We start from the raw sequence: 55,254 nt of genomic DNA, 5'->3' as shown, positions 1-55,254 counted from the left end.
GACTCCGGTCCGCTGCACCTGGAGGAGAAGCTCTCCCGGGCCGAGTTCCAGAAGCTCACCAACGACCTGCTCGAGCGCGCCCGCGCGCCGTTCAAGGCCGTCATCAAGGACGCCGGCATCGACGTGTCGAAGATCGACCACGTCATCCTCGTCGGCGGTTCCACCCGGATGCCCGCCGTGGCCGAGCTGGTCAAGGAGCTGACCGGTGGCAAGGACCCGAACAAGGGTGTCAACCCGGACGAGGTCGTCGCCGTCGGAGCCTCCCTGCAGGCCGGTGTGCTGAAGGGTGAGGTCAAGGACGTCCTGCTGCTCGACGTGACCCCGCTGAGCCTGGGCATCGAGACCAAGGGTGGCGTCTTCACCAAGATCATCGAGCGCAACACCACGATCCCGACCAAGGGTTCGGAGATCTTCACCACGGCCGAGGACAACCAGCCGTCGGTGATGATCCAGGTCTACCAGGGCGAGCGCGAGATGGCCCGCGACAACAAGTCGCTCGGCAACTTCGAGCTGACCGGCCTGCCGCCGGCGCCGCGCAACGTGCCGCAGATCGAGGTCACCTTCGACATCGACGCGAACGGCATCGTGCACGTCAACGCCAAGGACCTTGCCACCGGCAAGGAGCAGCGGATGACGGTCACGGGTGGCTCCGCGCTGCCGAAGACCGACATCGACCAGATGGTCCGCGACGCCGAGCAGTACGCCGAGGAGGACCGCGTCCGCCGCGAGGCGGTCGAGTCCCGCAACCAGGCGGAGGGTCTGGTCTACCAGACCGAGAAGTTCCTGCAGGAGAACGAGGACAAGATCCCCGACGACGTCAAGACCGAGGTCAAGGACGGTGTCGCGGAGCTGAAGAAGGCCCTCGAGGGTGAGGACGCCGACGTGATCAAGACCGCGTCGGAGAAGCTCGCCCAGTCCAGCCAGAAGATGGGCGCCGCGATGTACGCGAACGCCCAGGCGGCCGGCACCTCCGACGAGAGCGCCTCTTCCTCCTCCTCCTCCGACGACAGCGGCTCGGGCAACACCGAGGACGACGTGGTCGACGCCGAGATCGTGGACGAGGACCGCCCGCAGGACAGCAAGGCTGAGGACACCAAGTGACCGATCGCCCCAACGACCCCGGCAGCGAGTTCGGGGACGGCGAGCCCGTCGTCCGCGACAAGCGCCGGATCGATCCGGAGACCGGCAACCTGCGGGAGCCTTCCCAGGCTCCCGCCGGTGGGGCCCGGCCGGGCATGCCCGGTACGCCGGGCGCCCAGCCGCCGCGTGACCCGTCCGACCTGATCGGGCCCTCGGCCCAGGAGGCCCTGTTGACCGAGGCGCTCGCCGAGCGTACGGCGGACCTGCAGCGGTTGCAGGCGGAGTACGTGAACTACAAGCGCCGGGTGGACCGGGACCGGGAGGCGAACCGCGAGGTCGTCATCGGTTCCGTGCTGACCGAGTTGCTGCAGACGCTGGACGACATCGGCCGGGCCCGCGAGGCGGGCGAGCTCGAGGGCGCCTTCAAGGCGGTCGCCGAGTCGGTCGAGCGCGTCACCGAGAAGCTCGGGCTGGTGAAGTACGGCGAGGTGGGCGACCACTTCGACCCGCGGATCCACGAGGCGCTGCTGCACAACTACTCCGACGAGGTGGACGGCCCGACCGCCACCCTGGTGATGCAACCGGGCTACCGCCTCGGCGAGCGGATCCTGCGGGCGGCGCGGGTCGCCGTGTCCGAACCGACCGAGCAGCTCCCGGCCGAAACGACCGGAGAAGCTGACCCGGCTGACAAGCCAACGGAGTAAGGAATTCCCCCCGAGGAGGTGAGGCGTCGATGAGTACGAAAGACTGGTTGGAGAAGGACTTCTACAAGGTTCTCGGCGTCTCCAAGACGGCTGAGGCCGATGAGATCAAGAAGGCCTACCGCAAGCTGGCGCGCAAGTACCACCCGGACTCCAACGCCGGGGACGCGTCGGCCGAGGCCAAGTTCAAGGAGGTCTCCGAGGCGTACGACGTCGTCGGGGACGCCAAGAAGCGCAAGGAGTACGACGAGGCCCGCCGGCTGTTCGGCAGTGGTGGCTTCCGGATGCCGGGCGGTGGCGCCCAGGGCGGTGGACAGGGGTTCGGCTTCGACGTCGGCGACCTGTTCAACCGGTCGGGCTCGACCGGCGGCGGTGGACTCGGCGACATCCTGGGCGGCATGTTCGGCGGTGGTGGCCGCACTACGACCACCACCTCGACGGCCCGTCCGCGGCGCGGCGCCGACATCGAGACCGAGGCGACGATCGAGTTCGCCGAGGCCGTCAACGGTGTCACCGTCGGGCTGCGGATGACCAGCGACGAGCCCTGCAAGACCTGCCGCGGTACCGGCGCGAAGTACGGCACGGTGCCGAAGGTCTGCCTCAAGTGCGAAGGCACGGGTATGCAGACCTCGGTCCAGGGTGGCGTGTTCGCGATGACCGAGCCCTGCACCGAGTGCAAGGGCCGCGGCCTGGTCGTGGACCAGCCGTGCGAGACCTGCCACGGCTCCGGCCGCGGCCAGTCGAGCAAGACCATGCAGGTCCGCATCCCGGCGGGCGTGCAGGACGGTCAGCGGATCCGGCTGAAGGGCAAGGGAGCGGCTGGTGAACGAGGTGGCCCCGCGGGCGATCTCTACGTCACCGTGCACGTGAAGTCGCACCGGATCTTCGGCCGTCAGGGCGAGCACCTGACGCTGGCGGTCCCGGTGAGCTTCACCGAGGCCGCGCTCGGCGCCGAGATCAAGGTGCCGACCCTGGACGGTCTCCCCGTCACGGTCCGGATCCCAGCCGGTACTGCGAACGGCAGCAAGCTGCGCGTTCGTGGCAAGGGATCGGTACGCCGCGACGGCACAAAGGGCGACCTGCTGCTCACCATCGAGGTGCAGGTGCCGCACGAGTTGAGCGACGAGCAGCGGACCAAGCTGCAGGAGTTCTCCTCGGCCTCAGCCCAGCCCGACTTGCGCGCCGGGTTGTTCGGGAGTTCCTGATGGGCCTCCCGTTCAGCCAGGTGCCGACCTGGGACGACCGCACCCCGATCTACGTGATCTCGGTGGCGGCCCAGTTGGCCGGTATGCATCCGCAGACATTGCGGCAGTACGACCGGCTCGGCCTGGTCACGCCCAGCCGGGCGAGTGGCCGCGGCCGGCGGTACTCGGCGTACGACGTGGCGAAGCTGAGGTACGTCCAGCACCTGTCCCAGGAGGAGGGCGTCAACCTCGCGGGCATCCGGCACATCCTGGAGCTCCAGTCGGAGGTCGAGGACCTGCGCCAGCGGGTGACCCAGTTGCTCGCCGAGGTGCAGCGCGGCGTCGGCGTGTCCCGGCAGCACACCCAGCGGTCCCGGGTGTTCTCGGCCGGGCCGGCGGGTGACGTGATCGCGATGGGCCGGCAGCAGACCACCACCCGGTGGATCCGCACCCAGCCCCTCGAGCTCGGACCGCGCTGACCTTCCCCGGAAGGTCAGCGCGGCCGAAAGCCTCCGGAAGCTTCCATCCCCCGAAGCTTCCGGTTCCCCCGGAAGTTCCCCACCCCCACGGGGAGTTCCGGGCCCCGGAGGCGCCTGTCCCAGGCGCCGACCGGGCCACCCGCGAGGCGCCTGTTCTCAGGTGCCGACCGGGCTCCTGGTGGTGCCTTCCCCCGAGGTGCCGCCGGGCCCCGGAGGCACGTCCCCCACGTGTCTCCGGCCGAGCCCTCGGACCCCATCCCCTCGGGTCCGGGGGCTCCCTGCTGCCCGCGCTTCGCCCAGAAACGCTTTGTGACACAGCAGGTGCGAGGCGCATCATCGGTCGGGTGCAAACACCTGCTCTCGTCCTCTCGGGCCCACCCGGGGTTGGCAAGACCTCCGTCGGCTGGCGAGTCTTCGACCGCTGTACCGACCTCGGCCAGCACCCCGCGTTCGCGGACCTCGACCTCCTCGGCGCCGCCTGGCCCGCTCCCGACGACGACCCGCACCAGTCGCGGCTGAAGGCGGCCAACCTGGCGGCGGTGTGGTCGAACTACCGCCAGGCCGGCAGTCGCCGTCTCATCGTCGCGGGTGTCGTCGAAAACCTGGACGAGCGGCGCCAACTGGAGGAGGCCACGGGAGGATCCGTCGTGATCTGCCGACTCGATGCCCCGGACACCGAACTCGCCGAACGCATTCACGGCCGCGCCCGCGAGAACGGCGCCGACCTGGCCAACCTCGTCGCCCGCGCATCCGAGCTGTCCGCCCTGTTGGTAGCCGACGACGTCAGCGACTACTCGGTCGACACAGCCGGCCGCACCATCGACGACGTCGCCGCCGACGTCCTCGCGCACTGGCCTTTCGCCTAGTTGTCATCCGGACGGGGTTGCCGCTTGGGTGCCGCCGCCTACCCTGGCGATGTGACGCTCAATCTGCAGACCGACCGGCTGTTGATCCGGGACTGGGAAGAAGAAGACGTCCAGGCCGCACTGGAGATCTACGGATCGGCCGACGTCGCGCAGTGGCTGTCGCCCGCCATCGACCAGGTCACCGACCCGGTGACGATGCGCGCCATCCTGAAGGCCTGGATCGAGGCCCAGCCGAACCTCGTCGTCCCAGCCGGCCGCTGGGCCGTGGTCCGTCAGGAGGACAACGAAGTAGTCGGCGGTCTGCTCATCCGGCTCCTCCCGCCGTACGAGGAGGACATGGAGATCGGTTGGCAACTCAAGCCCGCCGCCTGGGGCAACGGGTACGCCACCGAGGCCAGCCGAGGCCTGATGAAGTGGGCCTTCAAAGAGGGCTCGATCGACGAACTCTTCGCCGTCGCCCGCCCGAAGAACAAACGCGCGATCGCCACCGCCACCCGCCTCGGCATGAACTGGGTAGGCGAGACCGACAAGTACTACGACCTCAACCTGCAGGTCTACCGCCTCCGCGCCGCAGACTTCAAACCCTGATCGCTTAGAGCTTGCCCTCGGCAACAGTGTTGCCAATCGGTCAATCGCCGGGTCAGGCTCGGTCTTTTGCCGGAGGCCGGCCGTTCGTCAGCTTCAGTCCGAGTACCCCGCGCCACGCGGCACCTGCCACCACACACCGCCAACCAACACCGGCGCGACGTGTCCGCCGGGGGGTGGCGAGCGCGACGCATTCCGCTGGGGTGGCGAGCGCGGGTGTTCCGTCGGGGCTGCAAGGGCGCCGTTGGTGACGCAGCTACGCGGATCCCGCGGGGAGGTCCGAGTCGGGTCGGGTGGAGTTTCAAGGGTTAGCGTGTACCGAGCGACAGGCAGTACCGCCCCGCTCCCCGAGGCCCCAGGCGCGGGCGGCCCGCTGAGGTGGTCCGCGTAGCGACCACCTCCTGTCCTTCGGTACGGCCCGGCTGCCGAGGCTGCCGATTGCCCGCTACCCCGGACGGCTCGGTTCTCCCATCCCCGCGCTTCCCTGGTCCGCGCGGCTGGCGTCTGTACCGGCATGCCCTCTGAGGGGTCAACCCCGGAGGGTGGGGGTTGCCCTCTCGGATTCCGAGCGGGCAACCCTGCGGTTGAGGGGTTGGGCCCCTCAACGGGGCCGATCTGCTGCCCGGTGGGCCCGCGGGTTGGCGGTTCGCCGCGGGGTTACATGCCGTTGTTGTGGGTTGCCCCCTCGGAGGCCGGTTGGGCAACCCACACCAGGAGTGGGTAACCACCGCGAAATGAGGTGCGCGATGCGTACAGCGTGCGGCTGGGTGGGTGGTGGCGCAATGTGGCGGGGGCGCGGCTGGCGGGTTCGGTGGTCACTGCCTGCTTGTGTAGGGCGCCAGCGGGCGGACAACCCGCCAGCGGGCACCACGCCGACTGCGATGGGGTCGGTGACGGTGTGGTTGTGGAGACCTGGGACACCTTGTGGAGACTTGGGGGACAGGCTATTTCGTGTCCGAGGTCCCAGTTGGGTGTCCGAGGTCCCACTTTGTGCACCGGGTGAGCGTCCGGGCATCCCTGAGTTATCCCCAGGTTTTCTGAGAGTTGAGTGGAATGGACTCAACTCTGGATAAGTTGTTTCTAGTAGGACTTGTCATGAACTGGAAAGGCTGGAAACCAGATGGATGTTCAGCGGTTGACGACGCTGGCCCGGGAAACCCTGTCGGTCGCGATCCGTCAGACCTCCGCGGCGGGCAACCCGACCGTGGAACCGATTCACCTGCTGTCGGCGCTGCTCGCGCAGCCCGAGGGGACCACTGTCGGTCTGCTCGAGGCGGCCGGCGCGGACGTCGACGCAGTACGCCGCCGTACCGCGGAGCAGCTGAGCAGGCTGCCGAAGAGTAGTGGTGGCAGTGTGCAGGCGCCGAGCCTCTCGCCGAAGACCAGCGACGTGCTGAATCAGGCGGAGCAGCGGGCCCTCGGGCTCGGGGACGAGTTCGTCTCCACCGAGCACCTGCTGATCTCGCTCGCCACCGTCGAGGGCAATGCCAAGAGCGCGCTGGACGTGACGCCGGAGGCGCTGCTGCAGGCGTTCGACGCGATGCGCGGCAACCGGCGGATCACCTCGCCGGAGGCTGAGGGCACCACGAAGACGCTGGAGAAGTACGGCGTCGACCTGACTGAGCGCGCCCGCGAAGGCAAGCTCGACCCGGTGATCGGCCGTGACTCGGAGATCCGCCGCGTGGTCCAGGTGCTGTCGCGCCGGACGAAGAACAACCCGGTCCTGATCGGTGAGCCCGGCGTCGGCAAGACCGCCGTCGTCGAGGGACTCGCACAGCGGATCGTGGCCGGCGACGTACCGGAGTCCCTGCGGGGTCGCCGGTTGATCAGCCTGGACCTGGGCGCGATGGTCGCCGGTGCGAAGTACCGCGGTGAGTTCGAGGAGCGGCTGAAGGCCGTGCTGACCGAGATCAAGGAATCCGACGGTCAGGTCATCACCTTCATCGACGAACTGCACACCGTCGTCGGCGCGGGTGCGTCCGGCGAGGGTGCGATGGACGCCGGCAACATGCTGAAGCCGATGCTGGCCCGCGGTGAGCTGCGGATGATCGGCGCCACCACGCTCGATGAGTACCGGACCCGCATCGAGAAGGACCCGGCGCTGGAGCGACGCTTCCAGCAGGTGTTCGTCGGTGAGCCGAGCGTCGAGGACTCGATCGCGATCCTGCGCGGCCTGAAGGAGCGCTACGAGGCACACCACAAGGTCGCCATTTCCGACAGCGCGCTGGTCGCCGCCGCCACCCTGTCCAACCGCTACATCACCGGCCGCCAGCTGCCCGACAAGGCGATCGACCTGGTCGACGAGGCCGCTTCCCGGCTGCGGATGGAGATCGACTCCTCCCCGGTCGAGATCGACTCGCTGCGGCGGACGGTCGACCGGCTGAAGATGGAGGAGCTCGCGCTGTCGCGCGAGGAGGACGCCTCCAGCCAGGAGCGGCTGGAGCGGCTGCGCGCCGACCTCGCCGACCGCGAGGAGGAGTTGCGCGCGCTCGAAGCCCGCTGGGAGAAGGAGAAGTCCGGCCTGAACCGGATCGGTGAGGTCAAGGAGCGGATCGACGAGCTCCGTGGCCAGGCCGAGCGGGCCCAGCGCGAAGGCGATTTCGAGACCGCCTCGAAGATCCTGTACGGCGACATCCCCGAGCTGACCAAGGAGCTCGAAGAGGCTTCAGCCGAGCCCGAGGTCATCGACGGCCCGGACGCGATGGTCAACGAGGAGGTCGGGCCCACCGAGATCGCCGAGGTGATCGCGATGTGGACCGGTATCCCGACCGGCCGGCTGCTCGAGGGCGAGACCGGCAAGCTGCTCCGGATGGAGGACGAGCTCGGTCGCAGGCTGATCGGCCAGCGCGAGGCGGTGAAGGCCGTCAGCGACGCCGTACGCCGGGCCCGCGCGGGCATCTCCGACCCGGACCGCCCGACCGGGAGCTTCCTGTTCCTCGGCCCGACCGGTGTCGGCAAGACCGAGCTGGCCAAGGCGCTCGCGGACTTCCTGTTCGACGACGAGCGGGCGATGGTCCGGATCGACATGTCGGAGTACGGCGAGAAGCACAGCGTCTCGCGACTCGTCGGCGCGCCCCCCGGCTACGTCGGCTACGAGGAGGGTGGTCAGCTGACCGAAGCGGTCCGCCGCCGCCCGTACTCCGTGATCCTGCTGGACGAGGTCGAGAAGGCGCACCCCGAGGTCTTCGACATCCTCCTGCAGGTGCTCGACGACGGTCGTCTGACCGACGGCCAGGGTCGTACGGTCGACTTCCGCAACGTCATCCTGGTGCTCACCAGCAACCTGGGGTCCGCGTACCTGGCCGACATGTCGATCGACGACTCCGCCAAGCGCGACCAGGTGATGAACGTGGTTCGCCAGGCCTTCAAGCCGGAGTTCATCAACCGGCTCGACGAGATCGTCCTGTTCGACGCCCTGGGCAGCGAGGAGCTGACCAAGATCGTCGGCCTCCAGATCGGCGCACTGCAGCGCAGGCTGGGTGACCGTCGCATCACTCTGGACGTCGGCGATGACGCGATGGAGTGGCTGGCGATGACCGGCTACGACCCGGTGTACGGCGCTCGCCCGCTCCGCCGCCTGGTCCAGTCCGCCATCGGTGACGAACTCGCCCGAGGCCTCCTGGCCGGCGAGATCCGCGACGGCGACACCGTCCACGTCCGCATCAACGAGTCCAAGGACGCCCTGGACGTAACGACCGCCTGACCCACCCCAACGGCCGGCCCCGGATCCCCCCGATCCGGAGCCGGCCGTTGTGCTGCCCGGACCCTCAGAGGTCCTTCCGGAGGAAGTGGTTGGAGTGGCCGGGTGGGTAGTCGTGCTTGACGGCGTACTCCTCGTAGCCGGCCCGGAGGTAGAACCCCGGAGCCTGGAAATCGAAGGTCGTGACCTCCGCCCACCGGCACCCGCGGCGCCGGCCGTCCTCCTCGACCGCCCGCAACAAGTCCAGCCCGATCCCATGCCCCCGAACCTGCTGATCCACCCACATCAAGTCGATGGTCAGCCAGTGCCACACCCGCTCCACCCGCGCCGCGCAACCACCGACCAACCTGCCGTCCGCCCCCACCGCGAACACCTGAACAGGCTCGGATCGCAGATTCTCCGGCTCGAACCGCCTGCGCACGATCTCCGACCGGCTCTTGTTGTACTCGACCAGCCGGTCGGTCAACGCCTCTTCGAGCCCGCCATCCACCCCGGCCCGCAACTCCCACCCGCCAGCCTGAGCCCGCCCCTACCCCCAAGCAACCCGATTTACCACCCAACCCGCCACCCGCACGACTCCGCGCGCCACCGACCGGAGCCTCAGCAGCTCCCCGAAGTCCTGCGGCGGCGATCGGCATAGCTCGTGGGGCTGCTGAGGTGGGTTTGGTGTCTTGGGAGCGGCAGAGGGTGGGGGTTGGGGGGATCTGCGAGGATCGGGGTGGGGTTAGGTGGAAGGACTCTTCGGGCTGATGAACGAGCAGTACGGCGGCGGTCAGGGTGACGAGCCCCCGCGGGACGACCGTCCAGGTCCGTACCGAGGTGTCTTCGGCTCGCCCGGCCAGCCACCCAGCTCACCCCCTCCGCCACCTCCCGGTCCCCCCGGGCAGGACCCCAAGGCGCCGGGCGGGTATCCCGGGCAGGACTCCGGGCAGTACGGCGGGCAGCCCGGGCAGGACCCCACGCCGGATGGCGGACAGGGGGCTGGGTCGTATGGGGAGCAGGGGCCGGGGTACTCGGAGCAGGGGAATCCATGGGGGTACCAGGCCGGGACTGAGGCTGTTCCCAAGCAGGTGACTGCGGCGGCTGCGATCTCCTTCGGGCTTGGGATTCTGTGTGTGCTCGGGGGGTTGTTCTCGCTGACTTCGGCGGCGGCGCCGATGGCTGAGATGTTGCTGGGGTCGAAGGATGCCACGGGCTGGTTGTTCGCGGCGTTCTTGCTGTGCGGGGTCGTCTACATCCTCCCGGCGGTGTTCCTGCGCAAGCGGCGGAACTGGGCCCGGAATCTGCTGATGGTCGTCGCCACCTTCGGTATCGCGGGCGGGGTGACCGCCCTCCCCGGCAGCATCCTCGGCCTGGCGATCCACGTCACCCTCCTGGTGCTGATGCTCCAGGGACCCACCAAGACCTGGTTCCTGGGAGTCCGCCGCTGATGGAGATCTGGATCAACCCGGCCTGCTCGAAGTGCCGAGCCGCCACCGCCGCCCTGGACGACTCCGGTACTCCGTACACGGTCCGCCGCTACCTCGACGACCCGCCGACCATCGACGAGCTCACTGAGGTGCTGACCCGCCTGAACCTGGAGCCCTGGCACATCGCCAGGATGAACGAGAAGCCGGCCGCTGCCCTCCGCGACCTCCCCCGCGACGAGGCTCACCGCGCGGACTGGATCGCCGCCCTGGTTGCCGATCCCATCCTCATCCAGCGCCCGATCATCACCTCAGACGACGGCACCACCGCCATCGCCCGAGACCCCGAAACCCTCTCCCGCTTCCTTCGCCGCTAGGCGCGCGAAGCCGACTGGCTGGTCATGGCTTTGAAGGCCTGTTCGGCGATGGCGGCGGACTGCAGCAGGGCCTCGCGAGGTACGCCGGCGGCCGCGTGGACGGCGTGACCTTCGGACACCACCATGAGGAAGCGGGCTAGGGCGTCCGGGTCGGCATCGGCTGGTAGGTCGTTCCGCTCGATCGCCAGGCGGAACCGGTCTGCGAAGGCCTTCTCCCCGCCGAGCCGGCTGGCCGCCAGGAACTGCGCGACGTCCTGGTTCTCGGCACTGCAGGACAGGCCGCCCTGGATCGACAGACACCCGTTCGGTTTGTCGTCGAGGGTCACGGCGGCCACGTTGTCGCGCAGGAACCGCTGGACGACGAGGAGCGCGGTGGGCTCTGCGAGGGCTGCCCGCGCGTAGGCCATGTCGTGCTCGGCGTAGTGCGCGATCACCCGGCGGAAGAGGTCTGCCTTGCTGCCGTACACGGCGTACAGGCTGGGCTTGTTGACGCCCATGGCGGTCGTCAGGTCGGTGATCGACGTGCCCTCGTAGCCCTGCCGCCAGAACACCTCGACGGCGCGCTCGAGCGCCTCCTGCTCGTCGAACGTGCGCGGTCGTCCTCCCGGCATCTGCCACCTCCTGGCTCAGTGCCGAGGATAGCAGTTCTTAACCGCTCGGTTCAAAAATTTGCGTGAGCCTTCAACCACTGCTAGCTTGAGTTTCTAACCGAACGGTATGAAACCCAGGGAGCGGATCATGAGCAACAGTGCGGAGCGGGTTGGGAGCGATAGCGCGGAGTGGGCGCCGGGACCGGTCGGGGTCTGGAGCATGGAGCTGCGCAACGCCGGTCGGTCGGGCGTCGCCGAGGCGGCGGCCGAACTGGCCGACCGAGGCATCGGCGCCCTCTGGATCCCGGGGCTCGACGGCGGCGGAGTGTTCGACGACGCCGACGAGCTGCTGACTGCATCGCCCGAGACGTACGTCGTGCTCGGTGTCCTCGGCATCTGGCGACAAGAAGCCTCGACCTTGTCGGCCCGGGTGCGGGAGCTGGACGCCCGCCGCGGGCCGCGGACGATCGTTGGCCTCGGGGTGAGTGACCGCAACGCGGCCGCGGCGGTGGGTCGGACGTACACCAGTCCGGTCGGTGCCGTCAGCGAGTACCTCGATGAGCTGGCTCAGGAGCAGTGCCCGATCGCTCAGGAGCGTCTGCTGCTCAGGGCTCTCGGTCCTCGGATGGCGCAGCTCGCCGCAGAACGCACCGCGGGGATCCATCCGTTCCTGGTGAACCCGGACTACACCGCGAGGATGCGGGACCGGCTGGGCAGCGAGGCGATCATTGCGCCACATCAGGCGGTCGTGTTCAGCGCGGATGCCGAGCAGGCTCGCGCGGTCGCCCGCGACCAGCTCGGGATGTTCATCGGATTCGATGCCTATCACAACAATCTTCGACGGCTCGGCTTCACCGACGGCGATCTCGTTCCCGGCGGCAGCGACCGGCTGATCGACGCGCTGGTGGCCTGGGGAGATGACGAGGCCGTCAGCAAACGACTCCGCGAGCACCTGGACGCCGGCGCCGACCACGTAGCCGTACAAGTGCTTCCCACTTCACCCGGCAGCGACGGCCTTCCGCTGCCGGACTGGCGGCGACTTGCAGACCTCGCTGCCGACCTCACCTGACCTCTCTGACCTCACCTGAGCCCGGCCGATCCCGGCCGGCATCATCGAAAGGACCCCTCATGGGACAGCTGGACAACAAGGTCGCACTCGTCACGGGTGCCACCAGCGGTATCGGCCTGGCGGCCGCGCGGCGGTTGGCGACCGAAGGCGCGCACGTCTTCATCACCGGTCGCCGCAAGCCCGAGCTCGATGCCGCGGTGGCCGACATCGTCGCCACCGCCGGTGAGCGGGTCACCGGCGTCGCGGGTGACGTCGCGAGCCTCGAGGACCTCGACGCACTCTTCGAGACCATCGCGCAGTTCGGCCGCGGCCTGGACATCGTCTACGCGAACGCGGGAGGCGGTGGCTTCGTGCCGCTGGAGGCGATCACTCCCGACGACTTCGACCGCACCTTCGGCATCAACGTCCGCGGCACGCTCTTCACCGTGCAGAAGGCACTTCCGCTGCTGAACGAGGGCGCCGCGATCGTCCTGGCGGGCTCGACCGCCGCCACCGATGGCACCCCGGCGTTCAGCGTGTACTCCGCAACGAAGGCGGCCATCCGGTCCTTCGGCCGGACCTGGGCAGCCGAGTTGGCGCCGCGCGGGATCCGGGTGAACACCGTCATCCCCGGCTCCACCAACACGCCGGGGCTCGCCGGACTCGTACCGGACCCCGAGCAGGTCGGGGCGGTCCTGGGAGCGATGGCCGCCGGGGTGCCGCTCGGGCGTCTCGGGGAGCCCGACGAGATCGCCAACGCCGTCCTGTTCCTCGCCTCCGACCAGAGCAGCTTCATGACCGGCGGCGAGATCTTCGTCGACGGCGGCAGCAGCCAGATCTGAGCGCTAGGTGCCGGTGGAGGAGATTCCATCGGCACCCCCGCCGGACCTCAGAGCTTGGTGAGGCGGGTGAGGGCTTCCTCGAGGATGTGGGGTTGCTTGCAGAAGGCCCAGCGGACCAGGGGGCGGCCGGCCTCGACGTTGTCGTAGAAGACCTGGTGGGGGATAGCCACTACGCCGGTCTTCTCGGGGAGCATGCGGCAGAACTCGACGCCGTCCGTGTAGCCGAGCGGGCGGACGTCGGTGGTGACGAAGTAGGTGCCCTGGGGCCGGTGGACGCCGAAGCCGAGGGATTCCAGGCCGTCGCAGAGCAGGTCGCGCTTGGCCTGCATCGTACTGCGCAGCTCGTCGAAGTACTCGTTGCCTAAGGCAAGAGCTCCGGCGACGGCTGGTTGGAAGGGCGCACCTGAGACGTAGGTGAGGAACTGCTTGGAGGTGTTCACTGCGGTGACCACCTCGGGCGTCCCGGTGGCCCAGCCGATCTTCCAGCCAGTGACGGAGAAGGTCTTGCCCGCGCTGCCGATGGAGATCGTGCGCTCGGCCATCCCGTCATACGACGTGAGCGGCCGGTGCTCGAGTCCGTCGTAGATCAGGTGCTCGTAGACCTCGTCGGTGATGACGACCAGGTCGTGCTCGATGGCGACGGCGGCGACGCCGCGGAGTTCCTCGTCGGTGAGCACCGTGCCGGTCGGGTTGTGCGGTGAATTGATCAGCAGCACCTTCGTGCGCGGGGTGACCGCGGCACGGAGTTCGTCGAGGTCGAGGCGGAAGTCTGGCGCGCGCAAGGTGACCGGCACGCGGTGCCCACCCGCCATCGCGATGCATGCGGCGTACGAGTCGTAGTACGGCTCGAGGGCGACCACCTCGTCACCCGGTTCGACGTACGCGAGCAGGGCGGCGGCGATCGCTTCGGTGGCGCCGGTGGTGACCAGGACCTGCGTGTCCGGGTCGTACTCGAGCCCGTAGAACCGCTTCTGGTGGTCGACGATCGCCTGCCGGAGGGCGGGGATGCCGCGACCCGGCGGGTACTGGTTCGCGCCGGACCGGATGGCCGAGATCGCGTCCTCGAGCAGAGAGTCAGGGCCGTCGGTGTCGGGGAATCCCTGGCCGAGGTTCACCGAGCCCGTGCGGACCGCGAGCGCGGACATCTCCGCGAAGATGGTGGTACCGAGACCCTGCAGCCGCTGAGCGTGTTCGCGCATGGCCTCGACCCTAACCCCGGCATCCCGGTGCCCGCAGGAGTCCGTCCGCGCCCCGGGACAACGGCCGGGGAGTCGAGGACCGAACTGCCGGTGATCTCGATCCGGCCGGACATTCCCCGCCGCTGACCATCCGAAGCAGTCGTTTCGTCCTGGCGGACGCAGTCTGGCACTTTCGATACCGGCCGTTCCATGCATCATGAGACGCGAGGGAGGCCGCCCATGACCGATGAGAGTGGGACTGTACCGGCAGTGCGCGTGGCGCTGCTACTTGCCGCCGGACGAGGACTTCGCATGCGGTCCACCCACCCGAAGGCATTGCGCCGGGTCGGCGGCATCAGCCTGCTGGAGCGCTGCAGCAAGGTGTTGCGCCAGGCCGGGGTCGAGCGAATCGTCGTCGTGGTCGGTTACCGCGCAGAAGATGTCATCGCCGCGATCCAGGCTCGGAACCTGCCGGTGGAGGTGGTGACGAACGCGGACTGGCAGCACGGCACTGCCTCCTCGGTGCTGGCCGGCCTCAGCGCGGTCGGCGACCGACGCTGTCTGGTCGTGATGGGTGACCACGTGTTCGAGGCGGAGGATGTCCGGCGGCTGGTCCGGACGACCGGTGGCAACGTAGCGGCCGTGGACCGCGACGTCGATCGACAGTTCGGTGGCCTGAGCGGGGCCCGCCCGAACAGGATCCTGCTGCGAGACGACGGGTGCGTCGCCTCCCTAGGGCCCGACCTGGACGAGTACGACGCGGTGGACGCGGGCCTGACCGTCGTCGAGGTGAGCGACGTGCTGTCGGTGGCGGGCCGTGCGTCCGAGTCCTGGTTAGGGCTTCGGCAGGAACTGCTGGCGCAGGGCCACCCCGTTCAGTCCCGTGACGTGAACGGGTTGTGGGCCGATGTGGACACGCCGGAAACGGTGCGGGCCCTGGAACGGTCCATGTGGCTCCGCTACGGACCCAAGCCGACCGACGGTGTCATCGCCCGGGTGGTGAATCGCCGCATCTCCGGACCGCTCACCCGTCTGCTGTTGCCCACCGGGCTCACGCCTGACGCCGCGACCGCACTGGCATTCGCCACCTCCCTGCTGGCGGCCGGGCTGGTGGCGACCGGCAACACCTGGCTGATGGTTGCCGGCGGGGTTGGCGTCGTCCTCGGCTCGGCGCTGGATGGTGTCGACGGCGAGATCGCTCGTGTCAGCGGTACGGCGTCCCGGCGCGGCGCGACCCTGGACACGCTCCTGGACCGGTATGCCGACCTGTCGGTAGTCCTGGCCCTCGTCCTCGCCACTGGCGCGACGCGAACCGCTTGGGCCTGGGGATTCGCCGCGGCAACAGGTTGCCTGCTGGTGTCTTACGTCCACGCGGTCGGCCGCGACACCGACGTACGACTCTTGTTCCGCCGTGAGTTCCGGCTACTCATCTTCGCGGTCGCGGCTGTCGTCGGGCTGCCACTGTGGGGGCTGGTCGCTGTGGCCGTCGCAGCCCACCTCGACGTGGTCCGAGGTATCGACCTGCTGCTGCGAGCCATGCGCGAATGACCTGCACTGATCAGTAGCGGCGTCAGGGGTGGGTTCGGAGGGTGTCGGTGGCTAGGTCGGCCAGGTGGGGGGAGGGCGTGTTGGTGTTGGTGTGGGCCTGCATGGCGAGGGCGCCTACGAGAATGGCTGACAGGTCGTCGACGGTGATGTCGGGGCGGGCGTCGCCGGTCTGTTGAGCGCGGACCAGGAGGTGCCCGAGGGCTGCCGTCAGGTCGGTGCCTGCCGATGCCACGGCGCTCTTGAGGTCGCTGTCGGGGCCGGCCGCGGCCAGGGTGTCGAACAGGGCCTTGTTGGTCGTGCCCTCGAGGACCAGCCGCTTGAAGAAGCTGAAGAACGCGTGGCCGGGATCGTCGGCGACCACCAGAGCCCGTGCCTCGACGGCCAGTCGCTCGAGCACAGTGAGAAGGACCGCCTCGATGAGAGCGGCCTTGGTCGGGAAGTGGCGCGAGACCGTGCCGGTGCTGACCTCCGCGCGTCGGGCGATCTCTGAGATCGGGACAGCCAATCCCTGCGTCGCGAACGCGGCTTCGGCGACCTCCACCACCCGGGTGCGGTTCCGCCGTCCATCGGCTCGCAACGCCCTGCCCGGCTCAGCCATCGATCCCCCGTACTCGGACGCTGTATCGGACCGTTGCTAAACGGGATGCCCGTCCCGTATCGTCATATCCGGGATACACATCCCGGATAGTAACAGGAGGGTCCGATGGCGATAGCTGATCAGTCAGGCCGCACCGTGTTCATCACGGGAGCGAGTGCCGGGGTAGGCCGCCAGACCGCGATCGTGATGGCCGCGGCGGGCGCGACCGTAGTACTGGGGTGCCGCGACGTCGCCAAGGCCGCGGCGGTTCGGGATCACATCCGGGCCGTGACGCCAGGCCGCGCGGGTGAGCGTGGTCGCTCTCGATCTCGCCTCGCTGGGGTCGGTCCGCGAGGCCGCGAAGCAGGTGTGTGCGGAACACGATCGCATCGATGTCCTGATCAACAACGCCGGCGTGATGCGGTCGCCGCGCAGTACGACGGTTGACGGGTTCGAGCTCCAGTTCGGCACTAATCACCTGGGTCATTTCGCCCTGACCGGGCTGTTGCTGGAGCGACTGCTGCCAGTCGACGGCTCGCGGATCGTCACCGTCGCCAGTCCTGCGCACCGCCAGGGGCGGATCGACTTCGACGATCTCCAGTCGGAACGGCGGTACCGGCGCTCCGCGGCCTATGCCCAGTCGAAGCTGGCGAATCTCCTCTTCACCTACGAGTTGCAGCGCCGGCTCGCGGTGGCTGGTGCGACGACCGTGGCCCTCGCTGCTCACCCAGGCGGCGCACGCACGGAGCTCAACCGGAACCTGCCGTTCCTGTTCCGCGGCGCGTCGTGGGGACTTGCCCGCCCGATCACCCAGCCGGTGGAGATCGGGGCGCTGTCGATCCTGTACGCGGCAGTCGACCCGGGGGCGCTGGGCGGCGAGTACTACGGGCCGGATGGTCGGTTCGAGTTCAAGGGGCATCCGACGCGGCTCGAGTCGACGCCCCAGTCACACGACGCCGCTACTCAACGGCGGCTGTGGGAGGTATCTGAACAACTCACGGACGTGCGGTACGACGCCTTGGCGAAGAGCCGGTGAGTGTTCAGAGTTGGGAGAGGCGGGTCAGGCCGACGCAGGTCAGGCGGGGTCTTCGGCTGGGGTTTCGCTGTTGACCATGCGTTCCAGCCAGGCGCGGGCGGTGGCGCGGTCGGCAGGGGTGAAGCTGGCTTCCAGGTCGCGTTCGACCGCGCGGACGGCGGGGGTGGCGTCGGCGAGGCGCCGCTGGCCGGCGTCGGTCAGGTAGAGCTGCTGGGACCGGCGGTCGGTCGGGTTGGCGCGGCGTTCGAGCAGGCCTGCGCGACCCATCCCGGTGATCAGCTCGTTCGCCGACTGCCGGGCGGTGCCGACCTTTCTCGCCAGTTCGGCGATCGTGCAGCCCGGCTTCTCGGCGAGCAGCAGCAGCGTGCCGTACTGCTGGACGGAGAGTCCGTGCTCGGCCAGGGCGGCGGCAGCGGCCGAGCGCATGCTCAGCCAGGCGTGCCGCACCAAGAAGGTGACGCAGCCGCCGTCCATCTCTTCGACGTGATCCAGCGCCGTCCGCCCTGGCTTGGGCCTTCCGCACCAATCGCTCTGAATCCGCAGCACCCGCCGCTGCCGCGTCGGTCACTGGCGCGCCCGCACCTACGCCCGCCGCGCCCGTACAGGAGGTTTCGGCGCCAGATGTCGGCTGACTGAGGCCAGCGGGCCGGCCCCGGCAACAAAAAGCGTGCGGTGGGTTCCGGGGAACCCACCGCACGCCCTTGTTCTACTGGCCCGCGCACCTATTGCCGGGCTCTGGCCGTCAGTTCCACGGCCCCGGTGGCGCCGGCGGGACAACCGGTGGGCGGTCTTCGCAATGACCTGGCGCGCCTGCGTCTGCGGTCCAGCCGCCGTCGTTGCTGTCACCGACCAGCCGTACGTCGAACTCCGGCGTACCGGTGAAGTGGAACGTGCCGCAGTTGTTGATGAAAGGCGCACCGACGTTCCGGGCATCCACGTTCTCGAAGCTGGCCCAGCCGCCGACCCGGGCGTTCACCACGTTGGTCCCGGTGCCGTCGACCTTGACGTCGCGCACCACGACGTTCGTCAGCGCGTAGTCGTCCTTGACCGGCCAGTCGACCACGAACAGGAACGCGTTGTACGTCGAGTCGAGGAACGAGCTGTCGGTGATCTCGATCCGGCCGGACATGTTCGACTGCAGCGCGTAGAGCCAGATCGCGCCGAGCCCGAGGTCCCAGTTGAGGTCCCGGGGGCCGCCGCGCACGGTGGTGTTCCGGGCGAAGGTCAGCTTGCCCTCGAACGGCGTCGAGTTGAACCGCGACCCCGCGTGCAGGGTGCTTCCCTCGCGGATCGGGTCGGCGACCAGGTTGTCGGTGACGGCGTTGTCGCGGCCGCCGTAGATGGCGATGTTGTTCGCGAGCACCGGCGTCTGGACGGTGTTGTGGTCGTAGACGTTGTTGTGGTTGACCAGCCCGTCTGGGTTCGCCTCCGACCACATCGCGAGCCCGTCGTCACCGCTGTTGCGGACGAAGTTGTTGGTGGCCCGGACGTTCGAGGTGCCGAGGTGCAGGTTCATCCCGTCCGCGATCGCGTCGGTGATGACGTTGTTCCGGATCAGCAGCCCGTCCATCGGGCCGTCCAGCCAGATGCCCACCTTGGTGTGGTGCAGGTAGAGGTTCTGGATGGTGGAGCCGCCGCCGATCGCGCCGCCGATGCCGTTCACCTGGTCGGTGTCGATGCGCTCCCGGACGTCGCTCTCGATCGCGAAGTCGGACAGGTGCACTTTCGTGCTGCCGCCGTCGGCCGCGTACTTCCCGTAGAAGCCGGGCGCGCTGTGCACTGACAGGTCGGGCGCGGGCTGGGCGAGCGGCAGGACCTTTCCCTTGATGATCGTCCACCAGTTGCCGGCGCCGCGGACGGTGACCTTGTCGACCACGATGTGCCGGTTGACCTGGTAGGTGCCCGGCGGGATGAAGACGCTCCAGCCGAGCCTCTTCGCCGCCGCGATGGTCCGCTCGATCGCCGGCGCCGCGTCGTACCGGCCGGTCGGGTCGGCGCCGAAAAGCCTGACGGACAAGGACTTCGCGGGCTGCTTCAGCGGCTGGGCGATCAGCTCGAAGTCCGCGACGTCGAGCACGTACCACGCGACCGGCATGGTCGCCGGCACCTGGAACCGGACCTTGTCGCCCGCCTTGTACGTCTTGCCGAGCAGCACCCGCTGCTCGTCGTAGAAGTGGTTCGGCCGGAAGGGCTTCGCCACCGGGTCCGGCTCGGGCTTCCACCAGCCCGGGTTCGGGTCGACATCAGGGTTGTTGGAGAACGGATACATGCCGTAGAGCCAGGCGTACTCCGAGGTCAGCGTCATCGTCTGGTTGCGCTTGCCGTTGACCTTGACGTCGAGCGGCGCACGCTGCCCGCCACCGGTAGCGGTGTCGGGAATGCTGTAGCGCAGAGTCAGCGCGTTGGCAGGCCGCGACAACGTGAACTCGACGTACTGCGCAGCAGCAGTCAGCCGTACTGCGGTACGCCCCGAAGCCTCGGCGGGCAACGTGTAGGCCTCGCGGCTGGGCCCGATCTTCTCGCCGCTGGTGACGGCGTTCTCCGCCTCCTGCTCGACGAAGGGGACAGTGGCGCCGCGGCCCTGGACGAGCGCGGGGTCGAGCCCGGCGCGGGTGATCACGGGTGCGGTGGTCGGAGGAGGGGCGGCCGCGGACAGACCGGGGGACGCGCCGAGCGCGACGAGTACCGAGCCGGTCAGGGCCACCTGACGGATACGGGAAAGACGAGAACGGGACATTGGGCGACATCCCCCCAGCTCTGAGCTGCCGCACCCCGTCCTCGGGGCGCGACCGGCGTCACCGCCTGGAGCCGGACGATACGCAGACTGACGATCCGCTGCAAGATCTCGACAAACGAAAGTAATTTCCCGAGATCAGTCCTCTTCCAGTGCCACCTGAGGTTGCGGTCGGAGGGCTCGGAGCCAGAGTTCGGTCTGGGCGATGTGGGCCGAGGCCGCAGTCGCCGCGGCGGCGGGGTCGCGGTGGGAGATGGCCGCGAGAATCGCCCGGTGGCCGCGGTCGCTGGTCTGCTTGATGGCGTCGAAGTCCGCGCCCGGTTCGAAGATCCGGTAGTGGCCGCCGCGGCCGCGGATCACCCCGGTCAGCGCGGTGACGGTCGGGTTCCCGCCGGCCGTACAGATCGCGCCGTGGAACTCGGCGTCCAACGCCTGGATCTCGGCCGCGTCGGTGGTCGCCTCGAGCCGGTCGAGGATGTCGCTCAACCGCTTCTCCAGCAGGGGATCCTGGCGCGCGGCGGCCGCCGCGGTCGCGTGCGCCTCGAGCACCCGGCGTACCTCGAGAAGTTGCAGGACGCCTTCGAGCGGGATGAGCTCGACCGACAGCGAGAACCGGCTGATGATCTCGGCCGGGTCCAGCGCGGACACATAGGTGCCGGAGCCGTGCCGCGACTCGATCACGCCGAGCGCGGCCAGCGATCGCGCGGCCTCGCGCAGGGAACTGCGGGACACGCCGAGGTGGTCGCACAACTCCGGCTCCGGCGGGAACTTCTCGCCCGGTCCCAGTTCGCCCGACGCGATCATCTGCCGCAGTCCGGCCAGCGCCTTGTCCGTCGCTGCCATCAGCACCTCCCCATCGCAGGCCCCACCGCCACCCTGGCGGCCAACTCGCCGCAACTCACACAGCGTAACCCCTCAGCAGGGTAAGTCCTCAGACCACTTGCGGTCATGCCCGCTGTAGGTCCTTGTCGTCGCAGCGCAATTCTGGCAGGGTGCTGGGATCGGTTGACCGAGTCATCTGATGTCAGAGCAAACTCCGGCAGCCGACCGACCACCACGACTGGCCCACATCCCCTGAGGAGAAGTGCCATGCGCTACCGACAGATGTTCGCACCCCTGGCGGCTGCGGCCCTGGTCCTGACAGCGACGGCCTGCGGTCCGGACCCGGCCGAGAAGGCGAACGGTCAGGTCACCCTGCAGATGGTCGAGAGTCTGACCAACCCGACCAGGACCACGTTGCTGAAGAAGCTGATCGCCGACTTCGAGGCGAAGAACTCCGGGGTCAAGGTCCAGCTGATCTCCCCGCCGACCAACCAGGCGGACCAGAAGATCCAGCAGATGCTCCAGTCCGGCAAGGGGGTGGACGTGCTGGAGGTCCGCGACACCACGGTCGGCCCGTTCTCCACCAACAAGTGGATCTACGACATGGCCCCCGACCTCAAGGGCTGGGACGGGCTCGACGCCCTCACCCCGAACGCCCTGAAGGTCACCCAGCAGGGCGGCAAGTCGTACATGGTGCCCTACGGCTTCTACGGACTCTCGCTGTTCTACCGCAAGGACCTGGTCCAGCAGGCCGGGTTCACCGGCCCGCCGAAGAGCTGGGCCGACATGGTCGAGCAGGCCAAGAAGATCAACGACCCGTCGAAGAACCGGTACGGCTACTCGTTCCGCGGCGGTCTCGGCGGTGGCGGCAACGCGATCACGGTGATCTCCGGCTACGTGATCGACGAGATCAACAAGGACAACGCGTTCAAGCTGACCAGCGGCAAGACCATCTTCTCCTCGCCGAAGGCCGTCGACGCGCTGCACCTGTACGTCGACCTCTTCAAGACCGCGTCGCCTCCTTCGTCGGTCAGCTGGGGTTATCCCGAGATGGTGCAGGGCTTCACCTCCGGCACCACCGGCTTCCTGCTGCAGGACCCCGAGGTGATCGCCACCGTCAAGGAGTCGAAGACGATCAAGGAGGACCAGTGGGGTACGGCGCCGCTCCCGGTCGGGCCGACCGGCAAGGCGGCCCAGCCGCTCGCCAACGCCGGCTGGGGTGTCGCCGAGGGCAGCACCCACAAGAAGGAGGCGGTGGAACTGGTGAAGTTCCTGACCTCCGGCGACTCGGCGATGACGTTCTCCAAGGAGAACAGCCTGGTCCCGATCCTGAAGAGCGCCGCGGACGACCCGTACTTCAAGGACGGCCCGTGGGCGTCGTACGTGGCGATGAACTCCTCGCCGGACACCTACGTCGTGGTGACGCAGCCGCGCGGGGTGCCGTGGTCGACGGAGTGGGGCAACAAGGCCGACGCGGACGTGCAGAAGCTGATCACCGGCAAGGCGCAGCCCGCGGAGATCCTGAAGAGCTGGGACGACTACTGGACCAAGAAGTGGGCCGGTAACTGATCCATGGCTGTCACCGCAACGGACCGGCCGGCGGTCAAACCGCCGGCCCCTAGGCTCAGGTCCGGCCGGCGGCAGTTCACCGGCCGGACCGCGCTGATCCTGTTGGCCTTCATGCTGCCCGCGATCTTCTTCGTCGGGTTGTTCACCTACTACCCGTTGCTGAACGGCATCTCGATGGCCTTCCGCAACTACAACCTGAACGACCTGTCCGACACCTCCTGGGTCGGGCTGGAGAACTTCCGCACGCTGCTCGGCGACGAGATGTTCCGCGGCACCGTGAAGAACTCGCTGGTCTGGGTGGTCGGCTCGCTGGTGCCGCAGTTCCTGATCGGGTTCACGCTGGCGTTGTGGCTGCGGCGGAGGTTCCGCTTCCGCGGTACTTACCAGGCGCTGGTGTTCTTCCCGTGGGCCGTGTCGGGCTTCTTGATCGGCATCCTGTTCCGCTGGATGTTCAACGGCGAGTTCGGCGTGGTGAACGACCTGCTGATGAAGACGCACCTGATCAGTACTCCGGTGCCGTGGCTGGCCGACGCCCGCTACGCGATGATCGCCGTCATCATCGCGAACGTCTGGTACGGCGTGACGTTCTTCGCCATCATGATCCTGGCCGCGCTGCAGTCGGTGCCCGAGGAGCTCTACGAGGCCTCGGCGATCGACGGCGCGGGCAAGGTCCGCACCCTCTTCAGCATCACCATCCCGTCGATCCGGACCACGCTGGCGCTGACCGTGCTGCTCCGGGTGATCTGGATCTTCAACTCACCGGAACTGATCTTCGGCATGACCGGTGGTGGTCCGGCGAACGAGACGCACATCGTCACGTCGTACATGATCCAGGTGACGCAGGAGGGCGACTACGGCCGCGCCTCCGCGATGGGCCTGATGGTCGTGTTCGTGCTGATGCTGTTCGCGATCTTCTACCTGCTAGCGATCCGTCCGAAGAAGGCGATGCGATGATCCGCGACTACAGCACCGCCGGCCGGATCGCCCGGTTCACCGGACTCGGCGTCTGCTTGATCTTCACCCTGTTCCCGCTCTACTGGATCCTGGTCACGTCCTTCAAGGATCCGGGCACGATCTTCGCCTACCCGTTGAAGTACTGGCCCTCGCAGTGGTCGCTGGCCAACTACCAGGGTCTGTTCGAGCAGTCGAACTTCGCGGTCTTCCTGGTCAACAGCCTGATCGTGTCCACTGTCGCGGCCGCACTGGCGACGGTGATCTCGTTGCTGGCGGCCTACGTGCTGGCCCGGTTCGAGTTCATGTCCAAAGGTGCGGTGATGGGGGCCTTCCTCGTCACCCAGATGATCCCGGGCTTCATCGCGCTCGGCTCGCTCTACATCCTGATGACGAGGCTCTACCTGGTCGACAACCGCTGGGGCCTGGTCCTGGTGTACGTCGCGGTCTCGATCCCGCTCTGCACGGTGATGCTGCGCGGCTTCTTCGAGAACGTGCCGGCCTCGCTCGAGGAGGCGGCCATGGTGGACGGCTGCTCCCGGCTGTCCGCGTTGTTCCGGGTGCTTGTGCCGGTGATGACGCCGGGCATCGCGGCGTCGTACATCTTCAACTTCGTGAACTGCTGGAACGAGCTGTTCCTGTCGGTCACCTTGCTGAACAGCGACAGCAACAAGACCGTCCCGGCCGCGCTGAACGGCTTCATCAGCAGCTACAACATCGACTGGGGCTCGATGTCGGCCGCGGCGGCGCTGTCGATCATCCCGACGATGGTCCTGTTCGCCTTCGCCAGCCGCTACATCGTCGAAGGTCTGACCGCCGGCGCCGTCAAGGAGTGAAGGAACGGCGCTAGCTCCCACACCCGCCACCGCCGCTGTGCAATCACTTCGTATGGCGCGGTGCCGGGTGCGGGCTCGCCGCCCACCCACACGGTCGCCATGCCGAGTTGCTCCGGCACGTCCAGGTTGACGGCCAGGTCGTCGAAGAAGGCGGCCCGGCTCGGGTCGATCGAGAACTGCTCGACGAATCGCCGGTAGCTCTCCGGGTACGGCTTCGGGATCAGCTGTCCGGCGAGGATGTCGAAGACGCCGTCGAAGTGGTCGCTCAGGCCGAGCCGGGCCAGCGCCTGCTCGGCGTGGTACGCGGACCCGTTGGTGAAGACGAACTTCCGGCCGGGCAGGGCCGCGATCGCCTCGGCCAGGAGCGCGTCGGAACGCAGTACGGAGTAGTCGATGTGGTGCTCGAACTCCAGGATGTCGGCGGCCGCCAGGCCCTCAGTGGTCATCAGGCCGCGCAGGGTGGTGCCGTGGGCGGCGATCAATTCCGCCTGGATCCGGCGGGCGCCTGCGTCGTCGGTGCCGAAGTGCCGGCTGAGGATCCCGCGGATCAGGGCCTTCATCTGGTCCGCCAGGCCGTTGCCCGACGGATACAGGGTGTCGTCGAGATCCAGCACCCAGGTGTCGATGTCGGCCAGCATCCGTCCAGAGTAGTGACAGACTGGGCAGGTCATCGACGGAGGGACGAGGTTGTGGCGACTGCGCTCATCACGGGGCCGACGGCCGGGATCGGGCGGGCGTTCGCGGACAAGCTGGCCCGCGAGGGGTTCGACCTGGTGCTGGTGGCTCGCGACGAGGCGCGGCTGAAGGAGGTCGGGACCGAGATCAGCCGCCGGTACGGCGTCGCCTGCGAGGTGCTGGCCGCCGACCTGACGGAGCCCGAGGAACTCGCCCTGGTCGAGGAGCGGTTCGCCACCGGGCCGATCGAGGTGCTGGTGAACAACGCCGGCTTCGGCCAGCGGAAGCCGTTCTGGGCGAACCCGATCGAGGTCGAGGAGAAGCAGTTCGACCTGCTCGTCCGAGTGGTGCTGCGGCTCACTCACGCCGCGGTGCTGCCGATGATCGAGCGGGGTTCCGGCGCGGTGATCAACGTGTCGTCGGTGGCCGGCTTCATCCAGCGCGGCAGCTACAGCGCGCACAAGTCCTGGGTGACGAACTTCTCCGCCGGACTGGCGATCGAGCTGCACGCGAAGGGCGTCGCCGTGATGGCGGTCTGCCCGGGCTTCGTGCGCACCGAGTGGCACGAGCGGATGGGGATCGACAAGACGATCATCCCGTCGTTCATGTGGCTCAACGCGGACGAACTGGTCGAGAGCGCCTGGGCGGACCTGATGCGCGGCAAGGCGATCTCGATCCCGACCTGGCGCTACAAACTGGTCGTAGCGGGCGCCCGCTACATCCCGCGCACCCTGATCGCCCGCCTCTCCACCGTCGGCCTGGACGGCCGCCGCCGCGCCTGACGTGCGCGTCCTCACCTGGAACCTCAGGTGGCAGTCGGCCCCTGACAGCAACGCGGGAGTACCGGCAGCGGCTTAGCCCTTGCCGTAGGTGGCGATGAACTTCAGGACGCGTGGCCAGAGGTCGCCTGCCTCGTCTGGTTGGTACTCCGCGGGGAGGCTGGGGTCGGTGAAGAGGTGACCGGTGCCGGGGTATTCGTAGTGCTCGAGGTCTCCGCCGGCAGCGGTGACTGCCTTCTCGCCTGCCATGACCCACTCCTCGACGCGGAACGGGTCGTCGGCGGCGTAGTGCACCTGCGCGGGCACCCCGCTGGGCCAGGTCACGTCGCCGCCGAACTCCGCGAGGTCGATAACGCCTGACACCAGCACGGCGCCGGCCACCCCGGGCTGCCGGCAGGTGACGAACTGCGCCATCCCGCCGCCGTTGGAGAACCCGGCCGCGATAAACCCCTCGGGGAGATCCTTGACCGCGTCCAGCGCGCGCCCCATCAGCGTGGGATAACCCGCCTCGACCGCGAAGGCTGCCGCCTCGTCGTAGTCGTCGAACACGCGTCCGTCGTACTGGTCGACGACGCGGACGCGGTGCCCGTGGGAGCGGAGCAGGTCGGCGGCGGCGTGGATGCCCGGCCGGACGCCGAGGACTGAGTGGAAGAGCGCGATGGTGGCCATGGGGACGACGCTAGTGCACGCCGCCGACAGTTCCGGGGGCTTGTGCTTCCAACCAATCCCGCACCGGCGGCGTCCAAAGAGCACCAGGGGAACTTCAGGAAAGAAAGTTGGGGGACATGTCCGTAGGGGGATGGAACACGCGGGTGGCGGTTGCCACCGGGGTGGCCATGATGGGGCTGCTATTGGTGGCCTGTGGCAACAAAGAGCCGGCCGCGGGGGAGGTACCGGCCGCCAGTGTGCCGACGGCGACAGCGAGCATGACTCCGACGGTCGGTTCGACGGCCGAGCCGGTCGACAATCCGTCGGAGCCGGGTACGACAGCCGAGCCGTCGAAGAAGCCGACCGTGACGCCGAGACCCGCGCCGGTGAAGCCGTTCCGGCTCAGCAGCTCGATGCTGCTCACCGGGAAGGAAATGGCCAAGGGGGACCCGAGCCGGCACTGGCAGGCGAACTCGCAGACTCCCCTGGCGCCGATCTGCGGCCTCGCGTCGACTCGTGGTGACAAGGTCAAGGGAGTCTTGAGTCGCCACTTCACCGACGAGTTGGAAGCCGACGGCGGGCAGTGGATCACCCGGTACTCCGACGAGCGGGCGGCGCGTGCGGCGTACGACCAGATCGTCGCGACAATCAAGTCCTGCAAGGCGTTCTCACCCGGGCAGACGCACGCGCGGAAGATGACGGAGAACCGGACGCTCTCGCTGGGCGACCGGACGCGGATCCTGCGCTGGTACGACTACGCGCTGCCGTCGGATCCGGGGAGTGAGAACGGCGGATTCCCGTACGCCGTGACGCAGCAGGGCAAGGTCGTCAGCGTCCTGGCCTTCAGTGAGATGGGTACGGGGATCGAGCCGGCCAACTTCGAACGCGTCGCCCGCTTCGCCGCCGCCCGTCTCAACTGAGCACACGAAGGTCTGGGGGAGAGAGGTCTGCGCTGCGGGTGATCCGCAGCGCAGACCTCTCTGGTTTCAGCGCAGGGTGGCGGTGACGGTGTCCGCGAGCGGGGTGGTCGGGCGGCCGATCAGGCGGGACAGGTCGCCGGGGGTGCCGGCCAGGGCGCCGTGGCTGATGGCTTCGTCCACCTCGGCGAGGATCTCGGCGAACGGCTGCGGGATCCCGACGCTCGTCAGCAGCGCCGCGTTCTCGTCGCGGCCGAGGAACTGGTGCACCACCGTCTTCCCGCTCTGCCGCGACACCTCGGCCGCGAACTCGGGGTACGTCCAAGCAGCGTCGCCACTGAGCTCGTACGCCTTGTTCAGATGGCCTTCCGTGCTCAGCACGACCGCCGCGGCGGCCGCGTAGTCCGCCCGAGCGGCACTGGCGAGTCGTGCGTCCGGGCTCACGCCGTTCGCGATCACGCCACGCTCGACGATGCCGCGCAGGTCGCCCGCGACGCCCGGCGCCTCGTTGTACCAGTTGTTGCGCAGGAACGTGTACGGAACACCCGCGTCGAGGATCAACTGCTCGGTCTCGCGATGGTCCTGCGCCAGCCCGAAATTGGTGTTCGGAGCGTCGAAGATGCTGGTATACGCCACCTGCGCGACGCCCGTGGCCCTTGCTGCGTCGATCACGACAGCGTGCTGCGGAACCCGACGGCCCACGTCGCTAGCGGAGACCAGCAGCACGCGGTCCTCGGGCTTGAACACGTCGTCGAACGTGTCCGGCCGGTCGTAGTCCGCGACCAGCAGCCGGACGCCCTGCTCGACGAGTCCGGCGGCCTTCTCCGAGTCCCGCGCGACGGCGGTGATCCCGTCCGCCGGGACGCCCGCCGCCAGTAGATCCGCGATGACGAGACGGCCGAGTTCCCCGGTCGCCCCGGTGATGACGATGCTCATGAACTTCTTCCTGTCGGAGGTGTTGCCTACAGCGCTAACCGTATGGTGGGTACAAACTGCAGGGAAGTACCCACTTTGAAGTAAGGTACGCAGCCGTGGGTAAGTGGCTGCCGACCGAAGGAGGTCTCCGATGAGCGAGCTGCTGGCTCCCGACGTCAATCGCACCGACTGCCCGTCGCGGGCGATCCTGGAGCACGTCACCAGCCGGTGGGCAGTGCTCGTCCTGGCCGCGCTGCTGGAGCGGTCGTACCGGTTCAGCGAGTTGCGTCGGCACGTCGGCGGGGTGAGCGAGAAGATGCTCGCCCAGACCCTGCAGGCACTGGAACGCGACGGCTTCGTCCACCGCGACGCCAAGCCGGTGATCCCCCCACGCGTCGACTACTCCCTGACTCCCACCGGCCGCGACGTCGCCGAACAGGTCCACGCCCTCGCCCGCTGGGTCGAGTCCCAGGTCCCGACGGTCCAATCAGCCCAGTCCCGCTACGACGCCGCCCGCCACTGACGGCGGCCGACTCTCACCCTTCAGCGGATCGGTTCCTTGCTCTCGGCGGTTGCTAGCGGTGCTTGGCCGCTAGGAGTGTGGCGTCTGTCGTGAGTCTCAGGCGGGCTGTGCGAGGTGTTCGTGGTCGGTGCGGCTGCGGACGTGGCGGTCGGTGGTGGCCAGTGCTTGTCGGATTTCGGTGGGGGCGCGGGGTTGGTCGGCGGCGAGGAGGGGGCTGAGGAGGCGGTCGTGGACTTGGTTTAGAAGATCGCGACTCGTTGTCGGTTCGGCTGTGAGGTCGTAGGTGTTGGTTCCTTGCCGTCGTTGGGTGAGCTGGTTGAGGCGGCGGCGGGCTCGTTGACCGTCACCGTCGCCATAGCCCTGGCTGTCCCGCGCCGTGACACCCACGCCAGCCCCACACTCGGCGGTCAGAGGCGAAGCCTCACTGGTGCTGTGGGGTTCGCTGCCTCCTGTGGCGGTTCGCCCACTGTTCTGACAGTGGGCGAACCCCCAAAGCGCGGGCGGAGCACACTGTGCGGCTGCGCCGGGGGAGGTTCCGCGCCCTCCGGGGGTGGTGCGCTGGTGCTGTTGGGGGTTCGCTGCCTCCTCGGGGGGTTACCCCACTGTTCTGACAGTGGGCGAACCCCCAAAGCACGGGTAGAGCGCACTGTGCGGCTGCGCGGGGGAGGTTCCGCGCCCTCCGGGGGTGCGCTGGTGCTGTTGGGGGTTCGCTGTCTCCTCGGGGGGTTCGCCCATTGCTCTGACAGTGGGCGAACCCCCACAGCACGGGCGGAGCACACTGTGCGGCTGCGCGGGCGAGGTTTCGCGCCCTCCGGGGGTGCGCTGGTGCTGTTGGGGGTTCGCTGTCTCCTCGGGGGGTTCGCCCATTGCTCTGACAGTGGGCGAACCCCCACGGCGCGGGCGGAGCACACTGTGCGGCTGCGCGGGCGAGGGTTCGCGCCCTCCGGGGATCCGCCGCTAGGGAGTCAGCGGTAGGTCGGCGGCGGTTTCGGCGAGGGTTTTGAGGGTGGCGGCGATCAGGGGGTTGTCGGCCTGGCCTCGGCGGGTGGCGGCGAAGACGCGGCGTACCGGGGGTGGGTCGGTGAGGGGTCGGATGACCGCGGGGCTCGGGGTGGGGACGGCCAGGCGGGGGATGAGGGAGACGCCGGCGTTGGCGGCGACCAGGGCGGCGACCGAGTGGAAGTCGTCGGAGGTGTGGACGATGCGCGGCTGGAATCCGGCCTGCTCACAGGCCAGCAGTACTACGTCGCGCAGCGGGTTCCCGATCGAGGTCATCACCCAGTCGTCGGCGGACAGCGCGGTCAGGTCGACGGACTGAGCATCGGCCGCGGGGTGGGTCGAGGGGATCACGGCCACGAAAGGCTCGGCGTACAAGGGGATCCGGGTCAGGCGCTCGTCGTCGGCGCGTGGGGTGCCGCGGTGTTCGACGGCGATGGCCAGCTCGACCTCGCCGTCGAGGAGCTGGGTGATGCCCTGATGGCCTTCGACGTCCCGTACTACGAGGCGCAGGCCCGGCGTACTCGCTCGGAGACTGACCAGGGAAGGCGCCACCAGCAGGCTGATCGCGGTTGCGAAGGCGGCGACGCGGATCTCACCAGTGGCGCCCTCGGCGTGCCGGCGCATGGCTTCCTCGGCGCGCTCGACCTCGGTCAGGATCGTGTCCGCGTGCTCGAGCAGCAGCCGCCCGGCCGAGGTGATCGCGACCCGGCGGCCGCGGCGCTCGAGGAGTTCCTGGCCGACCTCGGACTCCAGCGCCGCCAACTGCTGGGAGACGGCCGACGGGGTCAGGTGCAGTACCTCGGCGGCCGCCGTCACGGTGCCGTGATCAGCAAGTGCTCGCAGCACCCGCAATCTTCGGACTTCGATCACGGGCCTCAGCTTCGCACAGCGGCCTCCCCCGGCGGTCGGCGAACCAGCGGAAGCGGCGCGGCGGAACGTAGGTGTGGACGGGCGCGTCGGCCATCCCGGACCGGGACTCGCGGGCGACCTTGTCGATGACGGTGATCGGGAAGAGGTACATCGTCGGTTCCTTTCGTCCCTTCGAAACTAGGACCGACAGGTTGATACGTCCAATGAAACTTCTGGGCAGAGTTGATACGCCTGATGCATGATGTAAACCATGGAACTGCGCCTGCTCCGGTCCTTCGTCGTCGTTGCCGAGGAGTTGAACGTGGGCCGGGCCGCGAGCCTGCTGCATCTGACCCAGCCGTCGCTGAGCCGGCAGATCGCGGCGCTCGAGCACGACCTCGGCGTCGAACTCTTCGCCCGGGTGAAGAAGCGCTTCGTACTGACGGCGGCTGGGGAGAGCTTCCTCGTCGACGCCCGGCAGTTGCTGGAGCGGGCGGACGAGGCCGTTCGCGATGCGCAGCGGGTGCATCGGGGTGAGCTGGGGACGTTGCGGCTGCGGTTCGTGCAGTCGGCGACGTTCGAGGTGTTGCCGCGCCTGCTCGGTGCGTTCCGGGCGGTCAATCCGGACGTGGTGCTCGACCTGGAGACGATGACCACCATTCGCCAGACCGAAGCGCTGCGCGAGGGCCGGATCGACGTCGGCCTCTTCCGTCTGGGAGTGGCGCGAGGCTTGGAGACGCGGGTGATCTCGCGAGATCCGCTGGTGGCGGCGTTGCCGACCGGGCATCGGCTGGCTCGGCGGAAGCGGATCGGCCTGGCCGATCTGGCCGAGGACCCGTTCGTGCTCTACACGCGGGCGACCGGACCGACCGTCTTCGACAGGATCGTCGACCACTGCAGGATGGCCGGGTTCGAGCCCGAGGTGACGCAGGAGGCCGCGGACGTGCAGACGATCGTGTCACTCGTCGCGGCCGGCCTGGGCGTCTCGCTGCTCATCGCGCCGGCGCCGCGGATCGACCCGGAGGCCGTGGTGTATCGCGAGTTGTCCGACGACCTGCCCCCGTGGGAGTTGTCCGTGGCGTGGTCGCCGGACAACCGTTCACCGGTACTGGCGAGATTCCTGGACCTCGTCGCAGGCCCAGGAACCGCGTGAGACAGGTCAGCCGAACGTGTCGGGGTCGCCGCCGGTGCGGACGCCGGTCTCGAGATCGGCGATCGCGGCCATGTCGTCGTTGTCCAGGGTGAAGTCGAAGACGGCGATGTTCTCGGCGATCCGGCTGGCCGTCTTGGACTTCGGGATCACCACGTTGCCGAGCTGCAGGTGCCAGCGGATGACCACCTGGGCCTGCGACTTGCCGTGCTTGTCGGCGAGCGCCTTCAGCGTCGGGTCGCCGAGCAGCTCACCCGACGCGAGCGGGCTCCACGACTCGGTGACGATGTCGTTCTCGGCGTTGAACGCGCGCAGTTCGTCCTGCGGCAGCGCCGGGTGCAGCTCGATCTGGTTCACCGCCGGGCGCAGGTCGGCCTCGGCGAACACCCGCTCCAGCGCCGGGATGTGGAAGTTCGAGACACCGATCGCGCGCACCCGCTTGTCGGCGTACAGCTGCTCGAACGCCTTCCAGGTCTCGACGTACCTGTCCTTCTTGAGCGCCTGCCAGTGGATCAGGTACAGGTCGACGGAGTCGAGGCCGAGCCGCCCGAGGCTGGCGTCGAACGCCCGCAAGGTGGAGTCGTAGCCCTGGTCGCTGTTCCACACCTTGGTGGTGATGAAGAGCTCGTCGCGGGGGATGCCGGCCTCGGCGATGGCCCGGCCGACGCCTTCTTCGTTGCCGTAGATGGCGGCCGTGTCGATGTGCCGGTAGCCGGACTCGAAGGCCGCCTTGACGACGTCGGTGACGATCTCGTCCTCGACCTGCCAGACCCCCAGGCCCAGCTGCGGGATCTCGACGCCGTTGTCCAGAGTGATCGTGGGGACTGTGCTCATCTGCCTATTCCACTGGGCCGAGGCCCTCAAGCCCAGTCATCCGACGTGTGACAACAACCTCATCCACCAGCCGTAACCACCTCGTGGGTCTTCGCATCCGGCTCCAGGAAGCCCAGCAACGCGGTGCCTTCACGCTCCAGTTCGGTCGCCGTGCGCTTCAGCGTCCGGCCGAACGGGGTCAGCGTGAGTGTCGCCACACCGCGCTTCTTCTCGGCCGTCCACAGACCCGCGACCAGCCCGTCGACCAGGTACGTCGACTTGATCCGCAGGTTCTTCGTGAACACGGCCGGACGGTGTTCGTCGGCGATGATCCGCTCGCGTTTCGCGTGCGCCAGCAGCAGGTTGTCGAACTCGGGCAGGAACCGCACCGGCACGGGCGTGTCCGGGTCCGGGCGCGGTCCACTCTGTACGTCGTACAGAGTTCTGCCGTTCTCGTCGGTGAACTCCTCGAGCTCGACCTGGTCGAACAACACCTTGGCCTTCGGCAACCCCGACCAGGTCTGGAAGTCCGCAGGCGTGGCCGGCCCGAACGCCTCCAGATATCGGATCACCAACTCCTCCGGTACTGCGCTCCGCCGGATCTTCGCCCCGAGCCAATCCTCGGCTGGGGTGAACTTCGCGTTCGCGGACCAGCCCCACCGGGTGTCCACCGGGAACATCACCAACGGCACCAGCATTCGCGTGCAGAACCCCAGCGCCCGGTCGTTCGCCGCCGGGAACTGCTGCTGCAGGGCGTCCCGCACCTCGGTGAAGGTCAGCGGTTCCTTCGCCAGGATCTTCCTGGCCGCGGCCACGACCTTCTCCGGCTCGAGCCCTTCGGCCCGGTCGCCCAGCAACTTCAGCCCCGACTCGAGCACCGGGCTCAGCGTGGTCCGGAAGCGCAGGTAGTCCTTGGCCGTGACCAGGTGGAGTGTGCCGCGATACAGCGTCGCCCGGACCACCTCACGATCCTGTACGGCCGAGGTGAGTTGCTCGTCGTCGAATCCCTGCAGCCGCGTCCACAGCCCGACGTACGGGTGTTTCGGCTCCTGGCCCTGCATCCCGGCCAGTCGTGCGATGGCGTCGGTCGGGCTGAGGTCGGAGCGTTCGATGAGCAGTTGGCGGGCCAGCGTCGCCCGGTTCACGGCCTTCGCGCTGAGAACGGTCATGGCCATCAGTCCTGCGTGACGCGGGTGCCGGCGACGCGGTCCGGGTAGGTCCGGCCGCCGCCCCGGGCGATCGACCAGGCTTGCCAGCCGAGGGCGGCGTAGGCGCCGGTCGCCAGCACAGCGCCGCGGGAGGTGTTGTCGGCGCGGAACTCCCAGACGGCCTGATGCCCGAGCTCCCAAGGCAATGCTGTCTTCAGCAAAGAGCGGGTCAAGGCCTGCGGAAAGGTGGGCCGCTCTGCTGTCTTGTCGTCACTCAGAGTGAGCCCGAGAGCGCGTTTCCCGGGTGATCCGCCGGTCGCCTCGGCGGCCGCCAGCAGGCCGCTGAGGGGAATAGTCAGGCCCGCCGCGATCAGGAGACGGACCTTCGCCGGCGAGGGTGGCGGTCCCACTGGCGCGGGGTTTCGCCGTCGCCGGGCGACCGTGAGACCGGCCAGCAACGCCAGTGGTGCGGCCAGCGCCGCGTAATCGATTGCCGTGGCAAGGCCGCGTCGCGCAGTCAGCATGCGCCGAGATTACGCCACCGGCAGCGGCCGGCCCGGCGAAAAGGTTGCCTTTCGGATGAACTCCAACGGCCCGGACCGTACCGCGCCGGCCGGCCTGACGGACTGCCTGGATTTCCCGCCACGCCAGTCCGGGTGGACAAAATGCGGGGACTGTGCTGGTAGAATCCACTAATCGTTTCAAATGACTGTTTTTATACCGCATTCACGCGTTGTTTCCAGGGTCGCGCAGACGGCATTTGAATTACAAATTGTGACGACCGTTGTTTACGGCACCGGCTGGGCTCGCAGTGATCCGGGCGGGCCTCGGGGTGGAAAGCGGTACGCGGTTCGGGTGGCGGTTTCGCCTTACTGAGTTGAAGATCCGGTGCCGCAGATGTTGCCGTCAGGTGACCGGAAGAGTGAAGAAAGTTCACCGAAACAAGGCCTCGCCGCGACGCTTTTGTTCTGTTAGCCTCAAGGCCCTGGCTTTGGGGAGCCGAATTCACCGACGTTTGTCGGGCGTACCTGCCGACCTGGTGGCGGCTGCCGTGCGCGCATTCGATCGGTCGAGTTCTCCTGTTCTCGTGACAATCCCGAAAGGCAGGAATCGTGGACACCCAGACAGCCAAGCCGGCACCGGACGCCGCCGTCACCGCCACCGGGTTCGCAGTACAGGTCGATGCCGTGCGCAAGTCCTTCGGTGCGGTCGCGGCGCTGCGCGGTGTCAGCCTCCAGGTCCGGCCTGGTCAGGTCTACGGAGTGCTCGGGCCGAACGGCGCCGGCAAGACGACGCTGTTGCGCATCCTGCTGGGGCTGGTCCGCCCGGACGACGGTTCGGTGAAGGTCCTCGGTCGGCCGCCTGGGTCCCCGCAGGCGTTGCGCCAGGCCGGTGCCCTGATCGAGACTCCCGCGTTCGTCCCGCATCTGTCCGGCCGGACGAATCTCCAAGTACTGGCCAGGGCTCGCGGGCTGCCGGACGCCGAGGTGGACCGGGTGCTCGAGGTCGTCGAACTGCAGCACCGTGGCGGTGATCGCTTCAGTGGCTACTCGCTCGGGATGGGCCAGCGACTCGGCGTCGCGGCCGCGCTGCTCGGGGATCCGGCGTTGCTGATCCTGGACGAGCCGACCAACGGCCTGGACCCGGAAGGCGTCGCCACCATGCGCATGCTGATCCGCGAACTCGGCAGGTCCGGGACGACGGTGCTGCTGTCGTCGCACCTGCTCGGCGAGGTCCAGCAGATCTGCGACCGGGTGGTGGTGATCGACCGCGGCCTGGTCATCGCCGACGACACCGTCTCCGCCATCCGCGACCGCCCCGGTACGACGGCCCTGGACATCTGGGCAACCCCCTTGGAAGCCGCGGGACAGGTCCTCGCCCACCTGACCGGCGAGTTGGCCGGTGAGAGAGAGGACCGGCACTGGCATCTGGAGACTGCGCCGGATGACGTTCCCGGGCTGGTTCGCGCGCTGGTCGAGGCCGGGGTCGATGTGCACGAGATCCGCCGCGAGCGGCAGTCCCTCGAAGGGGTCTTCTTCGCGCTGACCGCCCACCAGGACGAGCAGGAGGAGTCGTGATCAACGCCGTCGCCGCCGAGGCGCTGCTGATGCGCAAGCGGCTCGCCCCCGTGATCGTCGGAGCCACCTGGGTGCTGATGGTGGTGGGCTTCGCCTTCGCCGTGCCCTACATCGTCTACAGCGTGCTGGACCCCGCGGACGCGAGCCGCGCGGAGCTGCTGCGGATCTTGTTGCCGGCGGCATTCGCCTCCACCTCGCTGAGCAGCTACCCGCTGTTCGGTGGTGCGATCATGCTGATCCTCGGAGTGCTGGTCACCGGCTCGGAGTACCGCTGGCGGACCTGGACAGCGCGGCTCAGCCAAGGGCCGGGCCGGGTCCAGGTCCTGCTCGCCAAGCTCGTCATCGGCGTCATGGTGACGACCGTCATCGCGGTGGTCGCGGCGCTGGCGGCGGCCGTCGCGTCGGCGGTGATCGCCGCTGTCGAAGGCCGCCCAGCCGACTGGCCGTCCGTGACCTCGCTGCTCGGCTCGCTCGGAGCCGCGGTACTGATCTCGGCGGCCTGGATGAGTGTCGGCGCCGCGCTCGGCGTGATCTTCCGTGGCACCACCGTCGCACTCGCGGTCGGCCTGCTGTGGACGCTCGGCCTGGAGAACGCGCTGTCCGGTCTGGCCGGCGTGATCCCGGCGATCGAGCCGGTCCGGAACATCCTGCTCGGCTCCGCCAGCGGCTCACTGGTGGGAAGCCTCGGCGCACCGACCCAGGGCGACGGCGGTACCCCCGGCGTCGTCGACTACCTGAGCGCGCCGGCCGCCTGTCTGGTGCTGGTCGCCTATCTCGTCGTCACCACCACCGCGGCCGCGGTCCTGATCCACCGGCGCGACATCACCTGATCCCGAACCCACCGACCGCTTTCCTTCCGCCCGAGGAGCGAACCGTGACCAACCCGCCCGTTGAACTCGTCCGGCCCCGCATGCGCCAGGACGTGGCCTTCCTCGAAACGCTAGACGGTGTGTACGTGCGTGGTACCGATGGCGCGTTCGTCATCCGTGGTGCCGGCGCCTACCGCTACCTGTCGGCGTTGCTGCCGCATCTCGACGGCAGCACGTTGCTGACCGACATCGTCGAGGGCCTGCCGGACGCGCAGGCGGGCGCGGTCCGCTCCCTGCTCGACACCCTCGCCTCGCGTGGTGTGGTCCTTGACGGCCCAGGAGCCCTGCTGGACAAGGAACTTCGCGACAAGTTCCCCAGCCAGGTCGCGCTCCTCGAGCACCACGGCGACGACGGCAGCGGCTTTACCCGCGTCGCCGCTGCCCGGGTCCTCATCACCGGCACAGACGATCAGGCACTGACAACCCTCGCCACCGCCCTGAAAGCCAACGGCGTCGGCACAGCAAACGCAGCAGCCGGTACGGCGGGCGGGTTTGTGCGGGTGGTTGCTGAAGCTGAGTTGGACGCGGCTCAGGCGGCGGAAGCGGATTTGGTTGTCCTGGTGGCATTGGAAGGGCCGTCGCCGCGGTTGTTCGCGCTGGCCGAGGAGGCTCGCCTGGCTGGACTGGACTTCCTGCCGTTGGTTCGGGTCGGGGATCGGTTGATGGCCGGGCCGTGGCAGGGAGCCGTCTCGATCCAGTCCGCTCTCCTTCGGATGAGCGACAACGGGATGACCGGGGTTGCCGAGCTCTGGCAGGCAGGGGTGGCTGGGGCCGCGGCTGCACCGGCCGGCCCTGTGTTGCCCGGGGTTGCGGCGACGATGCTGATCAACCTGGCCGGCTTCGAGATCTTCAAGCAGTTGTCCGGCAGCATCCCCTCGGATCTCGACCGGACCGTGATCCTGCTCGACCCCGATCGCCTGACCGTCCGCACCGAACACGTCCTGCCCCACCCGGCCGTCGAACCCACCTCGCCGGCCGCTGAAACCGCCGTTCCGGCGGAGCCCGTGGTGCCGGCGGATGACGGCGGGGTGGAGTGGGCCTACCGACGGTTCGATCCAGTGGTGGCGGACGCGGTCGGGGTGTTCCGGCACTTCGACGACGACGCGGTGCCGCAGATCCCGGTCAAGACAGCCGTACTGCGGGCGCCTGCCGCGGCGATCGAGCCGATTGTGACGTTCGGGGTGGAGACCGTTCTCGAAGCCAGGCTGGGCTCGTTGGAGGACGCCGCCGTCCGCTACACCCTCAATCTCCACAGGCGATTCCCCCTGATGTCCGCCCCGGCGTCGGGCGCGGAGGACGTCGTACCGGAGCAGCTCGAGACCTGGCTCGGTGCCGGGCCATCGCGTCCAGCGCCGGTCGCGGCGTACGAGGTGACGGACGGGACTCCGCTGGCCATCGACCGTGGCGCGGTCCTCGCCGGTCCGCTCGACTGGAACGCCGCCGAGTTCGAGCCGGACCTAGGTGGCCTCGCTGCTGCACCGACTCCGGCTGCCGCGATCTCGCGAGCGCTCGTCGCCGCAGTCGGCTCAAGTGCCATCGCGGAGGTCGCCAGCGGTGAGCTCCCGGTGGTCCGAGTGCCCCATGAACTGATCGCCCAGGCGCTGGATCCACTGCAATACCGCCGCTTGATGATCCTGGTCAACGAACTCGTCGCCGCCGGCGACAAGGTCGACTTCCAGCTCGCCCGCGGCACCGTACCGGTGGCAGTAGTTGCCATCAGCAACGGAGTGGAACGGCAACTGATCGCCCGGGCCGCGACGAGCTGGGTGGCAGCGGCCGAGGCAGCCCTCCTGACAGCCGTAGGCGAACGCCAGCTGGCCGGTACGCCGTTCGCGCGAGGCGACCACAAGCTGCGGTTGGACGCGGATCTCGGCGGTGCTCTCGTCGCCGGACCTGCTCCCGAGGCAGCCGAGCTGATCGACACCGTCGGCGACGACGCGATCCTGGCGAAGCTCGCCAGGACGGGCCGCCGGGCCGCGGCGGTCGACCTCACTCCACCCGACCTGGCCGGCGTCACCTCGGTGGCCCGGGTCCTGCTCTTCCGCACCGCCGCCCCCGACGCGAAGGAGTCGTGATGACCGACCTGACCACCGAGCTGCTGTCGCTGGAGACCGCCACCTTCGAGGTGGAGGAGATCGCCGACGTCGGGCAGGACGCTGCCGACTGGTGCAGCTCGAGCACCAGTACGTCGAGCTGCTCCTCCTGCAGCACCTCCAGCTGCTGCGGGTGTTCCAGTTGCAGCTGCAGCAGTACCAGCTGAGCGAGGTACTGCCTCCCCAGGTTCCGCCGCCGGACCGGCGGCGGCCCCAACCCGCCCAGGAAGGAGGTGAACCACCATGGCGCTCCGCGAAGAGCTGCTCGTGCTCGAGACGGCCACGTTCGAGATCGAGGACATCGTCGATCTCGGCCAGGATGCGGCCGGCTGGTGCAGCTCGAGCTGCTCCTGCTCGAGCTGCTCGTCCTGCAGCACGTCCAGCTGCTGCTCGACCAGCACCAGCACCGGGTGCGGCGGCGGCTGACAGCCGTTCGTCACTCCGGGTGCGGCGATGGCTGATGCCGTCGTCCGGACCGAAGTACTGCTACCGCCCAGTCGCGGCTGAACGGCCGCGCAGAAACAGGAAGGAAGTCCGACCATGAGCACTCAGACGCTCGGCCTCGAACTGCTCGACCTCGAGGCCGCCACCTTCGAGGTGGACGAGATCACCGATCCGTCCCTGGACCTCGCAGCCACCAGCTCGTCCTGCAGCTGTTCCAGCTGCTGCTCCTGCAGCACCTCGAGCTGCTGCTCGACGAGCACCAGCACGTCCAGCTGCGGCTGACCGACGCGCTAGTGAGCTGAGTGCTGCGGACCAAGGGCCCTGGTCCGCAGCATGTCCCGGCCGTTCACCGCCCCGAGCGGCCGTCTGTAGTCCGTCCGCCGACCCCGCTGTCGGTGTCCGCCCAGGAACGAGAAGGAGCTGCATCCAGTGACGACGTTGGAGGAACACCACGCACTCTCGGCGGCGCCGGATGCCGCGGCGCTGGTGGCCGTGGTCGGCGGCTCCATCGCCGACTTGCTGCCACCCGGCCCCGCGATCGCCCTCGACGTCGCCGTGCTCGGCCTGCCCGGTCAGGAGGAGCGAGCCACCATTGGCGCTCCGAGTCCCGGAGAGGCCGCCCCGGTCAGCATTCGCCTCTACGCAGGCACTCTCGTGGTCGCCGCGACTCCCGGCGGCGCTGGACCGTGCCCGACCTGTCTGGACCGCCGCTGGGTCGTGTGCCGCCCGACCATCGAGCGCCGCATCCTCGATCACCCGCACGGCGTCCTCACCACCCCGCACAGCGTCCCCGGCCCGCATGCGATGAGCGTCGCCGCCGCGGTGACCCGCGCTGCGGCCGAGGCGCCTGCGGACGGCCCGGCGTACCCGGTCTGGGAGATCGACACCCGTACTGCGAAGGTCGAGCGGTACGGGTTGATCCGCGACTCGTCCTGCGAGGTGTGTGCCCAACCGCAACCGGACACCGCCGACGACGCACGGATCCGCCTGGTGTCCACACCCGCGTCCAGTCCCGGCAGCGGCCGGTCCCGTAAGCCGGAAGACCTCGCTCTGCCGATGGACGCGCTTGCCAACCCCGTGTGCGGCATGCTCGGCGGTCCGGCGATCCGCGCCTACCACGCGACCGCCACTGCGCCGGCCAGCGGCCACTTCGAGGTGCGGAGCAAGTACGGCCTGCACGAGATGTGGTGGAGCGGCCACGCCGAGAGCTACCAGCGCAGCGAACTCCTCGGTGCGCTGGAAGGTCTGGAACGCGACGCCGGCCAGCGACCTCGCCGGGTGGACGTGGCCTTGCGCGCGACTGCGACGGAGCTCACCGTCCCGTTCGTGGAGATGGAGCAGTGCGGTCTCTACACGCCCGACTTCTACCAACAGCACCAGGACAAGTACGTGCCCTGGTCGGAGAACCCGAGTGTGCCGTGGGTGTGGGGCTGGTCCGTCCGCGACCACCGCCCGCTGCTCGTCCCCGAGCAGATCGTCTACTACCTCGACCACCGCGAGGACCACCGCAACACCGTGCAGGAGTGCTCGAACGGCTGCGCCTCCGGCAGTTCCGTCACCGAGGCCGTCCTGCACGGGCAGCTCGAACTGATCGAGCGGGACGCCTTCCTGATCAGCTGGTACAGCGGTCTCACCCCGACCGAGATCGACCTCGACACCGTCGACCACCCGCTGGTTCGGCAGATGCGTGCCCACGTCGACCTGCTCGGCTACGACCTGCGCTGCTTCGACATCCGGGTGGATCTCCCGGTCCCCGCCGTCGGTGCAGTCGCAGTACGGCGGGATGGCGGGCTCGGCACGCTCTGCTTCGCCGGCGGGGCCTCCCTGGACCCGGCGGACGCAGTACGGGCTGCTGTGTGTGAGGTGGCGTCGTACGTCACCGGCTTCGAGGAGCGGGTGAGCGAGACGCTCGGGCAGGTCCAGGAGATGGTGACGGACTACCGCAACGTCACCGAGCTGGCGCACCACGCGCTGTTGTTCGGCATGCCCGAGATGGCTCAGCACGCCGAGCACTGGTTGCGGCAGACCGAGGTCACCCCGCTGGACCAGGTGTTCGCGAACTGGACCACCGGCCGGGCGCCGGTGACTGATCTGCGCGAGCCGGTCGAGGAGATCGTCGCGCTGTTCGCGGCCGGGGGCATGGACACGGTCGTGGTGGACCAGACGACGCCGGAGCAACTGGCGATGGGCCTGCACACGGTGGCGACGATCGTGCCCGGGCTGATCCCGATCGACTTCGGCTGGCAGCGCCAGCGGGTGCTGACAATGCCGCGGACGCTGTGGGCGCCGTACAAGGGCGGTCTGACGGCGCAGCCCCTCACGCCCGAACAGTTGCACCGCGTGCCGCACCCGTTCCCCTGACAGCCCGCGTCCGCCCCAGCCCGTGTCTTCCGTAGGAGTTGAGTGCAGGTGACCAGCCAGATCGATGTCGCCGCCGGGCCCGGCAGCCCCGCGGTCGCGATGGACTACGCGCGCCGGATGTTCGAGCGGCAGCGAGTGCCGTTGCCGCCGATGGGGTTCACGGTGGACTGGGACGATCAGCCGTCCCGGCACAAGCTCTACCTGGACACACCGAAGGTGCCGCTGCCTGTACCGTTCGCCGGCCTCCCGTCCATCGGCGTGGAGGCGGCCGCGGCTCGCGCCATCGCTCCTGCCGGTGAGGAGATGCCCGCGCTCGGCGTACTGGCGTCGGTGCTCGGTTGCTACGGGCTGATAGATCGCCGCACTGCGCTCAACTGGAACGAGGACAGCACCAACAAGCTAAGAGCAGCCCAGCCGGTGTGGTCCCGACCGACAGCCTCCGGCGGCGGGATGTACCCGGCGGAGAGCTATCTGGTCGCAGGGCCGTCAGCACCGGTCCGTGCTGGGGTCTACCACTACGACACGGCTCACCACAGCCTCGACCGCCTGTCCGCGGCCAACCGCTGCAGCGAGCTGGCGGCGGCTACCGGTGTCAGTGCCGGCCTCTACCTGGTCGCGACCCTGAGCTTCTGGAAGAACGCCTTCAAATACAACTCCTTCAGCTATCACGTGGTGACCCAGGACGTCGGCGCTCTCCTCGCCTCCTGGCGGTTCGTGCTGGCGGCCGGAGGCCTCGCAGTCGAGCCCGTCCTGTGGTTCGACGAAGCACCAGTCAGTACTGCGCTCGCCGTGGACGGGCGCACCGAAGCGCCCTTCGTGGTCATCCCACTCGGGCCGACAACCCCTGCTGGTGAAGGAGAGCGCCTGGGCGCGCCAAATCCTCCAAGGGTGTGGGAGAAGTCCGATCGGGTCCGCGACTTCGAGCTGGTCGAACGCATCCACGCGGCGGCCTTGGTCGGCAACGCACCGAGGCCGGACACAACAAGCCCCGTTGGCCTGGCACCACTGGACCAGACCGACGTGATCCCGTTGCCGGCGCCGGAACCGTCCAGCACAGACCTGACCACGAGCCTGCGGACAAGGCGATCGAGCTTTGGCCTCTTCTCCGTCCGGCCTCCACTGTCGGCGTCGGACCTCAGCTCGGTGCTGGCGACGACAGCCCGGATCGGCCGAGCCGGGACGGACGTGGCACCCGCACCTCGCGAGACTCCGTGGACCAGGCTGTGGGTCCTCCCCAACGCCGTCGAGGGCCTGGCGGAGCGTGCGTACGCCTACGACCCGGCTGAGCACCAGTTGACCGGTGCAGGATCCTTCGACTTCGGCCAGGTCCAGCGGCACTACGCGCTGACCAACTACAACATCAGCGAGGTCGCTGCCGTCCTGGTGATCACGGGACGGCTGGAGGCGTTGGTGAACGCATACGGCGCCCGCGGCTACCGGATGCTGAGCATCGAGGTCGGCCAGCTAGCGCAGACCACCTACTTGGCGGCCACCGCCCGCGGGCTGGGGATCGGTGCCGTACTGGGTATCGACAACCTCGCCGTCGACGAGTTCCTCGGCCTCGAGGAGACCGACGAGCGCAGCATGCTCTTCATCCTGCTCGGCCACGAGCGCGCCGGTCGCGCCGGGTACGACCACGGCCTGCACCACCGGTCAGCTGAAGGAGACCCCCGATGACAGACCTGCTCTCCACCCCCTTCAGTACAACGGCCGGTACTGCGTCCGGCTGGCGGCTGGGCTCCGGCTTCCTCCTGCGGGTCGCAGGCCAACCGGCAGAAGCAGTAGCCGCCCTCCGTACTCCGGCCACCGTCGCCTGGACCGAGCAGATGCTAGCGGCCGAGGGCACCCGAGACGCCATCGGGGACGACCTCCGCGAGGCCCTGGAGTCCGAACTGGCTGCTCGTGGATCCGAAGATCCGGAGCGAGTGGCCCTGATCAACCTCCGCCGGGACGCCTTCAACGGCCGGCGTCCCCGGCCGAGCACGCTGACCCGAGCAGAGCCGCTGATGCCGGCCGAGACCCGAGCCCTGGCGAACCAGTGGATCGTGGCGATCGACAGAGTCCGGGACCTCCTCGACCAGGGCCTCGCAGTACTCGGTGACGACCAGGCAGCGGCTCGTTCGCGGGCAAGGGAGCTCCTTGCCGACGACAACCTCCGGAGCGCGGTCCTGCTCCAGTCGGAGGTACTCGAGAAGAACATGGACCGGTACCTCGACCCGGCCCGCAAGCTCGACAAGCACGGCCGTCAGGTCGAGCGAACCCTGCTGGAACTGCTCTATCGGGCAGCGTTGAAAACCAGCCCGTTCAGCACGCTCACCTCGGTTGGCCTCGGCCGGTTCAGCGACACCGCGACTCGTTCTCGCCCCGAACCGGTCTCGCTCCGGCAGCACTCCACGACCCGGCTGAACATCGCCGTGCTCGCCCGTCTGTCCGCGGTGATCCTGGCCGATCCCACCCTCCGCTCCGGCTTGCGGGTGACATTGGCGCCTGGCGCGAGCTCGGACGGCGAGACGATGCGGTACGTCCGGCGCCGTACCGCGGCCGGGACGGACCCGGACGCGGTAGTTGCTATCGACAACGTTCACGAGAACCTGTTCTTCCTGCCCAGCGGTCCGGCGCTCGACGACGTGGTCGCGTTGACAAGAGAGGCCCGGCCGACGCTGGCGGAACTCAGCCGGCAGCTCGCCGACGCAGCCCCCGAGCGGACCATCGCGGAGGCGGATCAGCTGGTCGGACACCTGCTCCGCCTGGGATTCCTGCTCGCTCCGGATCTCCAGATCGACCTGCGCTCGGCCCATCCGACGGAGATCTTCGTGGCCGCGCTGAGCGCCCAGGACCACCCGATCCTGCAGCAGTTGGCCCGTTCCCTGCAGGCAGCCGTCGTCCTGGTCGACGCCTACCCCGGCACGCCGGCCCGGGGACGCGCGTCCGTACTGCGGGAACTGCGTGAGCAGGTGCGCGCGAGCTTCGAGGTGCTCGGCGCGTCCGACCAACTGGTACCGCGCACGGTGATCTACGAGGACACCACGATCACCGGCGAAGGGATGGAGGTGGACCGCGGCGTGTGGGAGCGGACCATGCTCCCCGACCTCGCGGACCTCGCCGACATCCTGCCCGCGTTCGACCTGAATGTGTCGAGACGCCTTACCGCGAAGGGCTTCTTCCGAGCTCGCTACGGCGTCGGCGGCCGGTGTGAGGACGTGGTGAGGTTCTGCCACGAGTTCCAGCGCGACTTCTTCGAGCCGTACACCCGGCGGGCGATGCGCCGGCGCCAGTTCGACGACGACAACGCGTTCGTGCCGCAGGAGAACTGGTTCAAGCTCGATGACATCGTGGCGGTGGACCGGGCCCGCGAAGCCGCCTCGCTGCACCTGCGTGACCTGCGCGCGGCGGACCCCGGCCCGGTCGAGGAGATCCGCCTCGGCCCGGAGTTCGTGGACGCCGTACGGCGGGAGTTGCCGGGTGCTGCTCAGCTCGCGCAGCCCTGGTCGTTCTTCGTCCAACTGACTGCAGGTGGTCAGGCTCCAGGTCGGCTGATTCTCAATCAGGCTTACGCGGGACTCACGCTGATGTTCTCGCGGTTCGCCCACAGCATCGAGGGCGCAGGCGAGCTGATCACCCAGATCCTGGCCGACTACTCGCCTGACGGAGCCGTGCTGGCCGAGCTCCGCGGCGGCTACGAGACCACCAATCTGAACATCCACCCGGCAGTCACGCAGTACGAGATCGTCTGTCCGGGGGACGCGAGCACCCGGCCGCCGGCCGAGCAGATCTCGCTCGAGGACCTCGTGCTGGTGCATGACGAACACGCCGATCGGGTGCGGTTGATGTCGACGCGGCTCGGTAAAGAGGTTGTTCCGGTCTACCTGGGCTTCCTGATGCCGATGGCCTTGCCCGAGATCCAGCAGATCCTGCTGTGCTTCTCGCCGAGCGGCATGGCGCAGATCGACCTGTGGGCCGGCACCGGTGATCCCGTGCCGGTGGACGGCATCACGTCGTACCCGCGGCTGGCGCTGGGCGATCTCGTCCTGCAGCGGCGGATGTGGAAGCTGAACACAGCCGTCTTCCCGTTCCGCGATCCACAGCACTCCGATGCCGAGCACCTGCTCAGATTGCAGCGCTGGCGGCTGGAGCACGGGCTGCCGCGGCGGCTGTTCGCGCAGATCGACAACGCGGCGGCGAAGTCCGCGGTCGACGACAACGCGGTACCGGCCGCACCGGACGGCGAGCGCAAGGCCGGCCGCAAACCTCTGCCGGTGGACTTCGACAGCTGGATGTCCCTGCAACTGCTCGAACAACTCGCGCTCGGCGCCTCGGCCCGGATCGTGCTGACCGAGGCCAACCCCGATCTGGACGAGCTGTGGCTGACCGACGAGCACGGTCGCCCGCACGTCACCGAACTGCTGCTCGAGCTCTACGACACCGGGAGGGACTCATGACCGACGGCTGGGTGGCTCTGCACGTCTTCTACGCCAGCGACGCCAATCCGATCCTGGTCGAGGCGGTCCGGCCGCTGGTCGAGGAACTGCGCCGCGACGAGCTGATCGACTGCTGGTTCTTCATCAAGTACTGGATGGAGGGACCGCACCTGCGGGTTCGCTTCCACCCGGCCCGGCCCGAACTGCGCGAGGAGGTCACCAGTCGCGCGACCGCCGCGCTGGAGGCGTTCCTGGCCCGGCGACCGGCCCTGTACGACACCGACATCGACGGCCTCGGCGACATCTACAAGAAGATGTACATCGCGGAGTACGGCGAACACCGCTTCGTCGAGGAGTACGGCGTGGACGGGGTGATGCCGTTCCGCCCGAACAACAGCGTCGCGCTGATGCCGTACGAGCAGGAGTTCGACCGGTACGGCGGACCGGTGGGGATGGAGCTCGCCGAGTGGCACTTCCAGCACTCCAGCGATCTGGTCGCGAAGCTGCTGGCCACCTCGAACACCCATGTGCGGCCGGTCCTGCTCGGTCTGGCGACCCAGCTGTCGCTGATGACGGCGTACACGTTCCTCGGGTCGGACGAGGCGGTCCGGCGGTTCTTCCAGCGGTACCGGTCGTTCTGGGAGACGTCGTACCAGGAGCCATCGGACGACTACCACGACTCGTTCGACAAGAGCTTCGAGCTGACCCGGGCGGCGCTGACGGAGCGGATCGACCGGATCCGCTCGATCAGCGAAGGCGATCAGGCGCAGGCGCTGTCGGGGATCGAGCGGACGTGGCTGACGCACTGCCGCGAGCTGCGGGACCGGGTCGAGGCCGAGTCGGGCCGGCTGCTGTTCCCGAGCCGCACCGGCGGGAGCGGCAAGGAGCCGATCGCCGATCCCGAAGGTCGCGCCGCCGTCCTGCTGGGCTCGTACATCCACATGACGAACAACCGTTTCGGGGTCGCCATCCTCGACGAGATCTACCTGTCCTACCTGATCGAAAGGGCCCTCGAACCAGCGACCGAACCGGCCTCGGTATGACCACCGTCAGCGACTGGCTGACCGAGGCCCGGCCCGCGTTGCGCGAGTCCGTCCATATCGGCCCGGGGCTGCTGAAGGGCACCTCCGTAGTGCACATCGTCGGCGACCGCGAGACCCACGCGTTCCTGCGGGTCGGCCCGCGCGAGGCGTTCCTGATGGCACAGCTCGACGGCACCCGGACCCTCGCGGACATCGGCGTGGCGTATGCCGAGCAGTTCGGCAAACGCCTGGGCGAGGCGAACTGGACCCAACTCCTCGGCGTGCTGCACTCCCACGCGCTGATCGAGCCCGCCGCACCCGAACAACTCGAGGCGGTGCGTGAGAAGACGGAGCTGGCTCGCCGGACGGCCGGGCGATCGCCTCTGCTCTGGCGCCGGCCCTTGCCCGGTGCTGCCGAGCTCGTAGTACCGCTGGCTCGGCGGATCGGGTGGCTCCTGCACCCGCTGGCCGCAGTACCGCTCGCTCTGGCCGGTACTGCGGTCGCGGTGTTCGTGCTGCTGAGGTGGTCGACGCTGTGGGCGGCGGTCTCGGAGTCGCCGTCGCGGTGGACCGCGGCCGTGGTCGGCCTACTGGTCGGCTGGGTGGTGATCGCGGGGCACGAGTTCTTCCACGGCATCGCCTGCGTCCGGTACGGCGGGCGGCCGACGGAGATCGGGGTGATGTGGCGGTTCCCGATGATCGCGCCGTACTGCAAGGTGGACGACGTCGTCACCTTTCCGCGGCCCGGCCAGCGGGTGGTCACCTCGTTCGCCGGCGTCTACGTCAACCTGGTCGCGTTGATCCCGTTCGCCGCGCTCTGGTGGTGGGCTTCGCAGTCGGGGTGGTGGCATGGCCTCGCTGCGGCGTTGTTGCTGTTCGGCGTGGTTGCGGCGCTGGCGAACCTGGTTCCCGTGCTGAAGCTCGACGGCTACCACATGCTCGAGCACGCGACGTCCACCTCGAACCTGCAGGGGGAGTCGTTCCGCTTCGCCGGTGCCTTCCTGCGGCACGGACCGTCCGGTGTCGCTGCCTATTCGCGACGGGCGAGGCGGATCTATGCCGGCTATGCCCTGCTCGCGACGGCCATTCTCGGGCCGGCTCTGGTGCTGCTTGTCCGCAGTTGGTACCTGACTCTCGCCGGCCTGTGGAGCCCGCTCGCCGCGATCGCAGTACTGGCGGGCGAGGCCGTTGTGGTCTGCGGACTGTTGCGCTGGGCAGTAGTGTGGCGACGGAGAGCGACCGAGGAGGCCTGATGGACCTCGTGCAGACGATCCTCGGCATCCTCTTGGTGCTCGGGCTGAGCTGCGGTGGCTGGATCGTCTGGGCGGTCGCCCAGAGCCGGCAGCGCAAGCACGAACTGGCGATGGCCCGCGAACGCGAACTGACCGAACGGACCCGCCTGCAGATCGAGGCCGATGAACGGATCCAGGAACGCGCCGACCGCATTTACCTGGACACCGTTCACCGGCACACCGACCCGGACTACCAGCCCGGTCTCGACCAGCAGTAACCTCCGCGCCACTCAAGCCATCGGTGTGGTCCTTGCGCCGCGGTCAACACCCGCTTCCTCCGGGCTCTGCCAGGTCTCTTCGTCCAGCCCCTGGATCCTCGCCCGCACGTCGGACCAGCCGGCGGTGAGCGCGTAGAGCACCACGACGTCCAGCGCGATCATCAGCAGCGACCAGACCGGGTAAGCACCCAGCCAGGCGATCTGGATGATGGCGTGAACGATCACGATCACGATCGCGGTGATCCGGGCCCACGTCTGTGCCGCGAGCAGACCTAGACCGGCGGCGACCATGATCAGGCCGGAGATCAGGAGCACCCAGCCCCAGCCGGTCAGATCGACCAGGATGAGGTTCTCCGGCGTCACCACCAAATGCTCGTCGTCGAACAGGGCGATGAAGCCCTGGAAGATGTTGACGCCCCCGATGATCAGGAGCATCGTGCCGGCGAACACGACGAAGCCGGTCATGGCTCCACTCTTTTTCGCAGCCATCTGCGGTATCTCCTCTCGCTGCGGTGGCCGCTACCGGGCTCGGCAGCGGCTCGCACTTGGAGGCTGCGCTAGTTTCTCCCGGACGGCATCACCCTGCGTGGATGAAGGACCCCTGACCGAGATCACCCCGCATGGATGAAGGACCACCGCGCCGGCCGCGGCCGGACGCCTCAGCTGGTGCCGGCGTCGGAGCTCAGCGCTGCCCGAGCCTCGATGAAGGCGGCGACGGCGCGTTCGACGTCCTCGATGGAGTGCGCGGCGGAGAGTTGGGTGCGGATCCGGGCCTTGCCGTGCGGGACGACCGGGTAGGAGAAGCCGATCACGTAGACGCCGAGCTCGAGCAGCTTGTCGGCCAGGCGGCCGGCCTCGGCGGCGTCGCCGATCATCACCGGGGAGATCGGGTGGTCGCCCGCCAGCACGTCGAAGCCCGCCTCGGTCATTTTCGAGCGGAAGAGCGCGGTGTTCGCGGCGAGCTTGTCGCGCAGGTCGCTCGTGCCTCCGATCAGCTGCAGCGCCTTCAGCGAGGCCGCCGTCACCGACGGCGCGAGCGAGTTGGAGAACAGGTACGGACGGCTGCGCTGGCGGAGTAGTTCGACGATCTCGCGCCGGCCGGAGACGTAACCACCGGAAGCTCCGCCGAGGGCCTTGCCCAGTGTCCCGGTCAGTACGTCGACCCGGTCCTTGACCCCGAACAGCGAAGGGGTTCCGCCGCCGTCGGGACCGACGAAGCCGACCGCGTGGGAGTCGTCGACCATCACCAGCGCGTCGTACCGCTCGGCCAGGTCGCAGATCTCGTCCAGCGGCGCGACGTAGCCGTCCATCGAGAAGACGCCGTCGGTGGCGATCAGCCGGTACCGCGCGTCGGCGGCGTCCTTGAGCTGAGCCTCGAGGTCCGCCATGTCGCGGTTCTTGTACCGGTACCGCTTCGCCTTGGACAGCCGGATGCCGTCGATGATGCTGGCGTGGTTCAGCTCGTCGGAGATCACCGCGTCCTCGGCGCCGAGCAGGGTCTCGAACAACCCCCCGTTCGCGTCGAAGCAGGAGCTGTAGAGGATGGTGTCCTCGGCGCCCAGGAAGGTGCTCAGGGCATCTTCGAGCTCCTTGTGGATGGCTTGTGTGCCACAGATGAAGCGGACCGAGGCCATCCCGAAGCCCCACTCGTCCAGGGCGCTCTTGGCCGCCGCGATCACCTCGGGGTGGTCGGCCAGGCCGAGGTAGTTGTTCGCGCAGAAGTTCAGCACCGTGCCGCCCGACTTGCCGTTGGCAACGGAGATGGCGGAGTTCTGCGGCGAGGTGATCACCCGCTCGGACTTGTACAGCCCCGCGTCGCGGATCTCGCCGATCGTGGTGGTCAGGTCATCGCGCATCCGGCCGAACATCAGTGCACTCCCTCGGGGTTCGTTGCGTACGTCGGGTTGGTCCAGTCCAGGATCACCTTGCCGCAGTGGCCCTGGCGCGCCACGTCGAAAGCCTGCTCGAAGTCGGCGTACCCGAACCGGTGGGTGATCACCGGGCCGAGGTCGAGGCCGCGTTCCAGCATCACCGACATCGAGTACCAGGTCTCGAACATCTCCCGGCCGTAGATGCCCTTGATCGTCAGCATGTTGAGCACCACCGTGCTCCAGTCGATCGCGATCTCGTCGGCGGGCAGGCCGAGCATCGCGATCTTGCCGCCGTGGTTCATGTTCGCGAGCATGTCGCGCAGCGCGGCCGGCTGGCCCGACATCTCCATCCCGACGTCGAACCCCTCGCGCATCCCGAGATCCCGCTGGGCGTCCGCGATCGACTGCTCGCCGACGTTGACCGCGTGCGTGACGCCGATCTTGCGGGCCAGTTCGAGCCGGTAGTCGGACAGGTCGGTAATCACCACGTTGCGCGCTCCCGCGTGCAGGGCGACCGCCGCGGCCATGATGCCGATCGGCCCGGCGCCGGTGATCAGCACGTCCTCGCCGACGACCGGGAACGACAGCGCGGTGTGCACGGCGTTGCCGAACGGGTCGAAGATCGCGGCGACATCGAGGTCGACCGGATCCCGGTGCACCCAGACGTTCATCGAGGGCAGCTTCACGTACTCCGCGAACGCGCCCGGCACGTGCACGCCCAGCCCGCGGGTCTTGATGCACAGGTGGCGCCGCCCGGCCCGGCAGTTCCGGCAACGGCCGCAGACCAGGTGACCCTCGCCGCTGACGATGTCACCGACCGCGACATCCCGGACGCCGGCGCCGATCTCGACCACCTCGCCGGCGAACTCGTGCCCGGTGACGAGGGGGACCGGCACGTTCTTCTGCGCCCAGGTGTCCCAGTTCTGGATGTGCAGGTCGGTGCCGCACAATCCGGTCCGCAGGACCTTGATCAGGACCTCGTCGGCCTCGATCGCGGGCACAGGGACGTCCCGCAGCCACAGTCCGGGCCTGCTCTCGGCCTTGACCAGCGCCTTCATGGTGTTGCCTCCTCAGCCGTTGCCCCCACATCGTGGTCCCGGGCAACCACCGGCGTCCATCGACACGTCGTACACAGGCTTTGCAGATCATCTGCATACTTCTCCGCACGGGCACGGGGCCGGGGTCCGCTACTGCTCTGGGGGTTCGCTGCCTCGTCGGGGGGTTACCCCACTGCTCTGACGATGGGCGAACCCCTACAGCGCGGGCGGAGCACACTCTGCGGCTGCGCGGGTGAGGTTTCGCGGCTTCCGGGGGTCTGCTAGTGCTCTGGGGGTTCGCTGCCTCCTCGGGGGTTACCCCCCTGCTCTGACGATGGGCGAACCCCTACAGCGCGGGCGGAGCACACTCTGCGGCTGCGCGGGTGAGGTTCCGCGGCTTCCGGGGGTCTGCTAGTGCTCTGGGGGTTCGCTGCCTCCTCGGGGGGTTACCCCACTGCTCTGACAGTGGGCGAACCCCCACAGCGCGGGCGGAGCACACTCTGCGGCTGCGCGGGTGAGGTTCCGCGGCTTCCGGGGGGTCTGCTAGTGCTCTGGGGGTTCGCTGCCTCCTCGGGGGGTTACCCCCCTGCTCTGACAGTGGGCGAACCCCCACAGCGCGGGCGGAGCACACTCTGCGGCTGCGCGGGTGAGGTTCCGCGGCTTCCGGGGGTCTGCTAGTGCTCTGGGGGTTCGCTGCCTCCTCGGGGGGTTACCCCACTGCTCTGACGGTGGGCGAACCCCTACAGTGCGGGCGGAGCACACTCTGCGGCTGCGCGGCGCCGGGATGGACGGGCGGTCCCTTAGGGTGGGTGGCCATGAGTGCTGATCGCGGGGCGTTGCTGGAACAGGTCAAGAGCAAGGCGATCGTGCACGGGCGGGTGACGCTGGCCTCGGGCAAGGAGGCCGACTACTACGTGGACCTGCGCCGGATCACGCTGGACGCCGAGGCGGCGCCGCTGATCGGGCCGGCCCTGCTGGAGCTCACCGCGGACCTCGAGTACGACGCGGTCGGCGGGCTGACGCTCGGCGCGGACCCGGTGGCGATGTCGATGCTGCACGCGGCCGCACAACAGGGGCGCAAGCTCGACGCGTTCGTGGTCCGCAAGGCCGAGAAGACGCACGGGCTGCAGCGCCGGATCGAGGGACCGGACGTGAAGGGCCGCCGGGTGCTCGCGGTCGAGGACACCTCCACCACCGGTGGCTCGGTGCTCACCGCCGTCGAGGCGTTGCGCGAGGCCGGTGCCGAGGTGGTCGCCGTCGCGGTGATCGTGGACCGGGCCACCGGGGCGCAGGAGAAGGTCGAGTCGGAAGGCCTGGAGTACCGCTCGGTGTTCGGCCTCGAGGAGCTCGGCCTCGGCTCGTGACCACCGCGGTCATCGTCGTCGTCGCCCTGCTGATCGGCGCCGGGGTCGGCTACGCGAACTACGTGCTGGCGAAGAAGCGCCGCGAGGCATTCGCCGCCTTCGCCGCACAGCAGGGCTTCAGCTACCTGCCGGAGAACAACGCGCTGGCCGGCCACTGGGCCGGTACGCCGTTCCAGACCGGTGATCACTGGCGGGTGCGGAACGTGCTGAGCGGCGCGTACCAGGGCCACCAGGTCGTTGCCTTCGACTACAGCTACCAGACCCACAGCAGCAACGGGAAAGGCGGCCGCCGGACCACGACGCACAAGTTCGGCGTCGTGGTGATGCAGCTGCCGGGCCCGCTGCCGCGGCTCGAGGTCACCCACGAGGGGATCTTCGGCGGGGCGGTCGCGAACGCGCTCGGGTTCGGCGATCTCCGGTTCGAGAGCGAGCAGTTCAACCGGGCCTTCCGGGTGATCGCGGACGATCCGCGGTTCGGGCACTCGGTGATCCACCCGCAGATGATGGAGCTGCTGCTCGCCCGCGGCGAGATCGGCTGGCGGATCGAGGGCAACTCCCTGATCGGCTGGGACGCCGGTCCGCACTCACCCGTCGAGGTGATGAACCGCCTCCAGCTCCTCCAGTCGGTCGTCGACAACGTCCCGCCGTACGTCTGGCGCGACTACGCCGGCGTCGACCCCCGCCGGCACTGACCCCTTCGCCACCAGACCACCGCGGCCCGGCCCGCAGTACTGCGGGCCGGGCTCACGCGGAGGACTCGTCTTTGCGCTGGTCGAGCTCCACGTGTGGCCGCGACTGCCACATCGCCCACTCGGCGCTGACGTCGCCCGCGGTACGCAGCAGCAAGGGCAGGTATTCCTTGAGTAGCTGCTCGGTCGACGTCTCCGCGGCATGCACCGTGACGTTCATCGCCGCCCGGACCGCTCCTGTGTCGTCGCGCACCGGAGCCGCCACCGAGCGGACCCCGGGTGCGAGTTCCTCGTCGGCCAACGCCCAGCCGCGGGCCCGGATCTCGGTGAGCTCGTCGCGGAGCTGCTCCGCCGACCGCCCGATGTACGGCGGGAGCCCGGCGCGACTCGGCTGTGCGAGTGTCGCCGCCAGGTCGTGCGCGCTGAGCCCGGCGAGCAGCACCTTGCCCTGTGACGTCTGCGCGGCCGGGAACCTGGTGCCGATGTCCACGCGCAGCGCGATGATCTTCGGGACGGACACCCGGGCGACGTAGACGATGTCCGACCCGTCGAGCTGCGCCATCGAGGACGACTCACCGGTCCGGGCGACGAGCGACTCCATGTGCGGCCTGGCGATGTCCCACAGGCCCAGCGCACCGACGTAGGCCATGCCGAGCGTCAGCACCTTCGGGGTCAGCTGGAAGGCGCCGCCGGTCGACCGGACGAAGCCGAGCTCCTCCAGCGTCAGCAACAGCCGGCGCGCGGTGGGCCGCGCCAGCCCGGCCGCGGTCGCCACCTCGGTCAGGGACATGCTGCGGTGATCGGCGTCGAAGCAGGCGAGCACGTCCAGTCCACGAGCCAGCGACTCGACGAAATCGGGACCCGAACCTCGTCCTGCCATCAGTGTCTGCCTCCGCTGCTCCGACCACCCATCGCCGCTGAGCCTACGATGCCGACCGGCCCGGTCACGCCTCCGAGCCGGGATCGCCGAACATGCTCCCCCTGGCCTCCCGCGTCGACTCTGACTTGTACTCCGTGTACTGGTACGGGTTGTCCAGCACCTCCTCGTCGTGCGGGAGATCGGGGTTCATCCCGCCGGCCCACGCCTCCTCGCCCATTGCCGATCGGAGGTAGTCCACCGTCGCCTCGACGGAACTGCGTACTGCGGGCAGGTCGACGCCGACCAGCCGGTGCTCATGCTTCACGACCCGGCCGTCGACGAGCACGGTGTGGACATCGCCACGCTGCGCCTGGAACGCGACGTGACCGTAGGGGTTGAGCAGCGGGAAGGACACCGGGGAGTCGTCGTTCTTGATCAGCACGACATCGGCCTTCTTGCCCGGCTCGAGGCTGCCGAGGTCGTCCCGGCCGAGAGCCCGGGCGCCGCCGCGGGTGGCCCAGTCCACCACGTGCTCGGCGCGCAGGTGGGTGTGGGTGACGGTGTCGCCCTTCACGTGCGCCTCGAGGTGTTCGCGGGAGCGGTCGGCACCGAGCGTGGTACGCATGGCCGAGAAGAGGTCGCCGCTCCACCACACGCTGGTGTCCATCGACAGCGATACCGGGATCCCGTACCGGCGGACCTGCCAGGTGGGCGGGTAGCCCTGGCCCGCGCTCTGCTCGGACTCCGTCGACACCGAGACCGAGCCTCCACTCGCGGCGATCCGCTGGTACGAGTCGCTGGTCAGCGTCGCGGAGTGCACGTAGATGTTCTTCGGCGTCATGAAGCCGTTCTCGTGCATCAGCCGGATGCCGTCGTCGTTGGTGGCGCCCCAGACTCCGGCATGCGTGGTGACCGCGAGGTCGAGCTCGCGCGCCACCTCGAAGGCGCCGCGCTCCGGGAAGGACGGGTCGCCGGTCACGTCGAAGGCCAGTTGCAGGCCGAGCAGGTCGCTCGCCGACGACTGGCGGCGTTCCAGGAACGACCGGACGCTCGCGTCGGCGGTCCACTCCCAGGGCCCGGCCTGAATGTTGCCGTAGGCAAGGACGAAGCGGCC

At 68.8% G+C, this 55,254-nt stretch carries 54 protein-coding genes and 1 pseudogene (2 of these 55 running past the window's edge); 35 read left to right on the top strand and 20 right to left on the bottom strand.

The window, feature by feature from the left end; translation table 11 throughout:
* The 7 genes from dnaK to clpB form a co-directional block, all read left to right on the top strand.
* Window positions 1–1,101, top strand: the 3' portion of a protein-coding gene (dnaK, locus tag ACFPJ1_RS10960) for a molecular chaperone DnaK (RefSeq protein WP_380103435.1). The gene continues 780 nt to the left of window position 1, outside the view; the window shows 1,101 of its 1,881 coding nt (coding positions 781–1,881); its start codon lies beyond the left edge, outside the window; it ends in the stop codon at window positions 1,099–1,101.
* Window positions 1,098–1,784 carry a nucleotide exchange factor GrpE gene (grpE, locus tag ACFPJ1_RS10955; protein WP_380103408.1) on the top strand — a complete coding sequence of 229 codons (687 nt, stop codon included), beginning with the start codon at window positions 1,098–1,100 and terminating at the stop codon, window positions 1,782–1,784. The genes dnaK and grpE overlap by 4 nt, the downstream gene beginning before the upstream one ends.
* 29 nt (window positions 1,785–1,813) lie before the next feature.
* Window positions 1,814–2,986: a molecular chaperone DnaJ gene (gene dnaJ, locus ACFPJ1_RS10950; protein WP_132283805.1), complete on the top strand. Its 1,173-nt coding sequence runs from the start codon at window positions 1,814–1,816 to the stop codon at window positions 2,984–2,986.
* Entirely contained in the window at window positions 2,986–3,444 is a 459-nt protein-coding gene (locus ACFPJ1_RS10945; protein ID WP_380103407.1) for a heat shock protein transcriptional repressor HspR, read from the top strand. The genes dnaJ and ACFPJ1_RS10945 overlap by 1 nt, the downstream gene beginning before the upstream one ends.
* A 344-nt stretch (window positions 3,445–3,788) precedes the next feature.
* Window positions 3,789–4,310 (top strand): AAA family ATPase, encoded by a 522-nt coding sequence (locus ACFPJ1_RS10940; protein ID WP_380103406.1) that lies wholly within the window; start codon window positions 3,789–3,791, stop codon window positions 4,308–4,310.
* A 51-nt stretch (window positions 4,311–4,361) separates the two neighbouring features.
* The gene (locus ACFPJ1_RS10935) at window positions 4,362–4,898 is read left to right on the top strand and encodes a GNAT family N-acetyltransferase (RefSeq protein ID WP_380103405.1); all 537 of its coding nucleotides are present in this window, start codon (window positions 4,362–4,364) and stop codon (window positions 4,896–4,898) included.
* 1,117 nt (window positions 4,899–6,015) lie between these two features.
* Window positions 6,016–8,598: an ATP-dependent chaperone ClpB gene (gene clpB, locus ACFPJ1_RS10930; protein ID WP_380103404.1), complete on the top strand. Its 2,583-nt coding sequence runs from the start codon at window positions 6,016–6,018 to the stop codon at window positions 8,596–8,598.
* A 64-nt stretch (window positions 8,599–8,662) separates the two neighbouring features.
* Here the strand turns inward: clpB and ACFPJ1_RS10925 are convergent, their stop codons facing one another.
* Window positions 8,663–9,085 carry a GNAT family N-acetyltransferase gene (locus ACFPJ1_RS10925; protein ID WP_380103403.1) on the bottom strand — a complete coding sequence of 141 codons (423 nt, stop codon included), beginning with the start codon at window positions 9,083–9,085 and terminating at the stop codon, window positions 8,663–8,665.
* A 238-nt stretch (window positions 9,086–9,323) separates the two neighbouring features.
* Here ACFPJ1_RS10925 and ACFPJ1_RS10920 point away from each other — a divergent pair, with 238 nt between their 5' ends.
* Window positions 9,324–10,025, top strand: coding sequence for a hypothetical protein (locus tag ACFPJ1_RS10920; protein ID WP_380103402.1), 702 nt, complete (start codon window positions 9,324–9,326; stop codon window positions 10,023–10,025).
* On the top strand, window positions 10,025–10,378 hold the full coding sequence (locus ACFPJ1_RS10915; protein WP_380103400.1) for an ArsC/Spx/MgsR family protein: 354 nt from the start codon (window positions 10,025–10,027) through the stop codon (window positions 10,376–10,378). Before ACFPJ1_RS10920 ends, ACFPJ1_RS10915 begins: the two co-directional genes overlap by 1 nt.
* Here the strand turns inward: ACFPJ1_RS10915 and ACFPJ1_RS10910 are convergent.
* Window positions 10,375–10,989, bottom strand: coding sequence for a TetR/AcrR family transcriptional regulator (locus tag ACFPJ1_RS10910; protein WP_380103399.1), 615 nt, complete (start codon window positions 10,987–10,989; stop codon window positions 10,375–10,377). The genes ACFPJ1_RS10915 and ACFPJ1_RS10910 overlap by 4 nt on opposite strands.
* 127 nt (window positions 10,990–11,116) lie before the next feature.
* Between ACFPJ1_RS10910 and ACFPJ1_RS10905 the strand changes: the two genes are divergently transcribed.
* Entirely contained in the window at window positions 11,117–12,037 is a 921-nt protein-coding gene (locus ACFPJ1_RS10905; protein WP_380103398.1) for a TIGR03620 family F420-dependent LLM class oxidoreductase, read from the top strand.
* 59 nt (window positions 12,038–12,096) lie between these two features.
* Window positions 12,097–12,858 carry an SDR family NAD(P)-dependent oxidoreductase gene (locus ACFPJ1_RS10900; protein WP_380103396.1) on the top strand — a complete coding sequence of 254 codons (762 nt, stop codon included), beginning with the start codon at window positions 12,097–12,099 and terminating at the stop codon, window positions 12,856–12,858.
* Window positions 12,859–12,905: 47 nt separating this feature from the next.
* Here ACFPJ1_RS10900 and ACFPJ1_RS10895 read toward each other — a convergent pair whose 3' ends face one another.
* Window positions 12,906–14,057, bottom strand: coding sequence for a pyridoxal phosphate-dependent aminotransferase (locus ACFPJ1_RS10895; RefSeq protein ID WP_380103395.1), 1,152 nt, complete (start codon window positions 14,055–14,057; stop codon window positions 12,906–12,908).
* 189 nt (window positions 14,058–14,246) lie between these two features.
* Here ACFPJ1_RS10895 and ACFPJ1_RS10890 point away from each other — a divergent pair, with 189 nt between their 5' ends.
* On the top strand, window positions 14,247–15,584 hold the full coding sequence (locus ACFPJ1_RS10890) for an NTP transferase domain-containing protein (protein WP_380103394.1): 1,338 nt from the start codon (window positions 14,247–14,249) through the stop codon (window positions 15,582–15,584).
* A 22-nt stretch (window positions 15,585–15,606) separates the two neighbouring features.
* On the opposite strand, the gene ACFPJ1_RS10885 is transcribed toward ACFPJ1_RS10890, so the two are convergent.
* A complete protein-coding gene (locus tag ACFPJ1_RS10885) occupies window positions 15,607–16,182 on the bottom strand; it encodes a TetR/AcrR family transcriptional regulator (protein ID WP_380103393.1) in 576 nt (191 codons plus the stop codon).
* 105 nt (window positions 16,183–16,287) lie between these two features.
* Here ACFPJ1_RS10885 and ACFPJ1_RS10880 point away from each other — a divergent pair.
* Window positions 16,288–16,392: pseudogene (locus ACFPJ1_RS10880) on the top strand (oxidoreductase); the annotation flags it as partial.
* A 76-nt stretch (window positions 16,393–16,468) separates the two neighbouring features.
* Window positions 16,469–17,197 carry an oxidoreductase gene (locus tag ACFPJ1_RS10875; RefSeq protein ID WP_380103391.1) on the top strand — a complete coding sequence of 243 codons (729 nt, stop codon included), beginning with the start codon at window positions 16,469–16,471 and terminating at the stop codon, window positions 17,195–17,197.
* A 39-nt stretch (window positions 17,198–17,236) separates the two neighbouring features.
* On the opposite strand, the gene ACFPJ1_RS10870 is transcribed toward ACFPJ1_RS10875, so the two are convergent.
* The 3 genes from ACFPJ1_RS10870 to ACFPJ1_RS10860 all read right to left on the bottom strand — a co-directional run bounded on the left by ACFPJ1_RS10870 (window position 17,237) and on the right by ACFPJ1_RS10860 (window position 20,774).
* Window positions 17,237–17,671, bottom strand: coding sequence for a MarR family winged helix-turn-helix transcriptional regulator (locus ACFPJ1_RS10870; protein ID WP_380103390.1), 435 nt, complete (start codon window positions 17,669–17,671; stop codon window positions 17,237–17,239).
* 268 nt (window positions 17,672–17,939) lie between these two features.
* Complete coding sequence (locus ACFPJ1_RS10865; RefSeq protein ID WP_380103389.1) at window positions 17,940–19,934, bottom strand: glycosyl hydrolase family 28-related protein; 1,995 nt, start codon at window positions 19,932–19,934, stop codon at window positions 17,940–17,942.
* Between the two features lie 135 nt (window positions 19,935–20,069).
* Window positions 20,070–20,774, bottom strand: coding sequence for a FadR/GntR family transcriptional regulator (locus ACFPJ1_RS10860; RefSeq protein ID WP_380103388.1), 705 nt, complete (start codon window positions 20,772–20,774; stop codon window positions 20,070–20,072).
* A gap of 246 nt (window positions 20,775–21,020) precedes the next feature.
* Between ACFPJ1_RS10860 and ACFPJ1_RS10855 the strand changes: the two genes are divergently transcribed.
* The 3 genes from ACFPJ1_RS10855 to ACFPJ1_RS10845 are packed head-to-tail and all read left to right on the top strand — an operon-like array spanning window position 21,021 to window position 24,109.
* A complete protein-coding gene (locus ACFPJ1_RS10855; protein WP_380103387.1) occupies window positions 21,021–22,322 on the top strand; it encodes an ABC transporter substrate-binding protein in 1,302 nt (433 codons plus the stop codon).
* Between the two features lie 3 nt (window positions 22,323–22,325).
* Entirely contained in the window at window positions 22,326–23,276 is a 951-nt protein-coding gene (locus tag ACFPJ1_RS10850) for a carbohydrate ABC transporter permease (protein WP_380103386.1), read from the top strand.
* A complete protein-coding gene (locus ACFPJ1_RS10845) occupies window positions 23,273–24,109 on the top strand; it encodes a carbohydrate ABC transporter permease (protein ID WP_380103385.1) in 837 nt (278 codons plus the stop codon). Before ACFPJ1_RS10850 ends, ACFPJ1_RS10845 begins: the two co-directional genes overlap by 4 nt.
* Here ACFPJ1_RS10845 and ACFPJ1_RS10840 read toward each other — a convergent pair.
* The gene (locus ACFPJ1_RS10840) at window positions 24,067–24,747 is read right to left on the bottom strand and encodes a pyrimidine 5'-nucleotidase (RefSeq protein WP_380103384.1); all 681 of its coding nucleotides are present in this window, start codon (window positions 24,745–24,747) and stop codon (window positions 24,067–24,069) included. The genes ACFPJ1_RS10845 and ACFPJ1_RS10840 overlap by 43 nt on opposite strands.
* Window positions 24,748–24,798: 51 nt before the next feature.
* On the opposite strand from ACFPJ1_RS10840, the gene ACFPJ1_RS10835 reads away from it, so the two are divergent.
* Window positions 24,799–25,566, top strand: coding sequence for an SDR family NAD(P)-dependent oxidoreductase (locus tag ACFPJ1_RS10835; protein ID WP_380103383.1), 768 nt, complete (start codon window positions 24,799–24,801; stop codon window positions 25,564–25,566).
* A gap of 72 nt (window positions 25,567–25,638) precedes the next feature.
* On the opposite strand, the gene ACFPJ1_RS10830 is transcribed toward ACFPJ1_RS10835, so the two are convergent.
* Window positions 25,639–26,232 (bottom strand): dienelactone hydrolase family protein, encoded by a 594-nt coding sequence (locus tag ACFPJ1_RS10830; protein ID WP_380103382.1) that lies wholly within the window; start codon window positions 26,230–26,232, stop codon window positions 25,639–25,641.
* Window positions 26,233–26,348: 116 nt separating this feature from the next.
* On the opposite strand from ACFPJ1_RS10830, the gene ACFPJ1_RS10825 reads away from it, so the two are divergent.
* Complete coding sequence (locus tag ACFPJ1_RS10825) at window positions 26,349–27,131, top strand: hypothetical protein (RefSeq protein ID WP_380103381.1); 783 nt, start codon at window positions 26,349–26,351, stop codon at window positions 27,129–27,131.
* Between the two features lie 66 nt (window positions 27,132–27,197).
* On the opposite strand, the gene ACFPJ1_RS10820 is transcribed toward ACFPJ1_RS10825, so the two are convergent.
* Complete coding sequence (locus ACFPJ1_RS10820) at window positions 27,198–28,064, bottom strand: SDR family oxidoreductase (protein WP_380103380.1); 867 nt, start codon at window positions 28,062–28,064, stop codon at window positions 27,198–27,200.
* 130 nt (window positions 28,065–28,194) lie between these two features.
* On the opposite strand from ACFPJ1_RS10820, the gene ACFPJ1_RS10815 reads away from it, so the two are divergent.
* On the top strand, window positions 28,195–28,566 hold the full coding sequence (locus ACFPJ1_RS10815) for a winged helix-turn-helix transcriptional regulator (RefSeq protein WP_380103379.1): 372 nt from the start codon (window positions 28,195–28,197) through the stop codon (window positions 28,564–28,566).
* A gap of 957 nt (window positions 28,567–29,523) precedes the next feature.
* On the opposite strand, the gene ACFPJ1_RS10810 is transcribed toward ACFPJ1_RS10815, so the two are convergent.
* Entirely contained in the window at window positions 29,524–30,411 is an 888-nt protein-coding gene (locus tag ACFPJ1_RS10810) for a LysR family transcriptional regulator (protein ID WP_380103377.1), read from the bottom strand.
* Window positions 30,392–30,586 carry a hypothetical protein gene (locus ACFPJ1_RS10805; RefSeq protein ID WP_380103376.1) on the bottom strand — a complete coding sequence of 65 codons (195 nt, stop codon included), beginning with the start codon at window positions 30,584–30,586 and terminating at the stop codon, window positions 30,392–30,394. The genes ACFPJ1_RS10810 and ACFPJ1_RS10805 overlap by 20 nt, the downstream gene beginning before the upstream one ends.
* A 99-nt stretch (window positions 30,587–30,685) precedes the next feature.
* On the opposite strand from ACFPJ1_RS10805, the gene ACFPJ1_RS10800 reads away from it, so the two are divergent.
* Window positions 30,686–31,567, top strand: coding sequence for a LysR family transcriptional regulator (locus ACFPJ1_RS10800; protein WP_380103375.1), 882 nt, complete (start codon window positions 30,686–30,688; stop codon window positions 31,565–31,567).
* 6 nt (window positions 31,568–31,573) lie between these two features.
* Here the strand turns inward: ACFPJ1_RS10800 and ACFPJ1_RS10795 are convergent, their stop codons facing one another.
* From ACFPJ1_RS10795 to ACFPJ1_RS10785, 3 genes are read right to left on the bottom strand one after another with little or no spacing between them, the layout of a single operon-like run.
* Window positions 31,574–32,398, bottom strand: coding sequence for an aldo/keto reductase (locus tag ACFPJ1_RS10795; protein ID WP_380103374.1), 825 nt, complete (start codon window positions 32,396–32,398; stop codon window positions 31,574–31,576).
* A gap of 59 nt (window positions 32,399–32,457) precedes the next feature.
* The gene (locus ACFPJ1_RS10790) at window positions 32,458–33,546 is read right to left on the bottom strand and encodes a winged helix DNA-binding domain-containing protein (RefSeq protein WP_380103373.1); all 1,089 of its coding nucleotides are present in this window, start codon (window positions 33,544–33,546) and stop codon (window positions 32,458–32,460) included.
* Window positions 33,547–33,551: 5 nt separating this feature from the next.
* Window positions 33,552–34,049, bottom strand: coding sequence for an RDD family protein (locus ACFPJ1_RS10785; protein ID WP_380103372.1), 498 nt, complete (start codon window positions 34,047–34,049; stop codon window positions 33,552–33,554).
* 588 nt (window positions 34,050–34,637) lie between these two features.
* Here ACFPJ1_RS10785 and ACFPJ1_RS10780 point away from each other — a divergent pair.
* The 12 genes from ACFPJ1_RS10780 to ACFPJ1_RS10725 all read left to right on the top strand — a co-directional run bounded on the left by ACFPJ1_RS10780 (window position 34,638) and on the right by ACFPJ1_RS10725 (window position 48,320).
* Entirely contained in the window at window positions 34,638–35,603 is a 966-nt protein-coding gene (locus ACFPJ1_RS10780) for an ABC transporter ATP-binding protein (protein ID WP_380103371.1), read from the top strand.
* Window positions 35,600–36,433, top strand: a complete 834-nt coding sequence (locus tag ACFPJ1_RS10775) for an ABC transporter permease subunit (protein WP_380103369.1) — start codon at window positions 35,600–35,602, stop codon at window positions 36,431–36,433. Before ACFPJ1_RS10780 ends, ACFPJ1_RS10775 begins: the two co-directional genes overlap by 4 nt.
* 44 nt (window positions 36,434–36,477) lie before the next feature.
* Window positions 36,478–38,547, top strand: coding sequence for a hypothetical protein (locus ACFPJ1_RS10770; RefSeq protein WP_380103368.1), 2,070 nt, complete (start codon window positions 36,478–36,480; stop codon window positions 38,545–38,547).
* On the top strand, window positions 38,547–38,732 hold the full coding sequence (locus ACFPJ1_RS10765; RefSeq protein ID WP_380103366.1) for a thiazolylpeptide-type bacteriocin: 186 nt from the start codon (window positions 38,547–38,549) through the stop codon (window positions 38,730–38,732). Before ACFPJ1_RS10770 ends, ACFPJ1_RS10765 begins: the two co-directional genes overlap by 1 nt.
* A 165-nt stretch (window positions 38,733–38,897) precedes the next feature.
* Window positions 38,898–39,026, top strand: coding sequence for a hypothetical protein (locus ACFPJ1_RS10760; RefSeq protein WP_370452686.1), 129 nt, complete (start codon window positions 38,898–38,900; stop codon window positions 39,024–39,026).
* A 79-nt stretch (window positions 39,027–39,105) separates the two neighbouring features.
* Complete coding sequence (locus ACFPJ1_RS10755; protein WP_132283866.1) at window positions 39,106–39,291, top strand: hypothetical protein; 186 nt, start codon at window positions 39,106–39,108, stop codon at window positions 39,289–39,291.
* 147 nt (window positions 39,292–39,438) lie between these two features.
* Window positions 39,439–41,370: a TOMM precursor leader peptide-binding protein gene (locus ACFPJ1_RS10750; RefSeq protein WP_380103364.1), complete on the top strand. Its 1,932-nt coding sequence runs from the start codon at window positions 39,439–39,441 to the stop codon at window positions 41,368–41,370.
* Between the two features lie 48 nt (window positions 41,371–41,418).
* Window positions 41,419–43,047 (top strand): SagB/ThcOx family dehydrogenase, encoded by a 1,629-nt coding sequence (locus ACFPJ1_RS10745; RefSeq protein ID WP_380103363.1) that lies wholly within the window; start codon window positions 41,419–41,421, stop codon window positions 43,045–43,047.
* Window positions 43,044–45,809, top strand: a complete 2,766-nt coding sequence (locus ACFPJ1_RS10740) for a lantibiotic dehydratase (RefSeq protein WP_380103362.1) — start codon at window positions 43,044–43,046, stop codon at window positions 45,807–45,809. The genes ACFPJ1_RS10745 and ACFPJ1_RS10740 overlap by 4 nt, the downstream gene beginning before the upstream one ends.
* Entirely contained in the window at window positions 45,806–46,831 is a 1,026-nt protein-coding gene (locus tag ACFPJ1_RS10735; RefSeq protein ID WP_380103361.1) for a thiopeptide-type bacteriocin biosynthesis protein, read from the top strand. The genes ACFPJ1_RS10740 and ACFPJ1_RS10735 overlap by 4 nt, the downstream gene beginning before the upstream one ends.
* Window positions 46,828–48,063 carry a hypothetical protein gene (locus tag ACFPJ1_RS10730; RefSeq protein ID WP_380103360.1) on the top strand — a complete coding sequence of 412 codons (1,236 nt, stop codon included), beginning with the start codon at window positions 46,828–46,830 and terminating at the stop codon, window positions 48,061–48,063. Before ACFPJ1_RS10735 ends, ACFPJ1_RS10730 begins: the two co-directional genes overlap by 4 nt.
* Window positions 48,063–48,320, top strand: coding sequence for a hypothetical protein (locus ACFPJ1_RS10725; RefSeq protein ID WP_380103359.1), 258 nt, complete (start codon window positions 48,063–48,065; stop codon window positions 48,318–48,320). The genes ACFPJ1_RS10730 and ACFPJ1_RS10725 overlap by 1 nt, the downstream gene beginning before the upstream one ends.
* Before the next feature lie 12 nt (window positions 48,321–48,332).
* On the opposite strand, the gene ACFPJ1_RS10720 is transcribed toward ACFPJ1_RS10725, so the two are convergent.
* From ACFPJ1_RS10720 to tdh, 3 genes are all read right to left on the bottom strand, one after another.
* Window positions 48,333–48,809 carry a DUF7144 family membrane protein gene (locus ACFPJ1_RS10720; RefSeq protein ID WP_380103358.1) on the bottom strand — a complete coding sequence of 159 codons (477 nt, stop codon included), beginning with the start codon at window positions 48,807–48,809 and terminating at the stop codon, window positions 48,333–48,335.
* A gap of 170 nt (window positions 48,810–48,979) precedes the next feature.
* Window positions 48,980–50,176, bottom strand: coding sequence for a glycine C-acetyltransferase (locus ACFPJ1_RS10715; RefSeq protein WP_380103434.1), 1,197 nt, complete (start codon window positions 50,174–50,176; stop codon window positions 48,980–48,982).
* A gap of 11 nt (window positions 50,177–50,187) precedes the next feature.
* Entirely contained in the window at window positions 50,188–51,249 is a 1,062-nt protein-coding gene (tdh, locus tag ACFPJ1_RS10710; RefSeq protein ID WP_380103357.1) for an L-threonine 3-dehydrogenase, read from the bottom strand.
* Between the two features lie 794 nt (window positions 51,250–52,043).
* On the opposite strand from tdh, the gene pyrE reads away from it, so the two are divergent.
* Both pyrE and ACFPJ1_RS10700 read left to right on the top strand, forming a co-directional pair.
* Complete coding sequence (gene pyrE / locus ACFPJ1_RS10705) at window positions 52,044–52,592, top strand: orotate phosphoribosyltransferase (RefSeq protein WP_380103355.1); 549 nt, start codon at window positions 52,044–52,046, stop codon at window positions 52,590–52,592.
* On the top strand, window positions 52,589–53,284 hold the full coding sequence (locus ACFPJ1_RS10700; RefSeq protein ID WP_380103354.1) for a hypothetical protein: 696 nt from the start codon (window positions 52,589–52,591) through the stop codon (window positions 53,282–53,284). The genes pyrE and ACFPJ1_RS10700 overlap by 4 nt, the downstream gene beginning before the upstream one ends.
* Window positions 53,285–53,336: 52 nt before the next feature.
* On the opposite strand, the gene ACFPJ1_RS10695 is transcribed toward ACFPJ1_RS10700, so the two are convergent.
* On the bottom strand, window positions 53,337–54,161 hold the full coding sequence (locus ACFPJ1_RS10695; RefSeq protein ID WP_380103353.1) for an IclR family transcriptional regulator domain-containing protein: 825 nt from the start codon (window positions 54,159–54,161) through the stop codon (window positions 53,337–53,339).
* A 64-nt stretch (window positions 54,162–54,225) separates the two neighbouring features.
* Window positions 54,226–55,254, bottom strand: the 3' portion of a protein-coding gene (locus ACFPJ1_RS10690) for an amidohydrolase family protein (RefSeq protein WP_380103352.1). It continues 489 nt past the right edge of the window; 1,029 of the gene's 1,518 nt are visible here — the last part of the coding sequence; the start codon falls outside the window, past its right edge — the gene reads right to left on this strand; it ends in the stop codon at window positions 54,226–54,228.

The organism is Kribbella qitaiheensis, from assembly GCF_042657745.1.
Lineage (GTDB): Bacteria > Actinomycetota > Actinomycetes > Propionibacteriales > Kribbellaceae > Kribbella > Kribbella qitaiheensis.
Note: the sequence above shows the minus strand (reverse complement) of the source record. Positions and strands in the feature narration are given on the sequence as shown.

Coding starts and splice junctions, on each gene's coding strand:
- ACFPJ1_RS10825 (WP_380103381.1), top strand. CDS start 26,349: ATGTCCGTAGGGGGATGGAACACGCGGGTGGCGGTTGCCACCGGGGTG.
- ACFPJ1_RS10820 (WP_380103380.1), bottom strand. CDS start 28,064: ATGAGCATCGTCATCACCGGGGCGACCGGGGAACTCGGCCGTCTCGTC.
- ACFPJ1_RS10865 (WP_380103389.1), bottom strand. CDS start 19,934: ATGTCCCGTTCTCGTCTTTCCCGTATCCGTCAGGTGGCCCTGACCGGC.
- ACFPJ1_RS10830 (WP_380103382.1), bottom strand. CDS start 26,232: ATGGCCACCATCGCGCTCTTCCACTCAGTCCTCGGCGTCCGGCCGGGC.
- ACFPJ1_RS10720 (WP_380103358.1), bottom strand. CDS start 48,809: ATGGCTGCGAAAAAGAGTGGAGCCATGACCGGCTTCGTCGTGTTCGCC.
- ACFPJ1_RS10890 (WP_380103394.1), top strand. CDS start 14,247: ATGCATCATGAGACGCGAGGGAGGCCGCCCATGACCGATGAGAGTGGG.
- dnaJ (WP_132283805.1), top strand. CDS start 1,814: ATGAGTACGAAAGACTGGTTGGAGAAGGACTTCTACAAGGTTCTCGGC.
- ACFPJ1_RS10850 (WP_380103386.1), top strand. CDS start 22,326: ATGGCTGTCACCGCAACGGACCGGCCGGCGGTCAAACCGCCGGCCCCT.
- ACFPJ1_RS10855 (WP_380103387.1), top strand. CDS start 21,021: ATGCGCTACCGACAGATGTTCGCACCCCTGGCGGCTGCGGCCCTGGTC.
- ACFPJ1_RS10910 (WP_380103399.1), bottom strand. CDS start 10,989: ATGCCGGGAGGACGACCGCGCACGTTCGACGAGCAGGAGGCGCTCGAG.
- ACFPJ1_RS10735 (WP_380103361.1), top strand. CDS start 45,806: ATGACCGACGGCTGGGTGGCTCTGCACGTCTTCTACGCCAGCGACGCC.
- tdh (WP_380103357.1), bottom strand. CDS start 51,249: ATGAAGGCGCTGGTCAAGGCCGAGAGCAGGCCCGGACTGTGGCTGCGG.
- ACFPJ1_RS10915 (WP_380103400.1), top strand. CDS start 10,025: ATGGAGATCTGGATCAACCCGGCCTGCTCGAAGTGCCGAGCCGCCACC.
- clpB (WP_380103404.1), top strand. CDS start 6,016: ATGGATGTTCAGCGGTTGACGACGCTGGCCCGGGAAACCCTGTCGGTC.
- ACFPJ1_RS10785 (WP_380103372.1), bottom strand. CDS start 34,049: ATGCTGACTGCGCGACGCGGCCTTGCCACGGCAATCGATTACGCGGCG.
- ACFPJ1_RS10900 (WP_380103396.1), top strand. CDS start 12,097: ATGGGACAGCTGGACAACAAGGTCGCACTCGTCACGGGTGCCACCAGC.
- ACFPJ1_RS10845 (WP_380103385.1), top strand. CDS start 23,273: ATGATCCGCGACTACAGCACCGCCGGCCGGATCGCCCGGTTCACCGGA.
- ACFPJ1_RS10805 (WP_380103376.1), bottom strand. CDS start 30,586: ATGTACCTCTTCCCGATCACCGTCATCGACAAGGTCGCCCGCGAGTCC.
- ACFPJ1_RS10715 (WP_380103434.1), bottom strand. CDS start 50,176: ATGCGCGATGACCTGACCACCACGATCGGCGAGATCCGCGACGCGGGG.
- ACFPJ1_RS10885 (WP_380103393.1), bottom strand. CDS start 16,182: ATGGCTGAGCCGGGCAGGGCGTTGCGAGCCGATGGACGGCGGAACCGC.
- ACFPJ1_RS10695 (WP_380103353.1), bottom strand. CDS start 54,161: ATGGCAGGACGAGGTTCGGGTCCCGATTTCGTCGAGTCGCTGGCTCGT.
- ACFPJ1_RS10945 (WP_380103407.1), top strand. CDS start 2,986: ATGGGCCTCCCGTTCAGCCAGGTGCCGACCTGGGACGACCGCACCCCG.
- ACFPJ1_RS10755 (WP_132283866.1), top strand. CDS start 39,106: ATGAGCACTCAGACGCTCGGCCTCGAACTGCTCGACCTCGAGGCCGCC.
- ACFPJ1_RS10765 (WP_380103366.1), top strand. CDS start 38,547: ATGACCGACCTGACCACCGAGCTGCTGTCGCTGGAGACCGCCACCTTC.
- ACFPJ1_RS10840 (WP_380103384.1), bottom strand. CDS start 24,747: ATGCTGGCCGACATCGACACCTGGGTGCTGGATCTCGACGACACCCTG.
- ACFPJ1_RS10730 (WP_380103360.1), top strand. CDS start 46,828: ATGACCACCGTCAGCGACTGGCTGACCGAGGCCCGGCCCGCGTTGCGC.
- ACFPJ1_RS10860 (WP_380103388.1), bottom strand. CDS start 20,774: ATGGCAGCGACGGACAAGGCGCTGGCCGGACTGCGGCAGATGATCGCG.
- ACFPJ1_RS10800 (WP_380103375.1), top strand. CDS start 30,686: ATGGAACTGCGCCTGCTCCGGTCCTTCGTCGTCGTTGCCGAGGAGTTG.
- ACFPJ1_RS10795 (WP_380103374.1), bottom strand. CDS start 32,398: ATGAGCACAGTCCCCACGATCACTCTGGACAACGGCGTCGAGATCCCG.
- ACFPJ1_RS10815 (WP_380103379.1), top strand. CDS start 28,195: ATGAGCGAGCTGCTGGCTCCCGACGTCAATCGCACCGACTGCCCGTCG.
- ACFPJ1_RS10895 (WP_380103395.1), bottom strand. CDS start 14,057: ATGCGCGAACACGCTCAGCGGCTGCAGGGTCTCGGTACCACCATCTTC.
- ACFPJ1_RS10790 (WP_380103373.1), bottom strand. CDS start 33,546: ATGACCGTTCTCAGCGCGAAGGCCGTGAACCGGGCGACGCTGGCCCGC.
- ACFPJ1_RS10905 (WP_380103398.1), top strand. CDS start 11,117: ATGAGCAACAGTGCGGAGCGGGTTGGGAGCGATAGCGCGGAGTGGGCG.
- ACFPJ1_RS10725 (WP_380103359.1), top strand. CDS start 48,063: ATGGACCTCGTGCAGACGATCCTCGGCATCCTCTTGGTGCTCGGGCTG.
- ACFPJ1_RS10740 (WP_380103362.1), top strand. CDS start 43,044: ATGACAGACCTGCTCTCCACCCCCTTCAGTACAACGGCCGGTACTGCG.
- pyrE (WP_380103355.1), top strand. CDS start 52,044: ATGAGTGCTGATCGCGGGGCGTTGCTGGAACAGGTCAAGAGCAAGGCG.
- ACFPJ1_RS10870 (WP_380103390.1), bottom strand. CDS start 17,671: ATGGACGGCGGCTGCGTCACCTTCTTGGTGCGGCACGCCTGGCTGAGC.